The following is a 55,468-nucleotide window of genomic DNA, read 5'->3' as shown; positions in this document are numbered from 1 at the left end:
AGCCGTATGCGGGAAATCCGCACGTACGGTTTGATTATCCCGACTTCCGGATAATCAAACTTATCCCGACTTCTATATTATTCCGACTTTTATAGTTAACCATCAAAAAACACAGGACTTTTATATGTTTTTGATGGCTAACCAGCTTAAAAAAATCGGAATAATTAGGTCTATAATAAACCATAAAGACGTTTGATTAATTCTTCATCATTCTGCCATGATGTAACTTTCTGTTCCTGTGTCAAAGGATTTAGTCTGCTTGTTGCTTTTTCTATCGCTTCTCTTTTCATTTGTGTGTCCGCATTTGCATAAATCTTAGTTGTTTCCAATTGTGCATGTCCCAACCATTCCGACAGGAGTGCCAGTGGCATACCGCCGCGGTAAAGGTGCATTGATCTGGAATGACGAAACATATGCGGATGAATACCTTCAGGTACTTTATTACATTGATCTCTCGCTGTTTTCCCATATCGCTTCATGAATTTCTCAACATTATCAGCTGACATTGCCTGTCTTTTCCCTTTTTGTATAACATAGAACAAAAATTCGTCTGTAACCTTTCCGTCATGAAAGAGTCGAATGTAATTATTATAGTGATCAATGGTTTTCTTCATGAGTGGAACGATTCTTATTTTGTTTCCTTTTCCTGTTAATACTGCGTGAGAATCCTTCGCAGACACATGAATGTCACTGACTTTTAAGTTAAGTATTTCCTGATTTCTTCCAGCAGTGTCATACATCAATATCATGAAAAAGAGATCTCGTATACCTTTTCTGGTACCCGTATCAGGTTGTGCTAGGATTGCCTTTAATGCATCTTCTTCAAAGAATTTCACTTGTTGTGTTTTCTGCGTCTTTTTAATGGGTATCTTTTCAAGTTCAAGGGTATAGGCAGTGACCGACAGGTCCCTACTTCCGACATATTTATAGAAGGAACGTATACTAGAAAGCCTGTGGTTTCTGGTTGGAATGCTACATTTGCGGGTTTCTTCTAACCAATCAAGATAGCCTTCCACTGTTTTCCTAGATATTCTTTCAAAAGAAACATCAATCAACTGAAGGTTTTCCTCCTCTTTCAGGTATTCTAGTAGAAGGTTCAGCGACTCCCTATAAGACTTAATAGTATTCGCACTGCTTGCCTTTTGTTTTGGCAAATAAACTGTGAGGAAATCCCGTACCATCTGGTAAAACCTCAAGTTTTCCGATTTTACCATGGCGATACCTCCGGTATCAGTGCTAAAAATGAATCCCAATCAATCGCATTGGAGCGAGTCAGATTTGCAGGAAGGAGATGGATATAATAGGCGGTATCAGAAAATCTAACATGTCCCATATATGTACTTAAGTATGGAAGCTTTGCATATAAGTCTACTCCTTCATCTAGCCAATTCATCATGACTGCCGATGCAAATCTGTGACGTAGATCGTATACGCGTACTCTTGCAGAACATTGTACAGGTTGGAAACGTTCCCATATCGATCGAAATTGCCTGGTAAGCCATTTAGCGGAATACGGTATACCTTCTGGATTTGGAAAAAAGTATTCGCTTTCGGGTGAAAATATCTTAAGCTTTTCATTATAAGCTATGCAGAAATTTCTTATGTCATCTGACATTGGCACAATACGTTCTCTATGCGTTTTATTCTTACGAATAAAGAGGGTACCACTATCCAGATCCACATCTGATTTCTTAAGTTCACGTCCCTCATTCGGACGTAGACCGCAGAAATAAATCAGTCTTAATAATGCAGGGACAATTAGATGACGATTTGGTGTGTTTTGGTTTCTCTTTATGCGGTCAGCTTCGGTAAAAATAGCTCTAAGTTCTTCATCTGTAAATATATACGGTATAAATAAGGACTTGCCTCCTGAAAAGTTAGAAGGTATAACATAGCTCTCGATACCAATCGCATTTAGATACTTTCCGAATTCTCTTAAAGGAACAAGCCTTCTGCGAAATCCTGACTGACTTTCTGTAGGTCGCATTATTGCCCACGCATGGACAAGTTCCATGGTCAGTCTGTTTTCCTGCGGATAATTTTCCCTGCAGAATCTGCTAAAATCACGAAGAAACCCCTCATATGTACGTCTTTGATATCCTAGACTCACCTTAAATTCAAGCATTTCCTCAATATATGGGGTAAAAAGGCTTTCGATTTCATTTTTCATACTCGGACCTCCCCGATGGTGCCAAAACTTAATGCGCACTGTTTCAGACCATTAGTATCTAAGGAGATATACTGCTTAGCAGTTTCTGGCGAATGGTGCCCTAGTACCTGTGAAACTGTAGTTACGGGTATTCCCTGAACCACCATTTCCGTCCCAAGTGTCCGGCGAAGTCCATGAAAGGTTTTTCCGTCACCAACAGTATGGCTGATGCCGGCACTCTTGAGATATTTCCGAAATACGCAGGAGACAGACACTCCGTCTTGAAACTTATGATAGGGTGCGAGACTTCTCAGAAACATATAAGAGGATTCTGATTTTGGTCTACCGTTAAGAATGTAATCAATTATGGCATTGCCAGCCCGTTCTTCCAAGGGGAGTGATAGCGGCTGTTTTGTTTTTCCTTGTATCAGATGAATCTCATTATTTTTCCAGTCAACATCCGTCAGTTTTAGATTTGCGATGTCACCTGCACGTAGTCCAGTGGTGATACCAAGTTGGATGATGGCATAATCCCTTTTCCCTACCGGTGTTTCTGTATTTATCTGTTTTAGTATTAGGTTTAATTCTTCTGGTAAAAAACAGGGGAGCACTTTCTTGTCACGGGCTCTTGGTACAAAAAGAACTGGTTCGAAACGGATATCAAGCATTCCCTCAGCCCGGAAGTAAGTATGAAGTTTTCTTAGTACCGTTATTACATCATCCATGCTTTTTGGACGATAGGTAAACATATCAACAATGAAATAGCGAATATCTGATGGTGAGATACCCTCAATAGTGTGGTGACCTTGTGTAGTCAGAAAAAGGAAGTACCTCTCGGTAATGGATCTATATATACCGATTCGGCAGATATTACCGAGACTCGAAAGAAATCTTGTCAGGAATTCCTCATAATAGCGGGAAAGTAGGGAATCATTTTTGGTTATAAAAACTTTCCACTCAAAACTGCCAGTTTTGTATAGCTCATTAAGAATTCTAAGACCTCGTATTCGCCAACGGAAGGTCTTTCGTGAAATATTACCCTCAAAAAATAGTTCCTGGTAACGACTGCTGAGTTCATCCATCAGCTCAGTACGATAGAATGTTTCAGATCTCTTTTGGTAGAAATCTAAGACTGGCTGGAAAGCGCGATGATGATAGGAATCAATACTGCCATTACACAATTGGAGTTCGATCAACTTGGCGGTAGCAATTTCAATTAATTCTTTGATTGCGACTTCATTCATAACATATTACCTCCAATAAAAATAGATTTGGTTGTTAGCCAAATCTATTATTAGATGGTCTATATGTAAGTCACAACAGGAAAATTTATTATTCCGACTTTTTTTACTGTTTTTAGAAAAAAGAAGTTATTTTCCATGTGTTTGATTTGATTCAACTAGGGAGTCGGGATAATCCAAAAGTCGGGATAAGTTTGACGAGGGGTCCGAGGGCGAAAGCCCTCGTCCTACTCTACTTTTTGAAAGGAGTTTTACTAATGATCGTTTGCAGTGTACAACAAGTTGTGAAAATGTTTGGTGGAAATCTAATTTTTGAAAATCTTTCTTTTGAAATACATGAAAATGACAGAATCGGCTTGGTGGGCCGAAATGGCAGCGGCAAGACGACAATTATGAAAATTATCGCGGGGACAGAATCTGCCGATAGTGGCCAGATTCATCTGAAAAAAGGACTGCAAGTAGGATACCTTGCCCAAATACCAACTTTCTCACAGAAAATGACAGGACGGGATGTACTAATGTCCGCTTTCTCTGAGGCTTTGTCCATTTCAAAAAGGCTTAATGAGTATGAGGGGAATATGGCAAGCATACAGGATGAAAAAGAAATGGCAAGGGTCCTTGATGAGTATGGAAGCCTTCAGGAGAAATTCACACTTCTTGATGGTTATGAAATCGAAGCGAAGGTCATGAAGGTGGTAAATGGGCTGAAAATCGAAGCTTTGCTGGAGTCTCCGTTTTCAAGTATGAGTGGAGGGGAGCGGACAAAGGTTTGTTTAGGGCTTATTCTGCTTCAACAGCCTGGCCTTCTGTTACTTGATGAACCGACGAACCATCTCGATATATCAGCTGTCGAATGGCTTGAGCAGTTTATAAAAGAATACGAGGGAACCGTGGTCACCATTTCGCATGATCGCTACTTTTTGGATGAAATCGCGACAAAAGTCATTGATTTAGAGGATGGGGAAGTGACCATCTATCATGCAAATTACTCGGGCTTTGTGAAAGAAAAAGAGAAGCGTCTCCTGGAAGAGTTTCAGACTTATCAGGAACAGCAAAAGAAAATCAAAAAGATGAAAGAAGCCATAAAACGTCTGCGGGAATGGGCTAATCAGGCAAACCCGCCAAATGAAGGCCTTCATAAGCGCGCGAGGAATATGGAGCGTGCGCTCGAGAAAATAGAGAAAGTAAAACGGCCAATTTTAGAGAGAAAGAAAATAGGGCTGCAATTTGATGCTGCTGATAGAAGCGGAAAAGACGTGGTATCGGTAAAAGGAGCTGCAAAGTCCTTTGGAGAAAAACTGCTTTTTCAAGATGTCAATCTAGATCTTCAGTTCAGGGAAAGAGCGGCTATTGTTGGGGATAATGGTACCGGGAAGTCAACTCTTTTAAAGATGATTCGTGGTGAGATGACAGCGGATGTTGGGAGAGTTCGTGTAGGGAGCAACGTAAAGGCGGGCTATTTGTCGCAGCATCTGTATACTACTGACGGCAACATAACTGTCCTTGAAGCCTTTCGGGAAGAAGCACTTGTTCCGGAAGGGGAAGCAAGACATATCCTCGCCGGGTTCTTATTTTACGGTCCGGCTGTTTTTCGCAAAGTCGGACAGTTGAGCGGCGGGGAAAGGATGAGGCTTCGTTTAGCCCAGCTTATGCACCAGGATATTAACCTTTTGATTCTCGATGAACCAACAAACCATCTTGATATTGATTCACGCGAAGTCCTTGAAGACGCTCTTGAGACTTTTCAGGGCACGATTTTAGCAGTTTCGCATGACCGGTATTTGCTCAATAAGCTTTTTGAAAAAACGTATTGGCTGGAAGACGGAAAGCTGCACCATTTTACGGGGAATTACAGCTGGGCAAGAAAGAAGCTGGACGAACGAAAGACACAGGAAGAAAAAAGGCAGGAAAAGGTACCACCTATAAAAATGGTGGAGATGAAAAATACTTCGATTGAAAAAGAGATTGAAAAACTGGAAAAACAGCTGGAAGAAGCTGAGAGCATCCTTGCGGAATTGACTATCATAATGGAACAGGAAAATTCCCTTGAGAAATTGCAAAGCTACTTTGAACAACAGAAATTGATGGAAGAAAAGCGGGATGAAATATATCAGCAATTAGAAAGGTTCCTATAAGAAGGCAAGCTGTCGTCGACTTCTTTCAGAGCATTGTGAAAAAATCATCATAAAAGCATGGTGTATTGTGAAATGTTTTTATAAAATGAAACAAAGGTCATTTATAAATTTTAAGTGATATGTAGCAATGGAGGAGAAATGGGAAATGAATATAGCTCCGTCAGAAAAGATGAAAAATTTCACAACCGGTATTTTCACTGAGTTAGCCAATCGAAAACGCGATGCTATGAAACAAGGGATGGACGTAATCGATTTGAGTGTAGGAAGTCCAGATTTGCCGCCACCTTCTTTTGTTGTTGATACACTTGTTCAGTACGCTAAAGACACAACCAAGTATGGCTATACGTTGAAAGGAATCCCGGCATTTCATGAAGCGGTTGGATATTTTTATGCACATCGTTACGGGGTAGAACTCGACCCGGATAAGGAAGTGCTTCAGCTCATGGGTTCACAGGATGGACTAGCCCACCTAGCAACTGCTCTTGTTAACCCTGGGGAGTATGTGTTGGTACCAGACCCTGGCTATCCAATTTATGAAGCAAGTGTCTCGCTTGCTGGCGGAATCATTTATCCGATGCCGTTAACAGCTGAAAATAAATTTCTGCCAAACCTGGAGCAAATCCCACTGGAAGTTTTGGAAAAAACGAAAATGATGATCATCAGTTATCCCGGGAATCCGGTAGCTGCTTTAGCGGACAAAGTCTTTTTTGAACAGGTAGTCAAGTTTGCCAAAGATCATAATATCCTGGTTGTTCATGATTTTGCTTACTCCGAGTTAATATTCGACGATAATCCGCAGATTAGCTTTATGTCGGTACCAGGAGCAAAAGACGTAGGAATTGAATTTAATTCCCTCTCTAAAACATTCAATATGGCAGGCACACGTATCGGCTATGTTGTAGGTAATGAACAAGTACTTAACATACTTGGAACGTTAAAATCGCACATTGACTATGGGGTATTTTACCCGGTTCAAAAAGCAGCTGAAATTGCGCTTACCTCCGACTACTCGATTCTTCGTGAACAGGTAAAGGAGTATGAGGCACGCCGGGATTCCTTGCTGTTAGGACTTGAAAAAAGCGGTTGGCAAGTACCAAGGTCTTCGGCAACTATGTTTGTTTGGGCGAAAATTCCAAAGGGTTGGAAGTCCCGCGACTTTGCTTATCAATTGATTGAACAGGCGGGAGTTGCTATTGTGCCTGGGGATGCTTTTGGAAACCAAGGTGAAGGCTATGTTCGGATAGCGCTGGTTCAGCCTCCAGAGCGGCTTGCTGTGGCGGCGGAGCGGATTCAAGAGTTTCTGGAAAAAAGCATGGAATAAGAGATGTGCATACCAACAGAGCATTGAATATATGCGGGTGTTCCAAAAGTCTAGCTGGAACACCCTCTTTTTGGGCAAAAATAAAAGATTGGGTATATTAATTTCAACATAACAAAATTTACCAAATGGGCGAATCTATGTTTTTGACGATAACATGGACCAACTATTTTTCAACCCATTTGTCATTATCGTCTTTTTTATATTTCTTTTTAACAGCACTCCAAGCTACTTTAAATGCTCTTTCTTCTTCTTTATATTCATCACTGGCTGAATTAAAAGCTTCTTTAAAAATCTCTTGAGCATGATGTGGCAGATTATCTTTTACTGCATCAGGAAGTTCATTTAAGGAATGATAAGGCATTCTTATTCCTCCTTGTTTAAAGTTAATATCTTATTTTCTCTATTTCCTAAAATCAATGATTCTAAACGCACCAAAATTGCCCAAGTCGAGCGTGCATATATTGAATTAAAGTATATAAATGCATTTTCATAATTACCGTGACCATTGTGGAACCGATCCTGTTATTCGAAATTTGATTTTAACGCTATAAACGAAGAATAACAGGGAATATTACTAGTATTCGTGATTTTTTAGGGGGAATCCATATGTACCGTTTGCTGACCCATAATGATTTGGACGGAGTAAGCTGCGGCATCCTTGCGAAGTTGGCTTTAAAGGGTAAGGTAGATGTTAGTTACAACTCCATATCAGCGCTTAATCACCAGGTTGAAGCATTTCTTGAAAAGGGAGATCCGGAAACAGAACTGTTGATTACTGATTTATCGGTTAACGAAGAGAATGAAAAAAGGATTTCGGAGTTTGTTGCTGCTGGCGGTCATGTGAAATTGATCGATCATCATAAGTCAGCAGAACACCTTAATCAATATAATTGGGCTGCTGTTACGGTGACACAGACAGACGGTAAACAGGCGTCGGCGACTTCACTTTTTTTTGAATATCTACTCCAGAGAGGTTTGCTGGACCCAACTGCCACTCTCACTGAGTTTATTGAACTTGTCAGGCAATATGACACATGGGAATGGGATAAAAATAACAATATTACCTCAAAACAGCTCAATGACCTATTCTTTATGTTCTCCATTAATGAATTCGAAGAAAAATTAATCCATAAGCTTACAAACAATACAGCCTTCTTATTTGACGAAATAGAACAAAAGCTGTTGAATGTGGAAGAAAACCGCGTGGAAAGGTATATCGTCAGAAAGAAACGTGAGGTCTATCAAATAAACATTGGCAATCATTTAGCGGGAATCGTCCATGCCGAATCATATCATTCCGAGCTTGGCAACGAACTTTCCAAGGAGTTCCCTCATTTAGATTACATAGCGATAATCATGGTTGGCAGCAAGCGCATATCCTTGAGGACGATTCATGACGAAGTGGATGTATCAGAAGTAGCGGCAAAATATGATGGAGGCGGACATCAAAAAGCATCAGGCTGTAATTTGACCCCAAAAGCCTTTCAGCAATTCGTCGAAAAGACATACCATTCTGAACCGCTGAAACGGGATGCTTTTAAAAATAAATATAATACAAAAGAATCAGAGCGGGGCTGTTTATACAATGGAAAACATGATGAGAATATCTTCATCTATCTTGAAGAAAGCAGAGGCTGGTTTTTCGATTTTAATGAGAAGAAAGAAAACCAGATGTTCTCCTCCTTCGGCGATATTGAAAAACACATCAAACGGAAATATTCAGCCTATCTGGTCCGGGATGATAAATTTGTCGATTATTTATTAAAATATCATAGTAAAATGAAAAAAAATAAAGCTTGAAAAGAAAGCCGGCATCAAGTGATGCCGGCTTTCTCGATTAAACAACCCAATCGAGCAGCTTTTAATCCAAATTAGGTCGTAATTAATCCAAATCGATTAATAATCAATCCAATCCATATAACGTCTGTGTATTCTGTTTTCTATACCTGCAAATCGCTGTGCTATCCACTAACTATCAAGTCGTGATGGGTGGAGCTTTCCTGCTTGTTCTTGTTGTGGCAGTAATCGATCTTCTATAGATAATCCCATTAATTTCACCGCCAATGACCAGCACAAGCCCGGTTAAGTATAACCAGAGCATTAGGACAATGACGCCGCCTAAACTCCCATAAGTCGATGAATAGTTGCCAAAATGACTTACATAAAAGGAAAAACCCAATGAAATGAGCTGCCAAAGGACTGTCGCTGTAATAGCACCCGGAATGACTTGCTTAAACGGAAAACGTTCGTTTGGAGCGTAGCGGTACATAACGGCCAATACAATTGCGATTATCACGATGGCAACCAGCCAGCGCAATACTGTTATCAGGATTTGCATGCTTTCGGGTATAGGAACGACATTTTTTATTACATCTAAAATGACATTGCCGAAAACAGGAAGCAAAAGCGCCGCAACAAACGCCAGGATTAAACCCAGAGTCAGCACGATCGACAGAAGTCTTACCTTAATGAAACTTCTCGTTTCATCCACGTTAAAAGCAATATTCATTGAATGGATAAATGCATTCATCCCGTTTGATGCCGACCAGAGGGTGCCGAGAATACCAAATGTCAACAAGCCTCCATTTCGTTCAGTGACGATCTTTATTATATTGTCTCTAAATATATTTGTTGTTTCAGAAGGCATTACACTTTCCATAAAGTCCAGTGCTTTTTGTGGCTCTATTGACAAGTAGGGCAGGATAGAAAGCAAAAGGATCAGCATCGGAAAAAGCGCGAGCATATAATAATAAGCCTGCTCAGCCGCCAATCCGGTGGCTCTGTCTTCTTTGAATTCCTCTCCAAGCTGTTTAGCAAATGGTTTCAGTTTTATCATTTTCAGCATCAACTCCCGGGTAAATTGCGTGTAGACTCCCTTTTCCCGTATGCCTGCCTGTTTAATCCTGTTACGGATAATTCCTTTAATTCCTGAAAGCACAATAAGACTTAGTAACTCCTGGAATAAAGGTTTAACATGGCTTTGATTTGCTACAGATTCACGTCAATAATTGTTTGGATGCCTTCATCTTTTGTAATTCCCAGGTATTTGAGCGTTTCTGAAGGGGTTGAATGATGGAAATACTTTTGAATCAGAGAAAGAGAGACACCCTGTTTGTAAGCATGGAACCCAAAGGTTTTCCGCATTGAACTGGCGCCATATTTGCCTTCGATTCCCAGTGCGTCAACAGCCTGGTGGATGATTCGGTGAGCCTGTTGGCGCGTTATCGGTTTATTTGTTTTAGGAGAAAAAAATAAATAATCTTTACTTTGAAGATGCGAAACCTGAATGTATTGGGCAAGGGCGTTCTTTATCTTTGCATTCAGGTAAATCTGTTTTTCGGGATGTTGGTCATAAGCGGGTAAGAGGAAGAAATCCTTAATAGTCCCGTTCTTATCAAGAACCTCGTGGACTTTTATTTCCAGAATCTCATTTAATTTTAAGCCGGAATTGATGCCCATGACAAAAAAAAGAAAATCTCTTTCGGAATGATCTTTTAAATACTTTTTGATTGCATGTATTTGCTTTATGTCTCTAAAGGCTTCGACATAGTCCAAAGAAAATCACTCCTATAATCAACGATGCTAAATTACAGGTTATCATAGGCTTATGTTACCATCAAATATAAACGCGACAAAGCAAAAAAAGAGGTGGATCTTTGCGATATCACCTCAAATTTCATTTTAAATAAATGGCTTTACGATTTAGCTTTCAGTTCAATTTATAGCGTTGATTAGATCTTCTTTGATCTGAGCCCACAACGTCTCATCCGTTGTAAAGCGGCTTGCTAAAGTTTCAGCGAATAGTTTGAAAGCTGCCTCGTAGCTGGGATCTTCTTTTGCAGGCATTGTGTTACGCAGTTCATCGACAAATGATTGGACAACTGGCGCCCGAGGTCCCCATTTGGCTACTTCTTCTCCAGCTTGATTGATAAAAATGAAAATAGGAATGGAACGGGCTTTTCCATTGGTTAAGTATTGATCCATTAATTCAAGATTTTCATCCCGTATCAAATAACGGATATCTATATTGGCTTCTTCGCCCATCTTCATTAGAATTGGCAGGTTGACCATTGCATCGCCACACCAATCGGCGGTTAGAACGATGGCACGCAGGTTTTTCTCTTTTACAGAAGCCAGCTCAAGCTTATCCTGCTCAGTTAACTGGAACTTTTCGTAGACTGATTGCAGATTTTCTTTGTGGGTTTGCATGCTGCTGATGTAGCTGTCTTTTGTCATCCCTTTTTCAAACCAGCTATTAAGTGAACTCATTTTAGCATCCCTCCGTAAATTGATTCTTTCACTATCATACCTTGATTCGGTATCGCCTTGAAAGTATTTTGGCCGGCTTTTGCATGGATACCGCTTGAACAGGGAAAAAAAAGACCCCCGTCTTTCGACGAAAGTCTGTACATTCTATCTCGATAATTATTTAGCCGCTTTTTGCAATTTATGAATGACATCAAGAGAACGCCCGGTGCCTATTGCGACAGATTCAAGCGGGGAGGGGGCAATATGTACCGGTACAACGATTTCATTGCTCAACCATTCCTGGATTCCATTCAGAAGTGCACCGCCACCTGTCAGTACAACTCCCTGATCAACGATGTCACCGCTCAGCTCCGGGGGAGAATCTTCAAGTGTTGCGCGGATTGCTTCAAGAATATGAAGCAACGATTCCCGGATGGCCTCCTGAATTTCATCTGAATGAAGCGTGATGGTTTTTGGAAGGCCAGTTACTAGGTCACGGCCGCGGACGTCCATGGACTTGCGTGGATGTTCGACTAATGCATATGCTATTTCCACTTTAATCGTCTCCGCCGTTCGCTCACCGATAAGAAGATTGTATTTTTTTCTAACAAACTGAACGATATCTTCGTCCATTTGATCTCCGCCAATGCGGACAGAGTTGCACGATACGACACCGCCAAATGAGATGATTGCTACTTCTGTAGTGCCTCCGCCAATATCGACGATTACATTTGCAATTGGCTCACCAACCGGCAGGTCAGCACCAATTGCAGCTGCAACAGGCTCTTCAATTAAGTGAACTTGTTTTGCCCCGCAGCTTTTCACTGAATCATGAATAGCACGGCGTTCAACGGAAGTCGATCCGGAAGGTGTACATACAACTACATTTGGTTTTCGGATTGAAAAACCAAGTTTCTTGCCTGCCTTTTTCATAATTTGTTTCAGCATTTGTGTTGTAATATCAAAGTCAGCAATTACGCCGTCCTTTAATGGACGTACTGCTATGATATTTCCTGGCGTTTTGCCGATCATGCTTTTTGCTTCTGTTCCGACTGCCAGGACGGTTTTCGTTTCTGTGTCAATGGCCACAACCGACGGCTCATTTAGGACAATTCCTTTGTTTTTACTATAAACAAGCGTATTAGCCGTACCCAGGTCAATTCCTATTTCTATATTTGATAACATCTAAGTCACTCCTTCGTCAGATGACCCCCATATAAGCATTCTACATAAACTTGTCGATTTATGGGGGTAGGAATTTGTGGGAATTCCTTACTTAATGTCAAATTATTTGAAAATCAGAGATATCATCCAGATTTTCTAGCCTGTGCTTCACGAAATTACAATTATATTATTCCAGGCCATGTTAAATAGTTATTTAAAACGGCTGATACAGGAGTTTAAAACAAGCAAATTTTTCAAAAAAGGATATATTGTTTTTGTCTTGTCTTATCGAGGAGAAAACGATGTCGGATTTAAAAGATATTTCCCAGACAATATTGATCATCTTTTATAATCAATGCTATTTTCAAGCCAGTCTTCATGTTGATGAAAGTAATGCCAAAAACATAGGACCTTCCTATTTTGATAAATGATAGAACGGCCAAATATGATACCATTAAAAGGTACACAATAATAGGTAAAGAAGGTTGAAATTGTTGGGGAATTTTCTGGCATCATTTCTTCAGAATAAACAAAGCCACATTTTATTCGTAGTACCCTTCGCTTTATTAGGCGGCTTTCTGTTTCAGAATTTGGGATTGTTTTTACCATGGCTGCTCGGTCCGCTATTTATTGTGATGGCAGCAAGAATAAAGTTTGAAAAATATATGCATTGGCCCGGGGTGCTGAGGAGTTTAGGGCTAATTATACTGGGGCTTCAATTGGGGAGTTCTTTCACAAGAGAGGCACTGGGTCAGATGGGAAAATATTTGCCGCTCATGCTTGTGACGACTGTGCTTATCATTTTGTTCACGATATTTACTGCCTATCTGCTGGCCAAACGAATGAATATATCGCTGAATACAGCCTTACTTGGAAGCTTCCCGGGTGGTTTATCCCAGATGGTCGTCCTTAGCGGGGAAATAGAAGATGCAGATGAAACGGTCGTAGCCTTCATGCAGACCCTGAGGATAATTCTTGTCATTTCGATTGTGCCTTGGCTAGTGATCCATATTCTTTCCGAACGCGCATCATTGGGGATCACAAATGCGGGGAAGCAGACGTTCTTTCTGCTGGAATATGATTGGAAGCTGGCTCTTCTCATCATTCTGGTTACAGCTATCTTTATTACTGTCGGAAAAAAGGCCAGCGTTCCCATCCCATTTATGCTTGGTCCACTGCTTGCAGCGGCATTGTTTAATGTAGCGGGGAGCGAGGCGCCGCAAATCCCGACATTTTGGCTTAATTTCGCCCAACTCTTGCTTGGCGCACATTTAGGTTACACATTGAAAGTGAATAATCCAAGACTGTTTCGAAGAATGTTCGGTATGATATTTGTCACTAATGTTTTGCTTATCGGCTTCTGTTATGCGCTAACTATCATTCTGGTAAGATATTTTCAGTTCCCGATTAATGAGCTTTTTCTAAGTATTGCTCCCGGTGGAGTAACAGAGATGGCTGTTACCGCAATGGCCGTCCATGCGGATGTTTCGCTTGTCACAAGCTTTCACTTGTTTAGAATACTATTTATTTTATTTCTCTTATCACCTGTTATGAAATGGATGGCTGGGAAGTGGACTGCTGTGCAGAAAGAGTAAAAGGACTAGACTAGTGTCGCCGTACGAGTAACGCGTTTATAGATACATGGTTTATCTCTTTGCTTTCATCATTTTGTTCCATTATAAAATTTGGAATTAAATAATACTTACTTCAAAAGTGATAGAATTTTCTGGAAATTCCATAATAAAATAGTAAAAAAACGATTCGCGGGGGTTGAGAACGATGGAAAATGCCGCCCACTGGAATAATCGCGAAGCTATCGTCACTTTGATAAAACGGCTAGTAAAGGTACCAAGCATTTCTGGTACGGAACAAGAAAATGTAATGGCCAATGAGCTTATATCTGTCTTGAAAGAAATCCCGTTCTTTCAGAAAAATCCATATTTAGTCTTTGAAAAGAACCTAGCAGGCGACCCGCTGAATCGAAAGGCGGTTGCAGCGCTATTGAGAGGAAAGAAAGGTAATTCTGATAAAACGGTTATTTTATTAAGCCACTTTGATGTGGTTGGGGTAGAGGACTATGGATATCTCAAAAACGATGCATTTGATGTTGATCGATATACGGAAAAATTAAAGGCCGCGATACTGCCGCAACATATAGAAGAGGAGCTACAATCAGGAAATTGGTTGTTTGCCAGAGGAATCATGGATATGAAAGCGGGGCTGGCAGTGCATATCGCGCTTTTATCGGAATACGGCAAAGACAGGGATTTTGAAGGCAATATCCTTCTCTTATCGACGCCAGATGAGGAAAGGTATTCTGAAGGGATGTTTGCCGCTGTTGAATGCTTGAGCGAACTGAAACAGCAGCATGGACTTGATTATGTCCTTGGTATTTGCTCTGAGCCATCGTTTGCCAGTTATCCGGGTGATCAATCGAAATATATTTACCTAGGGTCAGTAGGGAAACTGCTGCCGCTTATATTCTGCAATGGAAAGGAAACCCATGTGGGCGAGCCGCTGGAAGGTATCAATGCTTCCTGGATGGCGGCAGTATTTACAGCCAACATGGAGTTGTCGGAACGGTTTATCGAGCATATAGGTGAAGAAAGAAATCCACCGCCGACCTGTCTGAAGCTTACCGACCTGAAAGAGCAGTACAGTGTGCAGACACCTACGCATGCTTATGCGCTTTATAATGTCCTGACTATTCGGCAAACTCCTGCGGAAGTGATTGAAAAGCTGACAGTGATAGCTGAAGAAAGTTCGGCAGCCATTTTCAGCAAAATGAATAAAATGTACAGCCATTCAAAGGAAGAACTAATAGACGTTATAAAGCCTAAGGTATACACGTATTCGACGCTTTATAAACTTGGGAAGGAGCGGTTTGGAAAGGGATTCGAAACGAGCCTGCGCGAAATGGAGGCTAAAGTGGTTACTGATTACCCCCTGGCGACAGTGGAGTTGGCGAAGAAGATCAGCAGTTATTTCCAAGACCTGGCACCTTTTTATCTAATCATGATTGCGCCGCCGTATTATCCTCATGTTTCCTTACAAAAGGATGGGGGAAGAGATGAAAGGATAGTAGCGATCGCAAAGCGGATTATCAAAGAGGCACGAGTTAAGCATAAGGAAGTGCTGAAGCTGAAGCAGTTTTTTACGGGATTGTCCGATGTCAGCTACTGCAGGCTTCTTGATGCCCATCAGGTTATACCTTCTCTTGTCGACGAGATGCCTTTATACGGTAAGAATTATAAACTGCCGCTTAAAGAAATACAGGCTTTGGATATTCCAACGATAAACCTTGGACCGTATGGTAAGGACGCACATAAAAGGACCGAACGGTTAGAACTTGATTTCTCAACCGAAAAACTCCCAGAACTATTGAAGTTTGCCTTGCATTCTGCATTAAACCAGTCATAAGGAAAAGAGGCCAATCATGTATGGGTTGGCCTCTTTGTTTTTTAAGAGAAAACTATAGATTATTTAAGTGAATAACTTAATTCAGGTTACCTTCATCCAGCTCCGACGTCGCAACAGGACGGGGCGGTTTTAGTCGACGTTCCTCTAAAGTGCTTGCACTTTTGCTTTTAGACGGTTATTTCAATTCTCTTCCGCTGTTTTTAAACGCTTCGAGTGCAACCATATCTGGTTCTTCATGTTCGCCAATATGGTCTTTTTTCTCTGCCATACTGTTTTGCGGGAACTCACCCGGATGTCTTTTTTTCTTAGAATTCAAATGTTGACCTCTGCTCATGAAATTGCCTCCTTTTTTTTTATTCCTTTAAAGTGTGGCTAATTTGAAGGTGAATTATGTTCTGTCAGGATCAGGAACTAATTTATCGTCGTTTAGGAACCTGTAATAATCTAGACCTGTGGAAGGCACACCTGTTGTATTTGAGGATAAGCGGCTTTTATCGCCCTTAAAAGTGGTTCAAGCAAAATTAGATTGGAATGTTACCGCTTACCCTAACTAATTCGGAGATATCCTTACAATCTTTCGCTAAGACCTTGATTATACAAATGAGCGTGTTAGTATGAAGTCATTGTAAAAAAGCGAACGAAAATGCAAACAACATGGGAGGCCGAGATGTTAAACAAACAGAGAATTGCTTTTATAGGTGCAGGATCAATGGCAGAGGCAATGATTTCTGGTTTTGTGAACTCAGAAAAAGTTCCAGCCGATCAAATCATTGTTACGAACCGAAACAATCAAGAACGATTACAAGAATTAGAAAACAAATATGGGATTAAGACTTCAAAAAGAGAAGACATACAGTTTGATCATGTTGACATATTAATTTTAGCGATGAAGCCGAAAGACGCTGATATTGCTTTACAATCCATTAAGGAATATATAAAACCGCACCAGCTTGTTCTTTCCGTTTTAGCTGGAATTTCAACCTTCTTTATGGAACAAAATCTCCAAGCAGGCCAAGCAGTTATTCGGGTGATGCCGAATACTTCGAGTATGATCGGGGAATCTGCTACAGCCCTCTCCCCTGGTCAATTCACAACAAAACAACAAGTTGCTATTGCGGCTGAATTACTAAAGACTATTGGCGAAGCATATATCATCGAGGAAGAGAAGATGGATATATTTACGGGCATTGCCGGCAGTGGTCCAGCTTATTTTTATTTCTTAATGGAACATATGGAACAGGAAGGCTTAACCGGAGGATTGGATGCCGAAACAACAAGGCAAATTATTGCCCAAACAATCGCTGGAGCTGCGAAAATGATTCAGTCCCAAAATGAAACACCAACCGTTCTTAGAGAAAATGTAACTTCTCCGAACGGCACAACGGAGGCAGGATTAAAAGCGTTAGAGAGTAAGGGCGGGGGCAAAGCGATTGCCGAAGCTATTAAGCACGCTGCAACGCGCTCTAAAGAGATAAGTTCTCAACTTGAGGAAAATCTTGTGAATCAAAAGGTTGAAAAAGCCAAAGTGATGGTCTAAATAATAAAAAGTGATGGATTTTATTAAGCTAAGAAAAACTCGTTTCTTAAACATGTGAAAGTAGTAACAAATAGAGATGCAGGAGTGATAGAATGACAACTTTTGACCATGAGAAAAAGCGTATCGTAATTAAAGTAGGCAGCAGTTCATTAACAAGTCGGCATGGCGAAATCAGCCGAAGAAAATTAGAAAAGCTTGCTGATGAAATTGTGTTATTAAAGGATGCAGGACATGAGGTGGTATTTGTTTCGTCCGGCGCTGTTGCTGCAGGATATCGTAAGCTTGGATGTCTTAATCGGCCTGATACCTTACCAGAAAAACAGGCTGCGGCTTCAATCGGACAGGGACTGTTAATAGAAGCTTATTCCGAATTGTTTTTATCACATGGCTATGTTGCCTCCCAAATACTCATTACAAGAAGTGACTTTTCTGATGAATACCGCTATAACAATGTTCGAAATACAATTAATGTCTTATTAGAACGCGGAATCATCCCGATTGTCAATGAGAATGACACTGTTACGATTGACCGGTTAAAATTTGGAGATAATGATACGCTATCAGCGAAGGTTGCCGGACTAGTTGAAGCAGATCAGCTCATCATTCTTTCAGATATTGAAGGTCTGTATGATTCTGATCCACGAACGAATCCGCAAGCTGAATTGCTAGAAAAAGTATATGAAATCACTCCAGAAATTGAAGCAGCAGCAGGAGACCCAGGGAGCTCGGTAGGAACTGGTGGAATGAAGTCCAAAATTGATGCTGTTAAAATCGCGATGGCCTCCGGAATATCGACATTTTTAGGGAAAGCAGGCATTCCTAATATATTAATTGATGCGGTTAGCCAACGAGCAAAGGGAACCTATTTTGAATTGGCAACAAATATGAACAATCTAAATCACAAGAAGCAATGGATTGCTTTTAATTCTGGACCTGAAGGCGAAATTATGCTGAATCCAAGTATGACAAATTCAATAGTTGAAAAAAAACAAAATGTTCTCTCTGCTGATATTCAAGAGATAAGCGGACACTTTCAAAAAGGCGCTGTGGTCCGGATTATCGACGTAGACGGTGAAAGAATCGGACTTGGTGTTGTTAATTATTCTTCAGAAGAATTGCAGGAATTAAAAAGAACAGCTGAAAATGGTGTTGATGGGAAACTAGCAGTTGTTGATTTTGATGATCTTGTGTGTGATTTAGAACTTTCTATACCAGTTGGTTTATAAAGTATCGTTTCATTCATTGGGGTTTTACTGTCCGTTAGAACGGGATTAAAAAAGGGAGGAATTGCATGACACTAGTAATAGAAAAATCAAATGTCGAGTTACAGGCTATTGAGGCAAAAAAAGCAGCAAAAACTGTAAGTATATTGACTACAGAAGAAAAAAATAAAGCATTATTATTGATAGCGGATCAATTGGAAGTAGAATATGAAACAATCTTGAAGCAAAATGAACGAGATCTGCAAATGGGACGGGAAAAAGAATTTGAAGATGCCTTTATGGATCGTCTTGCTTTGACTAAAGAACGGATCTTTGATTTTGCGAACGGTTTGCGGGAAGTGGTAAACCTGACCGATCCAATTGGAGAGCTTCTCTCAAGCCGAACCTTGGAAAATGGCCTGAAAGTCAACACCGTTCGCGTACCCCTCGGTGTTATTGGAATGATTTATGAAGCACGGCCAAATGTTACGGTGGATGCTACAGGACTTGCCTTAAAATCGGGAAATGCAATTGTTCTAAAAGGAGGCTCATCTGCTTTATTTTCGAATAAAGCCATTGTTGAAGTAATGCATCGGGCCCTTGTGCAAACGAAAATCCCGAAAGAGGCTGTTCAATTTATTACAAGCACAAATCGCGAAACAACGGAGCAATTGTTTACGATGAAAGAACATATCGATGTGTTAATCCCTCGCGGCGGTGCTTCTCTTATCAATGCTGTTGTTAATAATGCAACTGTTCCGGTGTTAGAAACCGGGGTTGGAAACTGTCATCTTTACATTGATGCAGAAGCAGATGTTGAAAAGGCGTTATCCATTCTTGTCAATGCAAAAACGGACCGACCTGCTGTCTGTAATTCGATCGAAACGGTGATAATCCATAAAGAATGGTTTGAGAAGCATCAACAGGCAATAATTGATACTTTTAACCAGTTCGATATTAAAGTCTTTGGAGACGATTTTGCAGTGAGCATCATTCCAGATGCCAAATTAGCGGGCAGCAAAGACTGGGCAGACGAATATTTGAGTTTGGCGATTGCCGTTAAAACGGTCATGAATCTGGACGAGGCTATTTCACATATTGAAACTTACGGGACCAAACACTCTGAAGCAATTGTGACAGAAAATCAGGAAACAGCAGCCTTGTTTATGAAATTAGTGGATGCAGCAGCTCTTTATCATAATGCATCTACTCGTTTTACTGATGGCAGGGCGCTCGGATTCGGTGCCGAAATTGGCATCTCCACACAAAAGCTTCACGCACGCGGACCGATGGGGCTGCCTGCTCTCACGACGGTAAAATATTTAATGTATGGACACGGTCAGATTCGTTAATGACTGGTGTTTTTCTAAAAAGCAAAGTGTTGAAAAACTGGTGCAGCCTTGTGGCTAAATGCACCAGTTCTTTTTATATAAACTTTCAACGAGTGGAAGTGGAATAATGTTGAATGAAGTCGCCGAGCTAATAATTTGTGGAGCAACTAAATTAGAAAATAAGCAACCAAATCCTAAATTCAGCAAACAAGTCAGAATTTAAGCAGCCAAATCATATATTTAGCAACCAACCCAGAAATTTAGCAACGAAACCAGCAGAAGCAACTATACGGAATTTTATCGAAAAACGCTCATTTTTTTGTCTTACCTTCCGATATAAAAGAGAGAGTAGAAAATTAATGAATGGGTGAGTTTTATGGATAAAACATCAATAATCGGAATTCTGCTCGGTGTTATTGCATTAGGAGCAGGGATGGTCTTAAAAGGGGTGAGCCTTACTGCACTTCTTAATCCCGCGGCTATTTTAATTATAATTGCCGGAACTATAGCTGCCGTAACAACAGCTTTTCCGCTGTCGGAGCTTAAAAAGCTTCCTAAATTATTCAAGATTCTGTTTACGGAACAGAAACTGACAAAGCCTGAAGAATTAATCCAAACCTTTTCTGAATGGGCAGTCGTTGCGCGAAAAGAAGGGTTGCTTGCATTGGAGGGAATTTCTGAGCAAGTCGAAAATCAGTTTTTGAAGAATGGATTGAATCTTGCAGTAGAAGGCCAAAGTGCAGATTATATACGTGACATATTATCGGAAGAGATTGATGCCATGGAAGAAAGACACCTTTCCGGTGCCGCCATTTTTACACAAGCCGGAACGTATGCCCCGACTCTTGGAGTACTCGGAGCCGTTATTGGATTGATTGCAGCACTCGGCAATATGGACAATACTGATGAACTTGGCCATGCCATCTCAGCGGCATTCGTGGCTACATTGTTGGGGATTTATACCGGGTATGTACTGTGGCATCCATTTGCGAACAAACTAAAGCGTAAATCGCAGCAGGAAGTCCGCCTGAAGCAAATGATGATAGAGGGAATCCTGTCAATCATTGAAGGGGAAGCTCCGAGAACCATCGAACAGAAATTGACTTCATACCTGCCGGCTGAGGATCGGAAAAAATGGCTTGAAGGCAGCGTGAAGCAGGATGGCTAAGCGGAAAAAACAGAAAAGGCATGAAGAGCATGTAGATGAATCATGGTTAGTTCCATATGCTGATATCTTAACACTGCTGCTCGCTTTGTTTATTGTCTTGTTTGCAACCAGTTCAGTTGATGCCAATAAGTTCAAACAGTTATCAACTGTATTCAATCAGATTTTCAACGGCGGGACAGGCGTGATGGATTATCAGAGCCCGGTTAATAATAATAACCCTTCTAATACGAACAAAAAAGAAATGGACCAAAGCGTTAACCAGGAGAGCGGAAAGGGGATTCCGGGAAAGGAAGAGGAACAGGAACTGGCCGAAATCCAGCGGAAAGTGAACCAATATATTCAGAAGAAACAGCTGACCAATAAATTAGCCACATCGTTGACAGAAGAAGGCTTGCTTGTCACGATTCGCGACAATGTCTTGTTCGGGTCAGGAAGCGCTGATGTCAGGGAAGAAGATCGAAAAATTTCTCGAGATATCTCTGAATTGCTTGTCATGAACCCTCCCAGGAGCATTATCATCAGCGGACATACCGACAATATCCCGATCCAAACGTCCCAGTATGACTCAAACTGGGATTTAAGTGTTATGCGTGCCGTCAACTTTATGAAGATGTTGCTTGAAAATGAGAAGCTGAACCCCGAATCGTTCAGCGCTAAAGGCTATGGGGAATTTAAACCGGTTGCCTCTAACAAGACAGACAAAGGACGTGCGAAGAATCGAAGGGTAGAGATCTTAATCATGCCAAGAGTGAATTGATCAGTAAGAGCATCGAAACGGTAAGTCCGCAATCACCCGAATATCTTTAACTGAAAATATCTCCTTTATTAATATATAGTAAAACGTTCATTTTGTGAAGAGATCGTTATGAAGAAAAGGTTAGGCTTTTCATTTTCGTTTATATTTTATAATAAAGGGAAGAAGAAGAGAGTAAGAGTTCATTCAATCAACGATAAGGAGATGGATAAATAATGAGTAAGAAAATAGCCTGCGTTGTAACTAACATGTTTGAGGATGTTGAATACACAGAACCTGCAAAAGCATTTGAGGAAGCTGGCCATACGGTGGTTACGATTGAGAAGGAAAAAGGCAAAACCGTTACCGGTAAAAATAACGAAGCCAAAGTGACAATTGATGAAAGCATAGACAATGTAAATCCTGCTGATTTCGATGCTTTATTCATCCCTGGAGGCTTCTCTCCTGACCAGCTTCGTGCGGATGATCGTTTTGTATCATTTGCCAAGTCATTTATGGATGAGAAGAAACCGGTACTTGCCATCTGCCATGGTCCGCAGCTGTTAATTACTGCAAAAACATTAGAGGGACGAAACGCAACAGGCTTCAAATCGATTAAAGTGGACATGGAATATGCAGGAGCTACCTATAAGGATGAGGAAGTTGTCGTTTGCGGCGGACAGCTGGTTACAAGCCGTGACCCGAGGGATATCCCGGCATTTAATCGTGAATCACTAAATTTACTTAAGTAAGCACGAAACCCCGGCCACATTGCCGGGGCTTTTTTAATTTTTTGTACCAGTCATCATTAATCCCCCATAGTAATACTACTTCATCACACGATTTGCCGCGCATTAACGGACAGTAAGACCCCACTTCAAGGCTAAGAAGAAACCACGAAGTCTAAATGTGGGACAACTGTCCGTAATTTCCCGATTTGTTCAACTAACCATCAGTGGGAGTAAAGAAAACCCCCACTGATGGAAGTTCCACTTTATCTTCCTCAGTCCTTAACTATTCATATCCCCGATTATTTGGAGTAAAATAGAAATATAGTTTATCTTGAATAAAGGAAGTGTCATGATTGATCGTATTGAAGTCAGAACGCGAAATCCAGGCTATGCATAAATCAGGTGAAATCTTAGCCGCATGCCACCGGGAAATCGCTAAATTGATTGCACCAGGCATTACTACATGGGAGATTGAAGAATTTGTTGAGAATTATTTGCGTAAAGCGGGTGCAAGGCCTGAGCAAAAGGGATATAAAGGGTATGAGTATGCAACTTGTGCCAGTATAAATGAGGAAATCTGCCATGGCTACCCGCGGAAATCGCCATTACAAAACGGGGATATCGTAACGATTGATATGGTTGTGAACTATAACGGGGCCCTGTCCGACTCTGCCTGGACGTATAGGGTAGGCGATGTAACAAAAGAAACGGAGCATTTACTGGATGTTACGAAGGAATCATTATACAAGGGGATCGAGCAGGCTGTCGACGGCAACCGGATTGGCGACATTGGCCATGCGATCCAGGCATACGTGGAGTCTGCAGGCTTTTCGGTTGTACGAGACTTCATCGGCCATGGAATAGGTGCTGTCATTCATGAAAAACCGGAAGTGCCCCACTACGGTCTGCCTCATAAAGGGGCCCGGCTTAAAGAGGGTATGGTGTTTACCATTGAACCGATGGTAAATGTCGGTACTTATAAATCAGTAAGGGACCCAAATGGCTGGACAGCATCCACTGCAGATGGGAAATATTCCGCCCAATACGAGCACACCATCGCGATTACCAAAGATGGCCCGCTGATCTTGACCGAACAATAAGGTGGAAAAATCCAATGCTGCATTGGATTTTTTTGTGTCTGTTCTTTCTGTTTCTTTTATAATAAGGATAGAGAAACAGTTGGGGGTAAAAACATGATCTTGCCTGAGCTTGCTGAAAAAATCATTGAAGAAGTAAAAAAGCTGATGGACGAGGACATCATTGTTGTGAACACAGAAGGCACAATCATTGCCAGTACAGATCAAAATCGAATTGGTACCTTCCACGAAGGAGCACTTATCGCCTCAAAACAGGCGGAAAAATTAACCATTACAGAGGAAGATCAAAAACATTTATCAGGTGTGAAGGCGGGGATCAACCTTCCAGTCTTTTTTCAAAAAGAGGTAATCGGTGTTATTGGAATCACTGGTGATCCTGAAAAGGTATCTCCTTTCGGGGAGATCCTTAGAAAAATGACGGAATTGTTTATCAGGGAAAACTATTTTTCAGAACAGCTCGACCTGCAATCCAGGGCACTTGAGGCCTTTGTATTTGACTGGGTCCAATCGGGAGAATGGAAGCCGGCCTTTTATGATAGAGCCCAATTGTTACATGTCGATCTTTCCGTACATAGGCAGGTGGTCATTGCTGAATTAAACCAACAACAGCCCGTTCATCGTGACATTTGGCAGTCGATTTTCAGGTGGAATAACGGGGGGGACAATGATATTATCATTCGCTGGGGCAATGACCGGCTTGTGATGCTTCTAGAAACGAAGGAAGCAGATAACCAGGGGAATATATTTCGAAGAATCTCTTTGTTTCATCAATTTCTGAAAAGCTACCTGCACATTCCTATACCCATAGGAGTCGGACAACAGGTTCCCCCCGAACAATTACAAAAGTCATATAAGCAAGCCGAACGTGCTTTAAAGGCAATAAAACACGAAGATAGAATCTTGTTTGACGAAGACCTTACCATCGAGATGGTTCTTGATGATTTACGTTCCGAGACGAAAAGCGTGTTCCTAGAAAGAACGATTGGCCCTATCCTTGCTGAGCGTGAGCTTATTTTAACAATAAGGGAATTATTTCAACAAAACCATTCTTTAACCAGGACATCGAAAGCTTTACACATTCATATCAATACCCTCCATTACAGGCTGAAAAAAATTGACGAGCTGACCGGCCTTAACCCGGGCAATATCTTAGATTTGCTTACCATTTACTTAGGATTAATCATTTTAGATGATCATACAAAAAACTAATGATTGAACGTTCATATTTCAGATGATTATCCATAGCGGGAACTCCCGCTTTTTTTTATACTTAAGTTAGATATGAAACGCTTACATCATTAATGGATCAATAACTAAGTATTAATGTAGATGCTTAAAATAGGGGGCTTTTATGATTACCAAAGAAATCGCTCAAAAGCTTACAGCTGTTGTCGGAAATGAAAATTATCAGGATTCAAAAGCAGGGCGCCTGGTATATTCCTATGATGCAACACCAAACTTTCAATCATTGCCGGATGCAATTATAAGTCCTCGCAATACAAAGGAAATCGCAGAAGTCGTAAAAATATGTAACGAATATGGAGTGCCTATCGTTCCGCGGGGCTCTGGTACAAATCTTTGTGGGGGAACATGCCCAACAGAAGGCGGCATTGTCCTTTTGTTTAAGCATTTGAATAAGATATTGGAAATCGATGAAGAAAACTTAACGGTTACTCTCCAACCCGGTGTGATTACGTTTGATTTGATCCAGGCTGTTGAAGCCAAAGGGCTGTTTTACCCGCCGGACCCGGGTTCAATGAAAATCTCCACAATGGGCGGAAATATCAATGAGAATTCAGGAGGATTGAGAGGACTCAAATATGGAGTGACTCGGGACTATGTGATGGCGCTCGAAATTGTCCTGGCGAACGGAGATATTATCCGCACTGGCGGAAAGCTTGCGAAAGATGTCGCGGGATACGATTTTACCCGTTTATTTGTGGGGTCTGAAGGTACGCTTGGAATCATTACTGAAGCTACTTTAAAACTGATCCCCATACCCGAGACCAAGAAAACAATGCTTGCCCTATATCAAAGTTTAGAAGCTGCGGCAAAAAGCGTTTCTAAAATCATTGCCAGTAAAATCATCCCTGCTACCCTGGAATTTATCGACCAACCTACCCTGGAAGTGATCGAAGCTTATGCCCAAATCGGCTTGCCAACTGATGTTAAAGCTGTTTTACTGATTGAACAAGACGGGCCACCAGAGATCGTCGAAAGAGATATGCTGAAAATGGAGGAAATCTGCAAACAGGAGCAGGCTGTTTCCGTCCAGGTAGCCAAATCGGAAGAAGAAGCAGAAGCGCTTCGCACAGCCCGCCGTACAGCTCTTTCCGCTTTGGCGCGGCTAAGTCCAACAACAATACTGGAAGATGCAACAGTGCCAAGATCGGAAATATCTAAAATGGTTAATGCCATTAACGACATTGCTGAAAAGTACAACCTAAAGATTTGCACATTTGGACATGCCGGGGATGGAAACTTGCATCCAACCTGTCCGACAGATGCCCGCAACCACGAGGAAATGGAACGGGTTGAACAGGCCTTTGCTGAAATTTTTGAAAAAGCAATTGAACTTGGCGGGACGATTACCGGTGAGCATGGGGTCGGGGTGATGAAAGCGCCGTATTTGGAATGGAAACTGGGCAGGGAAGGGATCGCTGCGATGAAGGCTGTGAAAACAGCGCTTGATCCAAATAATGTCATGAATCCCGGAAAAGTGTTCGCAAAAGACAGCAGAAAACGAGTGGTGGTGTCAAAATGACGACAGTAAAAGAACAGGAAGCAATTCAAAAGCAGTTTCAGGAACGGATGGATGAGAATGAACTGCTCAACTGTATGCGTTGCGGTTTTTGCCTGCCATCTTGTCCCACCTATATAGAATCAGGCTTTAATGAATCCCATTCTCCCCGCGGAAGAATTGCGCTTATGAAAGCTGTAGTTGACGGGGTAATCGAGCCCGATGAGGATGTTGAACACTCATTGAACCTTTGCCTTGGCTGCCGGGCGTGTGAACCTGTATGTCCATCAGGAGTTAAATACGGACATTTGCTTGAAGAAGCAAGAGATATCATTAACCAAAATAAAAAGCATTCCCTGCCTGTGCGGACTGTTCGCAAAGCCGTTTTTAACGGTCTTTTTCCCCATCAAAACCGGATGAGAACCATAACCGGCTTGCTCGGCTTTTATCAAAGATCCGGTCTTCAAAATGCAGCTAGAAAAACCGGGATTATGAAGTTGTTGCCGGACAACCTGGCAACGATGGAAAAAATTCTGCCCGCTGTTCCAACCATGAAAGAAATGAGGGATCGTCCAGAGCATCTGCCAGCTCAGGGACCAAAAACGAAAAAAGTTGCTTTTTTTACAGGCTGTCTAATGGATACAATGTTTTTAGAAACAAATAATGCAACAATGAAATTGCTGCAGCTTGCCGGATGCGAAATCGTCATCCCAAAAAGCCAATCTTGCTGCGGTGCCTTGCATGGGCACAGCGGCGAAAAAGCTACCGCAAAAGAGATGGCAAAAAGAAACATACAGGCTTTTGAAGATTTGGATGTGGACTACATCATTACAAACGCCGGCGGTTGCGGCGCCTTTCTGATTGATTATGACCACCTATTAAAGGACGACAAGCTTTGGAAGGAACGTGCAATTGAATTTAAAGATAAATTAAAGGATATCACCGAAATCCTGGTGGAAGTTGATTTTCATAAAAACATCAATCTTAGGCTGCCGCACCAAATTATCACCTACCAGGACTCATGCCATCTAAGGAATGTCATGAAAACAGCTTCTGCCCCACGAAAATTAATGCAAGCCATCGAAGGCATTGATTATCGGGAAATGAAGGATGCAGACCGTTGTTGTGGTTCAGCTGGTATCTATAATATCGTGGAGTCCGAAATGTCTATGCAGATTTTAGACTATAAAATGGAACAAGCGAAAGCGACACATGCGACGACGATTGTCACTGCAAACCCTGGATGTTTGTTACAAATGAAACTGGGTATGGAGCGAGAAGGGTTATCCAGTCATGCTAGAGCTGTTCATATTGTGGACCTTCTACTGGAAGCGACTGGGGAGGAAGCCGTAATAAAATAGCGGATCACCACTTTATAGTTTTTTTCAAAGTCCAAAAAACACCGTCTATCATTATTATGGACGGTGTTTTGGATCAGATTAATTATTAGCTAATTAAACCATTTTTTCTGTAATCAATAAATATTCGTTGATTGCGTCTACTGTCGGTTGAATAGATGCCTCCCAAAATCTTTTCTCTTCAACAGTTTGGTTCAGGTAACGCTCTGCTAGTTGTTCTACTGTCATTCTGCCCGAATTACGTAAGAGCTCATCGTATTGTGCTGGGAACAGAGTACCTTGTTCCTTGGCCAAATTATAAATCCCGTTACTAAATAAGAAACCAATTGTATAAGGAATGTTATAGAAAGCTTGTTCGGTGCTATATAAGTGTGGGATTGTTATCCATCTGTAATAATCAATCTCATTTACTATATCTCCATATAAGTTATTATCCATTTCATTCATCAAATTTGAAATCTCTTTTTCGGTTAGCATCCCTTTTTTTCTTTCTTCGTATAATTTCAATTCGAATTCAAACATAGCAGGTACCATTCCAAGATACTTCAAACCATTTGTTATTTTCATTTCTAGTAAAGATAATTTTTGTTCATCGTTTAAAGCTCGGGCGATGGCAGCATCAAGAACTAAATTTTCTGTAAAAGTTGATGCGGTTTCTGCTACACTAGTCCCTTTATGCTGTGAGAAGGCTGGTTCTTCATGCAAAATATAATTATGGTAAGCATGCCCGAGTTCATGGGCTAGTGTCACAACATCTTGATAATTACCTCCAAAGGTAAGAAATACGCGGCTTTCTTTCGAAAGTGGCATTGATGCACAAAAGGCACCATGTGTCTTATCTGTTCGATTTTCAGCCTCAATCCAACCTTCTTTAAATGCCTTTTCCGCAAACAAGCCTAATTTCTCATGAAAGCTATGAAATTGAGTAATCACAATTTCAGCAGCTTCTGTGTAGGTAACTTTTTTCTCCGTCGTGAAGCTTGGGACTAAAATGTCATACCACGCTAATTTATCAAGCTTTGCTACTTGAGCTTTGCGTTTTAAAAATGTTTTTATAATATCTTTATTTTGCTTTACGATAGATACCAAGGTAAGTAACGTTTGTTCTTTAATTCTATTTTGTTCTAATAATTCTGTTAGGACATTCTGCCAACCACGCTTTTTATAAACATCCAATCTATAGCCAGTAATATGATTAAGAACAGAAGCAAAAGAATCTGCATGTTTTTCACACACTTTAATAATTGAACGAGCTATTTTTTGACGTTGTGATCTGTCATTTGAAAACATAGCCTGATTTAAAGCCTGGCCAATGGATATCTCTTCTTCTTTCTCATCTTTTTCGAAGAATTTAAGCTTGGACATCAGAAGATCATAATGATTCCCCCACCCATTAAATCCATTTACGGATAAATCATTAATCATTTTTTCCATTTCTAACGGTAATTTATTGTTCGCATGTTGTTTACGTTCCTCTAAATAAAACTGGTAAGCCTTCACTTCTTCCTGCTGAAGCAAATCTGACCATATCTTTTCTGGAAGTCTAACTAGTAATTGATCGAGTTCTACTTTAAGGGATTCAAGTTCTGCTTTAATTTTTGAGCTTTCTGCCAATAAATTAGACACTTTGGTGTCTTCTACATTCTCAGAATAAACACAAATAAGAAACTCATCTACCTCAAGGGAATCACTCATTACTTCTTGAATACCCTGAAAAAGATTTAATAGATCTGGGATCTTGCTTCTTTCAATTGGTAAACCAAAACTTTTAATCTTTTCATATAGCTGCTTAATATCAAGATTAAGACGAGTAATTATATCTTTTAGCTTCTCTGATTCAACCCCACCGGCGTATAATGAATTAAGATTCCAATTCTCTCTAATCGTTTGCTTCAATATTTTAACCTCCTAAATGTTTCCTTACAGCAAAGTATATAAGAAAAAGAATGTCCTATCATCCCATATGTTCTAATCTATATAAGTTGAGATTAAGAATTGCACCTAACACAAATCAGTCAATACTTGGAATTATAGGAGGTAACTATGACTGGTGAAAAATTTATTTCTATAGATGGTCAACGACTAAATGTTAATATTATCGGTGATGGAGAACCTATCTTGTTTCTCCATGGTGTTCCTGGAAGTGAGCATCGTTTTTTTTTACCCCATGTTATTCCTTTATCACAACAATTTAAGTTAATTCTATATGATCAAAGAGGTTGTGGTAAATCAGAACCATCTAAACAAAATCATTATTCTATGGAGGATGAAGTAAACACTTTAGAATTACTGCGAATAGAACTAGGTCTCCAAAAGATTAACTTATTCGGTGAATCTTGGGGTTCAATGCTTGCTTTACTATATGCAACTAAGTATCCGGGCAGAGTAAACAAAATACTTTTAACTGCTTCAATTGGTGTTACAAAAGAGGGGTTTGAAAGGTTCGGACAAGAATTAGAGAAAAAAATCTCTGAACAGGAGAAAGTAAAACTTTCTGAATTAGAAAAGAAACTAAAAATTGATGAATCATCTTTGGATGATATTTTGAATATCTTAGACCCTTATTATGTTTTTTCTAGAGAAGCCTTAAAGCATAAAGAAAAAATCTCTATTAATAATTTAGTTAATCAATCGATAGGAAGAGATATTTTAAATAACTATGACTTAACAGCAAAACTAGATTTACTTTCAAAAATATCAATTCTAGTTGCACAAGGAAGTCATGACATTTTAACACCAGAGCTAATCGAAGATCTTTTGATAAAATTTATACCTCATGCCAGACTTATAGAAATTGAAAATTGCGGTCATTGGACTGTTGTAGAGAGACCTGAAGAAATGATTAGAATCGCTCATGAATTTTTTAAGAATGCCGATAACAACATTTATAGATGCGATCGGGCGCAATTTTAGTACAAGGAAATAGTGTCTTTTTTAGTTATCATCTTGAACATAATATTACTTATTTGACAATAATTGTGCAGCAAAATAAATGAAAAAACGAACATCACAGGATGTTCGTTAGGAAAATTAAGTCTTAGTTGCTGTATTGCCCATTGCAATAGAGAGTCTATTCCAACTATTTATTTGATTAATAATAAGAACTATATTGGGACATTTAGTTGAACAAAAAGAAGGAGTATTACTTAAATATAAAGCAAATAACGTACTAAGGTTTGATAATACAGGAGGATCTTATGACAAGATTACCTTCCCTAGTCAAAAATTCCGAAAATATAACGATATAGATTTAAGCTCAATAGATAAGCTAAATGGAGTCAATTCAGAAAGAGGAGTGTTTTCTTACAGGGGTTATTCAACAAAAAAATCTTACATTTTGAAGAATTGTATACAAAAGAGGGAATTTGATGTCTATACCAAGCATTCCTCTTTTTTTAAAGAAAACAACATCAATATCCAAATCTTTATTTTTCTTGTGAACAAGATGGAGAATATTGGATTGTTATTGAGGACATACCCCACTTATTCCCAAAAAGCCGTTGGAAAGCAGATTCAATATACATGCTTTACCAATTACATTCGAATAGCTGGGATAGCTGTATAAATCTAAAAAATCCTTATCATTTTTTCTGGGAAGAAGAAACAATGGGAAGAGTCCAACAATTTCTCCCCCTTGAATTAACCGATATTCTAAGTTTCCTACAAGAACAAGCAAAAGTCTTATTTAGACCATTATGTTGTATTTCTGGTGACCCAAACCCAACGAACTGGGGAGTCAGAAACAATGGTGATTTAGTGTTATTTGATTTTGAACGTATTGGCTATGGAAATCCTGCTATTGATTTAGCTATAACTATGCCAGGCTTTGGAAGTCAAGATGGTTCATTAGAATATTTGTAGAAAAATACATTTTACAATGGAAAAAAATTCCTTTTGTATTCCCTTTTTCCGTTGAAAAATTAGCAAAACAAATTCATTTAGCAAAGTCTTGGAGTGCTTTAGATTATTTAGCACATAATTTCAATACAATGAACAAACAGAATTTAGTTCCTTTTGTTGAACAATTAACAGAAAAGCTGAAGATTACTTACCTAAGCTAAGGGTGCGTTAGTTAAAGAGTACCTGTTCCTTAGCTCTTATTCATGTGTTTAGGTATTCCACGAAATCGAGCGCTATAATAGTGAAAAGCCATTCTTTAAGTGTGCAAGGGCTTTATAGCTTTTTTGTATTCTCTTTAATAGTTGAGACAATTTCTTCAAATGTGTATTTATGGTTGACAACATCTACTGTAAAGTCTTGTTCCTCCTCTATTCCCATTGTCCATCTATAATGATTTATTTTCAAGAACACAATGAATGAAGCAAGAGCTGTTCGTTTGTTTGCATTGTGGAAAGCATGATTTTTAGCTATTGATTCAAATAGTGCAGCTGCTTTTTCATAAATAGATGGATAAGCATCATTACCAAATACTGATTGCATAGGTCGGTTAATTGCAGAGTCAAGTAGGTTTGGATCTTTTACTCCTACTGGTTCTTGTGGAGAGAATAGACGAATTTGCACTGTATTTATAGCAATAACTTGATTTGTTGTTAAATACATTATTTCGTCAATCATCTGTCTACTAGTCCTTTAAATGCTTTGTCATGCTCTTTTATTATGTCGTTTAGAATATCCATAAATTCAGCATCTACTCCATCTGGAAGTTGTAGCTGCTCTTTCTTTCGTAAAATGATCTTTCCGTCTTTTACTTCTACTTGTACGTCATCTCCTTGAGCTAATCCCACTTGCTTTAATAACTCAGGAGGTAGTGTGATTCCAATACTGTTCCCTATTTTAGTAACTTTTCTTTCAATTTGTTCCACAACTTTCACATCCTTGTTATGACTGTTATAACGATTATAACATAATGTGCACTTCACTTAGAACACATTCGTTCAATTGCTCAGCTTGGGTTACGATATGCAAGTAATCCGTACGATATTTGTTCAAACATTCAAAAGTTACATTTACAGTTATAAAGCTTCCTTAATTACTTTCTTATAATAAAGGACAGATAACATCCCAAATATGGAGTAGAGGACTGTATAAACGACCATGACGATAATCATCGGTGTCCATACTTCAGCTCCGAATAAGAACCATCCGGATTGTACTGCGAAATAACTGTGAAGCAAGCCGATTGCTAAAGGAATCCCAAAATTAAAGAGCTGTTTAAACTGGATCCCTTTTAAAAGATCGCCCTGGGTAAACCCTAGCTTTCGTAAAATCGTGTAATTTGGCTTTTCGCTTTCTCCCTCATCCATCTGTTTGAAGTAAAGGATACAGCCTGATGTAATAAGGAAGGTAAGTCCTAAGAATCCTACAATGAACATCATTAACCCCATGTTTTTCTTCTGGTTATTGCTGATCTCAAGGCGTGATTCATTGTAAAGTTTTTCGTATGAACCTGTTGATTTGAAAAGAGCATTCGCCTCTTCCAGATCCCCTTTCTCCTTAATATCAACTCCGATATAGAGATTGGATTCCTTTTGAATTTTTGGATCCAAATCCTTTTTAAGACGTTTGAAAACCGCATCATCTACAACCGCTACAGGTACTCCGCCACCCGTAAAGTACCAGGAAACAGGATATTGTCTTTCTAATCCTAAATATGTGTGGGGAATAACCTGAGTCTTTCCTTTTACCTCGATAGTCCCTGAATCTTTTAATGGCATTACCTTCTGCAAGAGATCGTTATAACCAGTAAATAAAACTTCCTCTGGTGAAACATCCACCCAATCAACCGCTTTATCACTGATAAAAGGAAGCGGCATCGCTTTAGGGTCTATCATCAATCCTTCTATGTTCTTATCGATAAGCTGTTCAGCATTCACTTTTGCTTGTATGACTTCTATTGTTTTCTCGGTGTATCCGATTGTTTTTTCACGCAGAGCCGCCTGGAATTTATCTGCTACTTCTCTGTTAATGATGGAGAAGTCATGCGGAATATGATCTGCTGCTGTTTTTTCTGCTGAATAATAGGAGATATACGCAAGTGACAACAAGGCGATAGCTAGAGCCGAAACCGTTGTAATGATCGTTAACAGTAAAGCATTCGATTTCATCCGGAACATGACCGATGCTAATGAGATAACCTCATGAATCGATAAATACCCGTCTTTCCGCTTTCTGAGCAGGTTAAAGAGAAAGCTTACAGATCCTTTATAAAAGAGATATGTTCCAATAATGACAGATGCAAGAATCACAATCATCGCGGTAAATAACTCAGTCATCGTTATAAAATCCCCGCCAAATAATTTAGAGGAAATATAATAACCCGTTATGATTAAACCTATCCCGAAAATTCCTATAATAATCTCAAAGATTGATAATTTTTTAACTTTGCCTTCGGCAGAAGAAGTGACCCGAAACAAAGCCAGAATGCTTTGTCTTTTAATAAAGATATAGTTCATGATCATGATGAAAAGATAAATTACCGTAAAAACAATAAGCGTTTGTATAAGAGCTTGCGACGAAAAACGAAGGGATGCGATCGCATCAACCCCGGTTGTTTTAAACAGGACCATAATGATAAGTTTTGAAAAAGAGAAACCGGCGAAAATTCCAATCGATAACGAACCAAAATAAAGAATAAGATTTTCGAAGGATAGAATCCGGAATATTTTATTTTTCGTCATTCCAATGAGCTGAAACAAACCAATTTCCTTGCTGCGCCTTTTAATAAATAAGCTATTGGCGTATAAAAGAAAGATGGAAACAATTGCAACTAAGAGAATGGAAGCTGCCCGGATTGAGGCTGCTCCTTTCACAGAGCCTTTCGTTTCGTCCATTGATGGATCATATTGCAGCGTGACAAAAGCAAAATAGAGAGCGGCACTAAAGATTAAAGCAAACACATATAGATAATAGTTTTTCAGGTTTTTCTTTATGTTTCGAAAGATAAGCTGATTAATGTTCATGCTGGACACCGCCTAAAACACCTTGCGTTTTCATGATATCTTTAAAGAAGTTCTGTCTATCTTGTTCGCCTTTTGTTAATTGGCTGTAGATCTGGCCGTCTTTAATAAAGACAACCCGGCTGCAATAGCTCGCAGCAACTGGATCATGTGTAACCATTAAAATAGTAGCGTTTCGATTTTCGTTCAACTCACTTAGTTTATTTAATAAGTCGGAAGCGGACTTTGAATCAAGAGCACCTGTTGGTTCATCGGCAAAGATGATGCTGGGCTCGTGGATAAATGCCCGGGCTGCAGAAGTCCGTTGCTTTTGGCCGCCTGATATCTCGTTTGGATACTTATCTTTTACTTCGTATATGCCAAGCTCTTTAGCTACCCCGTCAAATTTTTGTTCGGCGTCTTTTTTGGGTGTTTTTGTAATCGATAACGGTAGAAGAATATTTTCTTTAACGGTTAACGTGTCTAATAGATTGTAATCTTGAAAAATAAAACCTAAATGGTTCTTTCTAAATTCTGCAAGCTGCTTTTCTTTCATTGCCGTCATTTCAACTTGATTGATATGAATGGTCCCTTCGCTAACTCGGTCAATAGAGGAAAGAACATTTAGCAAAGTCGTTTTGCCAGAGCCTGACGCCCCCATAATGCTGACAAATTCTCCTTTTTCAATGGAAAGGTCTATTCCTTTTAATACTTGCTGCTTATTGAATTTAGTTCCGTAACTTTTATAAAGCTTAGCCGCTTTTAATATACTCATCTTCTTAATCTCCTCTCTGAATAGTTCCATTATAGAAAGGGCTGAATCCATTTTCCTTCCATTAGCCGAACAAAACACAAAAGCATGTGACACTTTTGTCACATGCCGATAATATGAACAAATTCATTTTTACGCGGGAAAGCGAGTGTAAAGGTTGTTCGATAATTCACCTTTGAGTTTACAGACATCTTAATGTGTAAAGAATCAGCCGCTTTTTTGGCTAAATATAATCCCATTCCCGTTGATGCTTGATCATGGTGTACGGTAGTTGAAGTAAACCCTTTATCAAAAATACGTGATAGATCTCTTGAATCAATTCCTCGTCCATGATCCGTGATATCAAGAAAAGTCCTATCCGCTTTGAGATAACTTCTTATGATAATATCGGAAGACTCACTATATTTAACCGCATTCGTAAGGATCTGGCGGATAATAAATGCCAGCCATTTTGAATCACTAAGAACATGTGTCACCTGTAAATCAAAATCAAAGCCTATCCCTTTCTGAATACACCAGGATTGCAGTGTTTTTAGTTCAGTAAAAAGCAGCGTTTCAATATCGGTATCTTCCATATAAAGATCATTTTCAATAAATGGAATTCGTTTTTGATGCAGCTGCTGATCTAGAAGAAGGTGAATACGCAGCCATTCATACGTTAAGCGGGCTTTTAATTGATCGTCTTCCATCCGCTGAATCATTAAGTGCAAAGCTGTTAATGGTGTTTTCACCTCATGAATCCAGGAAAGCATCTCATCTTTCTCTTGCTCCATTTGAACCCGATTGCGGGAAGCGGTTTGCTTTAAATGTTCAGTTTGTTCGATGATGCTTTTTTCTACAATTGTTTCAAAGGGAGACCTGGATGTTGTTAAGCTAGAAAGATCCAAGTCATTGACTCTCTCTTCTAGTTGTTTAAAGAAGGCCGTCTCTCTTTGATAACGCAAAAATAGGAAAAAGATAAATAAAACAAGCGACAGGAAAACGATATAGCTCATAGCTGAAAGGGAAATGGATGGATCAAGATAAGCAATGAATAACAAAATCAACAATTGGAAGAGGAAGAAAAGAATCCAGCTTCTTCTTTCTGCTATAAATCGCCTAATCATACGTTTTCCTCTTCAATCGCCAGATACCCTTGGCCTACTTTCGTTTCAATAAACTGTCCCAAATCGATCTCGTCAAGGCGTTTCCGCAGCCGATTAACGTTAACGGTTAATGTGTTATCACTTATAAAACGCTTATCATCCCATAAACTGTTTATGAGATTGTCCCTACTAACGATCTTATTTTTTTGTTCAATCAAAAGCTTCAAGATAAATACTTCGTTTTTTGTAAGTTCAACAGAGCCTTTATCGTTAGCTACTAAACTCTTTTCATAATCAATCGTTGCCCCACACCATGTTTTTAAATTAATTGCTTCCGTATTATAGTTATAAACGCGGCGAAGAATCGCCTGGATTTTAGCGATTAAAACATCAAAATGAAACGGCTTTTGAATGAAGTCATCTGCACCAAGTTGCATGGACATCACCATGTCACTGGGATGGTCACGAGAAGACAAAAAGATAATCGGAACATTGGAATGAGACCGGATATTTCTGCACCAATGGAAACCATCAAACTTAGGCAGCTGTATATCAATGATCACTAAATCAGGTTTGATGTCGGTGAATTCTTGAATGACACGGCCAAAGTCTGAAATTCCATAAACTTGATAAGACCATTGAGATAAACGTTCTTTTACTTCGTTATATAAAGTTATATCATCTTCAATAAGTAGAACTTTAAACAAATAAATCACCACACAAATCACCTTTATATTTATATTGAGTGTATAGCAAAACTTGGATATTTTCTACTGAAGCTATTTGTAAGGGTAAACCATAACTGAAGAAAACAGGTTGAATCTATTTGTTTATGTTATTACGAAAATATGAAATCGATTAGAGCTGCTTAATAAACGAGAAAAGAAGAAATAAAGTAACTCCTGCTAAAATAAGTTATAATAGGCTCTATAATGATAGTAGTAGGAGTGACGAAATAAGTGTATTTAACAGTAGAGGAAACTGCTGATTATTTATCGGTGTCTGTACCATATGTGGAGAATTTAATTTTACAAGGAAAAATACGAGTTTTGCATGACGGTGAGGGTGTAATATTAGTGTACAAGGAACAGTTCAAGACACATTTTGAACAGCTTGAGAAATATAAGATGCTAGTGGAGGAATTGGGGAATGAACCAATTCCAGAAGATAAAGATATTAAAGATGAAGACTAAGGTCATCTATACTAAATTGTTGTAAGCCATGATAGAGTCATATGTACCACGATAAAGGATAGTTAAAGCTGATAAAGTTCTGCTTTTATCTATCCTTCTATTTTACCTTATATAATATGTGACATTATTTAATAATTCTTTGTTATCAAGTCATTTCATCATAACCTTGATTTTTAATAAATCTTTATTATTATTTAACAGGGCGCTCTAGCGAAGTTAAATCCTCTTCAATGATCATCATTCTATCCTCGACTACAGCCTTCGCATCTTTAACGCCTTCGTTATAAATGAACGGGGCAATTTCTTTAAGAATGAATTCTAAGTGATTTTCTGCTGACAGGTCGCCGATTTCCTCTCCCTGTTCGCGGTAAACATATTCCTGGATGCTTCGGATCATGGCAGTCTTTTGCTCCAGGGGAAATTTTATGTACATAGTGCACCTCTTTAATTTCGATTATATTAACCCATTATTTTATAGTGCTGGAGAAACCAGTTGTGAAATTCGCTGGAATTGATTTCAAAAACGGGCAGTGCCAAGTTTAGACTATGCACTTTGCCCGCAACCTCAGGCCAGCAAAGGACAGCGTGGATATTCCGAAGCGACTTCAACAAAACAAGGTCGTTCTCTTCTTTTATGATCACGGCCTTGGGAAAAGGTTTATTTTTATATCCTTCAATTAGAACGATGTCCGGATTAAACATATTAAGGATTTCCAAAAGCTTTTCGATTGAGTCAGTTTCCTCGTCGGAAAGGGATGCATGGAGCTGGATTGTTCCGTTTCCTTCAACCAGAGCTGCACCCGCACCAGCTTTAAAATGTCTCGCTGAATCTTTATCAGGTAGGTCAGGCGTGCCGTGGCCGTGGTGTTTTAAAACAGATACAGCAAACCCGGCACTTTTTAAATATTCAATAAGGTTTATAATAACAGTCGTTTTCCCCGTATTTTGATATCCTGTTATTTGGAACAGGACAGGTGTTACCATGGCCAGCTGCTGCCTTCCTGATCATCGAGGAGAAGGGCATCAACTGTATCTCCTTCCTCGAAGCCGCGTGTTCCGCCGGGAAGAATCGTAAGTGAGTCAGACCCGGCAAGACTAGTGGTAATATTCGATTTATCCATGCCGCTCGGTACGACAACCAATTGTCCGTCTTCGAAAGATAACTTTGTCCTGACAAACCGGGTAAACGGATTCGGCTTCTTGAAATCAGCTCCTAAAGCCGCCTGCACCTTTTGAAGATGCGGTTTTTCGGAAAAGAGCATTGTTCTAATAATCGGCCTTACAAATAGCTCAAATCCAACATAACAGGCAGACGGATTACCGGACAAGCCAAATAGTAACTTGTTTTGTAAGGCGGCGATCGTTGTTACGCTGCCTGGCCGCATCCCGACTTTATTAAAGAAAACCTCTGCGCCGAGCCTTTGATAAATATCGGGCAGCAGGTCAAAATCGCCGACGGAAACTCCTCCTGTGGTGATCAGGATATCGACTTTTTTCAAGGCATTCTCGATTGCCTCGTAGCTTACTTCAAGCTCGTCGACTAATTTTCCAAAATAGACGACTTCAGCACCCGCCCTGTTGATTTGTGAAGAAATCATGTAGGAGTTGCTGTTTCTGATCTTTCCCGGTTCAATTGGATCGGAAACATCCAAAAGTTCTGATCCGGTAGCAAACAGGCCGATAATCGGCTTTTTGGCAACGGGGACTTTATCATATCCGAATGTTGCAAGAACCGCTTTTATTCCTGGGTTGATGGCTGTCCCTTTTTTGACGAGAACCTCTCCTTCTGATGCATCCTCCCCCTGGAAAGAAACGTTTTCGCCTTTTTTCAGAGAACGTTTGAAACGAATGTATTTTCTCCCGTCCTTTTCTATATCTTGGGTAAGTTCAAGCATAATGACCGCATCACATTCCACTGGCATTTGCGTTCCAGTCATGATCCGGACAGCCTGAAATGGATTTACCGGGCGCGTGGGGACCATTCCAGCCCCAAGCTCTTCGATGACTTCGAATTCAAGCGGGTTTTCTCGGGATGCGCCTGCTGTATCAATCGATCTTAGTGCAAAGCCGTCATAAGGTGATCGATTGAAATGGGGAACATCATGTGTGGCAACGATATCTTTAGCAAGAAAACGCCGATCGCATTGATCGATGGGAACCCACTCCGCCTCGCCCGCCTGCTTTTTGCTCATCACTTTGATTACTGCGTCAGAAACACTAATCGGCGTTCTTCGCTCTACCATACTTTTCACTCCAATCAGTAAAATAAACAAAAGACCATTCTTGATAAAAAAAACAGACAGTGCAACTGCCTGAATTATGAGTTAAACTATGTAAACGGATCTATTGGTTTCTTAATTTGCCTAGTTCTTCAGCAATGGCCTGCATTTCACTTGGACTGAAATTATTTTTCTTCATAACCATTTCATAAATCTCAAACAATTCTTCATACATTTCAGCATTAAAGTGCGCTGATTTAATTGCTCCGATGTTCATCACTTTCAGTCTTTCTTTTATGGCTTCAACGATATATTCCACGTTCTCGGCCGAATTTTTCGATAAGTCCATCCGAAATTCATCCTTTCAGAAATCAGGTATAATTATTTTTTCATGATTGCCTGCATAAGTCAATGATAACCTGGCAACGACGTCTGGACAATATCGGCAAAAAGTTCAAACGATAAGATTTTAGGTTTTGACAGATACTACAATCGGGGAAGAGCACGTTTTATCGAAAAAAGGAACAACTTCACTATTTGCGTTAGTAATAAAAAGGAAAGTAAAGGAGGAACTTAGCATGGACAACAATCGTGCAGGATACCGTATGGCAAATAGAAGCAAATTCATGCAAGCGATCGTTTTAGGCGCATTTACCGGGGCAGCAATCAGCCTGTTTGACCGGCAAACACGAAATGCTGTCATGAGCAGCAGCAATAGATGCATGAGCGGAATGAAGTCTTTACTAATGAATCCAAACAATGCCTTAAATCAGGTGAAGCAAGCGACTGGCAGGCTTCGGTCAACAATTGAAAATATTTCTGCTGATGTTGCATTCATTTCTTCCCGTGTCGAGGAAATGAAAGATATTCCGCCACAAGTTGCGCAAGTAGTAAAGGAAACGAAGGATGCATTCGTTTCAGAAGAAGCCATTAAACATACGGGGCAAAGCGCTAATCTAAATCTTCAACATTAGAGCGCAGTCTTCTTCATTTGAGCAAACGGTAAAGTCTGACTTTTACAGAGGTGGGAGTATGGCAGGAAAAAAAGAATGGATGAAGCCGTCATTCTTAGTGAATTTATTTAAACGGATACACAGAGATGACGTACCAGGATTGGCAGCACAGCTCGCCTATTTTTTCCTGCTCTCCTTGTTTCCTCTCCTGCTTTTTCTGGTCACAATTCTGCCATATTTGCCATTTAGCCATCAGGATATTCTGAGTGTGGTGCGCAGCTATGCACCGCCGGAATCGATGAAGCTTATTGAGGAAAACCTGGAAGAAGTGATGCGGGGAAACGGAAAGCTTCTTTCGTTCGGAATCATCGCCACCATATGGTCAGCATCCAATGGCATCAATGCGATCGTGCGCGCCTTCAATAAAGCTTACAACGTTGTAGAAGACAGGCATTTCCTTGTTGCAAGGGGTATGTCGATCATATTAACCGTTGCGATGATTTTTGTATTTATTGTTGCGTTACTGCTTCCTGTATTCGGTAAGCAAATCGGTTTGTTGTTAACGGCCCACTTTGGCTTTTCAGATGAATTCATCCAGGTATGGAATGCATTGCGCTGGGTGATTAGTTCGCTTGTTCTATTTTTCGTGCTGGTCATGCTGTATTGGATGGCTCCCAATAAGAAAGTAACCTGTCTGAGCGTTTTTCCTGGTGCTTTTACAGCAACGATCGGCTGGAGCCTGGTTTCACTCGGGTTTTCTTTTTATGTCGACAAATATAGTAATTATGCATCAACATACGGAAGCCTTGGAGGGATCATTGTGTTGATGATCTGGTTTTACCTCTCAGGTTTTATCATCATTATTGGCGGTGAAATTAATGCCGTCGAAAGTGAACGAAAAGAACCTAATTGTTAAAATCCCTGCACTTTCCTTCTTAAAACAGGCTTTCCCAGGGAAAAATAAATATGGTTGATAATCAGCCGTTTAGATCAAAGGGGGAGTTCTATATGGGAAAAACAAAGCAAAAAGGAAAGAAAAAACCGAAGCATAAAACTTCTGGATCGGCTAACGGATCAAATGGATACCATTAACCGAAACGCGGGCTAATTTCGTTGCATCCATGCAACAACGCCGTCCTGTGTACCATGTAGAAGAAACTTAACGGTAAAAAGGCACCTCTTTGCTAAAGAGGTGCCTTTTTATTTCTATACCGGTAAATCACAATTTGGCTTTTATCTGGGTGATCTCTATTCAGCTCGAAAGTACATGCTGTACTCGCCACAGAACGTGGCGGATGTTAGTCGACGTCCCTTTTAGGCGCTTTTGTTCCTCCATTTCTCAATAACCGCAGGCTGTTCAATATGACGAGAATTGTACTTCCTTCATGGCCGATTACTCCGTAGGGGAGGTCGAGGAACTGCAGGAAGTTCGAAGCAATCAGCAGCATGATCACAGTAATGGAGAAAACGACATTTTGTTTAATGATCTTATTCATTTTCTTTGAAAGCCGGACTGCCTCGGCTATTCTAGGCAAATCGTTTTTCATGAGCACGACATCCGCCGTTTCAAGGGCGACATCGGTACCTTCACCCATCGCGATCCCAACAGATGCTGTCGCGAGTGCAGGAGCATCATTGATTCCATCTCCGACCATTGCCACCGTACCATAACGCTGTTTTAGCCTTTTTACTTCTTCTACTTTTGTTTCGGGGAGGCATTCGGCGATATATTCATCCATATGGCTTTCAGCGGCAATTGCGTTTGCTGTTTTTTCGCCGTCGCCCGTAAGCATGACCGTATAAATGTCCTCATGTCTCAGTGCCTCGATCGCAGCTATCGTTTCAACACGAACCTGGTCCTTCAAGGTAAGGATTCCAGCAATTCCTTTGTCGTCCTTTGCATATACGATTGTTTTACCTTCGCCTGCAAGCGTTAGAGCAATGCCGTCCTGGAAACTTTCCGCCTTTTTTCGGCCTACAAACTCCGCTTTACCGACCTTCCATAGGATAGGGCCGAATGTTGCCTGAACACCGTAACCGGAGATATCCTCCATACCTTCAGGCTTTACAAGTTCTTTCTTGATTTTTGTCCGGGCATAGCGAACAATGGCGGAAGCAAGCGGATGGTTGGAGTAATTTTCAATACAGGCAATAGGGTATAGAAAATCTTCTTCGGTCAAGTCCTTCCTAATGATCACATCGGTAACTTCCGGTTTCCCTTTTGTTAACGTACCTGTTTTATCAAAGGCGATGGCTTTCAAATTGCCAAGATTCTCAAGATGAATGCCGCCTTTAAATAAAATTCCATGGCGGGCCCCGTTGGAAATTGCCGATAAAGTTGCCGGCATGATAGATGCCACAAGGGCACACGGTGATGCTACAACCAGTAAAATCATCGCGCGGTAAAAGGTTTCCGTCCAGCTCCAGCCAAACAGGAAGTGCGGCAGGAACATCATTAGAAAAACAGCAAGAAGGACAATCTTTACGTAAGCACCTTCAAATTTTTCAATGAATAGCTGGGAAGGCGATTTTTCGCTTTGTGCTGATTGTACAAGTGTAATGATTTTCTGGAAAAGCGTTTCACTGCTTGGTTTTGTAATTGAAACGGTAATTGTCCCGCGCAGATTGACGGTTCCCGCGAATACTTCATCCTTCAATGACTTACTCACCGGAAGAGATTCGCCGGTAATCGCCGCTTCATCAAGGTTCGTCTGCCCTTCTGTAATCATTCCATCAGAAGGGACGCGTTCACCGGGCTTCACTAAAATGAAATCGCCTACCTGAAGCCTTGAGACGGGAACTCTTTCTTCCATGCCATTCGGGAAGATGCGCAGTGCTTCCTCTGGCTGAAGATCCATTAATGCGGAAATTTCTTTATGGCTTTTATTCATCGTATAAGTTTCCAATGCACCGCTTACTGCAAATATAAAGATCAAAATGGCACCCTCGGTCCAATACCCAATTGTAGCCGAGCCGATTGCCGCCAGAATCATCAGCATTTCGACATTCAATTCTTTATTTGCGATCGTTTCTTCTATACCTTCCTTCGCTTTTGCATAGCCGCCAATTACGAATGCAAGCAAATAAGCAATAATTGAAGCTACTTTTAAATCATTGATTGATAAAATCCAGCCTGCTAAAATTAAAACCCCGCTGAAAAGTGCCGCAATCAGCTCAAGATGAGGTTTGACTTTCCCAATCGATATAAGCCTCTCCTTTTTTTGACGGGCTAATGCCTTTGTTTCTGCAGTCATCTGTTTCCCTCCCGTAATTCGCAATTCTCTTTATCTACTAATTTGGTATTTTTAACTAAATAAGAAAGCATTCCTTTTTGAACTTAAACGGGTGCCTAACCTTACACCTTCTCCTTGGCTAATAAATGACCTAACTGAAGAACCAAGTTTTGTAAGCCAAGGACCGGTGACGGTTTTTCTTATTGAGAAAGATATTCAACATCATTACCCCTAAAATGACGAAAGCTGTCATCGGGATCGATGACAGCAAAATCTCAAGTTGCTCGAATTTAACTTTTTGTTTATTAATCTTATCATACATCCTATTCATAGATAAAGAAGTTTGCTTGTATTTCACAGTAATAAATCCCGACTTGGCAGACAAATATCACTTTGAAGCCGTCCCTGATTCAAGTTGTTGATAATGGTCTGCATGTTCCTTGAAAAGCAAGAGAGCTGAAAAAATAAGCAGGAGCATGAAGCTGATGACAAAGAAGAAGCTGCCGCCTTTCAAAAATTGAATGACCATCCCGCCGATAAACGGGCCGCTTATGCTGCCAAGGCTAAAGAAAATACCGCACAGTAAATTTCCGGTCGGCAGCAGGGTTTTTGGGAGCAGATCTGCCATATAACTGATACCGAGCGAGAACGTGGAACCGACCACCATTCCGGATAATAGGAAGCATAAGAATAACCCGATTGCTGAACCGTTTAGAAAACCGGCTGCCAGGAAAATCAGAAATCCGGAAAAAAGAATAAACAACAAAATTTTTCTGCGGCCATATTTATCACTCATCATTCCAAGCGGAATCTGGGTAATCAAGCTTCCGGCAGAAAATGCCGGAATAATGATGGAAACCATGCTTAGATCAATTCCTGATCGAAGCGCATATACTGGAAAATTTCCATTCAAGGAGGCTTCAAGGAACCCGTATCCAAAAGGCGGCAGAAAAGCGACCCATGCATATTTGCTTACTTTGGAAAAGCGTCTTAATGTACCAAAGAATGAAGATGTTTCAATTTCATGATCATGCTCAGGCCGTTCATTTTTTAACAGGTATACAGAGAACCAGGTGATCAGGCTGATGATGGAAGTAATCATAAACGGAAGCGCCTCATTCATTTCGACAAGCTTGGTCATCAACGGACCAACGGCAAAGCCAACGCTGAAAAACAACCCGTACACCGAAATGTTCCGTCCCCGCTTATGTTCTGGGGAGATAGCCGTAATCCAAGTTTGCGTTGCAAAGTGGAGCATATGGTCCCCAATCCCGATTAGTAATCTGAGCAGAAACCAGAACCAAAAGGACTTCCAGACAGGAAATAGCGCTAGTGAAATGATAACGGCAAGACCTCCAAAAAGAATCAGCGGTTTATAGCCAAACTTCCGAAGAGGTGCCTCCATAAACGGAGAGGCCAGTAAAATCCCTACATATAAACCGGTGGCGTGGAGGCCGTTTAAAGAAGAACTGACTCCATCATTTTCAAAGATGATCGCAATCAATGGCAGAAGCATCCCCTGTGAAAAACCGGAAATCCCAACAATACTGACAAGCACCCAGAATAATATTGTTTGATTCATCATTTCTTATCTCCTAATAGTAGTTCTACCTTGTTGATGTTACATGGGAACGGGGGGATTAGGCAAGGGATTTTGGGGTATAAGTTCTTCGTGGAATGTTTCCGGCGCGCAGGAGTGATGTTTAGCGCTTTTCGGCTGGAGGAAGATCATGTAATCTTTATTAGAAAAGTCGAGTAAAGAAGGGCTTTGTTCGCTGGTGCTTTTAACGTTCAGAAATATTTTTTAGATAGTTTTGGACATCATAAATACATACTGAATTTATTTAAATTTTAGGATTGTGAGGATGAACAGATGGTAAATAAATTGTTTCTGGTATTTGTATTAGTAGGGGTGCCTCTTTCCGTAATCGGGTCATTGCTGCATTGGCCAAGTGTGCTGATGTTTGTCGTTTACTGTTTAACGATTGTCGCCCTGGCTGGCTTTATGGGAAGAGCGACAGAGAGCCTGGCGATTGTAATGGGACCGCGGATTGGCGGCCTTTTGAACGCAACATTCGGTAACGCAGTAGAGTTGATCATTTCGATTTTTTCTTTAAAGGCTGGCCTGGTTGGGGTAGTGCTTGCATCGCTTACCGGGTCGGTTTTAGGGAACTTGCTGCTGGTAGCTGGGCTGTCCTTTCTAGTTGGCGGCACGAAATTCAAACGCCAGAAATTCAATGTGTACGATGCAAGACACAACGCAGGACTGTTAATTTTTGCAGTGATCGTCGCTTTCGTCATTCCTGAAGTTTTCTCCCAGAACATGTCTGATACGAAAACGATGACACTGAGCATCGGCATTTCGATCATTTTGATTTTGCTGTATCTATCAGCGTTATTCTTTAAACTTGTCTCTCATCGCGGTGTCTATCAGCATGGGGAAAAAGGGACAGTTGAACCGAATGAGGAAGAAGAACCGGAATGGGGAAAAGGCAAAGCGATGGCTGTTCTCGCAGCTGCGACCGTTGCTGTAGCTTATGTTTCGGAAAACCTTGTCCATACCTTCAATGAAGTAGGGGAAGCCTTCGGATGGTCTGAGTTATTTATCGGGGTTATCATCGTTGCGATTGTCGGAAACGCAGCCGAACACGCATCTGCAATCATCATGGCATATAAAAATAAAATGGATATTGCCGTTGAAATTGCTGTAGGTTCAACTCTCCAGATAGCGATGTTTGTTGCGCCGGTGCTTGTCCTGTTATCTTTACTATTCCCGACAGTGATGCCGCTGGTTTTCTCGCTGCCGGAATTGATAGCAATGGTCACATCTGTATTCTTGATGATTACCATATCCAATGATGGGGAAACAAACTGGTTTGAGGGACTGACCTTGCTCGCCGCCTACCTCATTATGGGGATTGGCTTTTACTTACTGTAAAAGACATAAAAAAATGACTCTGCCTGATTTCATGCAGAGTCATTTATCTTTCCTTAGAAAAAAGTAAGTACATGTATTCATCCAAAATTATTATCATTTTTTTAGGTCAAACGATTCAATAATTCTAGAAATTTCACCATCCTTTATCTTTAAGATGCAATAAGCAAAATCATCGTCCCTCTAATTGCACTATTTGGGGAATTAGTCGATAAACATGCCTCCTTAACAATATGATGAGAAAGATTTCGCCTCCTTTGTTGTAAGGTACATTAAGTATAATACATAATTCGAAAAGTGTAAATATTCGGAACCTTACAAATTTGTTACAAAAGAAATAAATTACTCGAATTTAATTCCAACTCGGATGGACGCATAAAAACGAGGGCGCCTGCAAAATCTAATAACAAATTAGATTATCTCTTAAAAGGAGTGCGACATCATGAAACGCCTTGTATTCTTTTTTGCCATCATGTTATTGGCCAGCAGTCAGCCGGGCACAGGTGAGGCTGCCCCTCAGAAAACACCGCATGAAAAGCCGGCCGTTTCTAAGGTGAATATACCTCCGTCGGTATTGAATATCACTAAGGAGAACACATATCCAAATTCTACACAGGATCTGCCATTTCTGCAGCCTAGCGAGTTCGCAAAGCAGTTAATTGATTCTTCCAATACGAAGATAGAAAATCCGGATCTCATTCATATGATGAATGAATCAAACATTGCTAAAGCACCACTTGCGTTTGGATATCGTGCAACCATTTATTTGGGACACTGGGCATTGAACTATCAATCCACAGAAACATCTCCAAATTGGGAATACCAAAAAATCAATACAAACTATTTCGATAACCGGGGGGCAAATATCCCTTACCAAATCCATTACGTTCAAGAAGCACAAAAAACAATCCGTGGCGGACTAACCGCAAAGATACCTGCATCTGATGACGTGCAGAAAATGATGCTGTTAAAAGCGACGGAAAAAACCAATTTGCCGCTTTCATTTGAAACAATAATTGGCGGAGGGACCAAAAAAGATCAGGTTTATAACATCCCTGCAAACCGACTTGGCTATTTGCACGCCTATGCTTCAGCAGTCAACGAAAAAGGAAAAGTCACTTACGGAGAAGTTTACTTAATCTTAAAGGGCAATAAGCGGACTCTAGCCGTGAAAAATGTGACTTCCCAGGGCATTGGGGCCTGGATTCCCGTTCAGGATTTGCTGTCTTTCAGCTTTACAGCCAGCAATACACCAAAATAAACAAACCCGGCTGCAAGAAGCCGGGTTTTCTCTCTGCCTTTTCTAATATCAAATATTCGTTTTTCTCACTTTAAAGTTCGTATCGGGATAGTACGCATTTTTGACGAGCACGTTGGGACCGAGACATTGAACAGATGGGCAATGACAGTTCAATTGGCCGGCAAGTCTTGAATTCATCCATGTTTCATACGAAGCTGAAAGCGGCTGCTCGACAATATTACCGAGTGACGGTGCATCGCCAAAATCGGTTACAATTACTTCGCCGCTGAAAATATTAACATTCAAGCGGGAACGGCCGTCAGGATCATTTCGTACTGTTACTTTATTGGTGGTAAACAGTCGCTTTAAAAGCGATAAATCCTCTTCATTATTGCTGCAAGGGTAGAAAGGCAGTGTCCCGAACAGCATCCACGTCTCCTTATCACGAATATCAAGCAGGTGATGGATCGCTGCGCGCATCTCGCTTAATGATAAGGTTTCGAGGCTCGAAGCAAAATCACTTGGATACATAGAATGTAATGAATCTTGCATATTTGTAGATGCTGTCATACCAACAAATCCACTATCATACATAGGGTGAATTTCATGCCTTTTGCATCCCATCTCCTCTACTACCTGCTTATGAATTTTCTCTAAGTGGGGTACTGTCCTAGTATTTAACATGGTCTCAGCAGATACTAAAACTCCCATATCAGATAAAGCCTTAGAGTTACTAATCATTTTATCAAAGAGTGCTTTTCTTTGCTGTCTAGTAGGCTTTCTTTCCATCATGGCAAAGCCTGTATCAATAAATTCATCCTCTGTTACCCAATTATGTGAGATATGTAATACATCTAAATAAGGAGCTATGAGCTTATATCTGTCTAAGTCTAATGTTAGGTTAGAGTTGATCTGAGTGTATATACCTCTCTCATGAGCATATTTCAATAAAGGTAATACATAATTTTCTACTGACTTTAAAGACATCATAGGCTCTCCACCTGTAATGCTTATTGTCCTCAAGGTAGGAATCTCATCTAATCTTTGCAGTAACAGCTCTATAGGGAGAGCTTTAGCATCTTTATGAGTTAGTGTATGTCCTACAGCACAATGTCTACATCTCATATTACATAGATGAGTAGTAGTAAATTCTATGCTAGATAAAGTTTGTTTACCATACTGCTCTACATCTAGATAAGCCTCCCAAGCATCAGTCTGTGGAGTTTGTTTAATTTTAACTTGTTTCATCTTATCTGCTCCTGTCTTTTTAATCCTTTACCATTATGTATATTAGGGTATTTTATGTCAATGAATTAAAATGTATTGATAAGTACATTGGACAATGGAGTGTAATAAATCTTGCAACATATCCAATGCCTGCTATAATAGGCTTTAGATAGTATGAGCAATATCATAACACTAAGGGAGAGTAGTAGGCTGTGGCAAAGACAAATAATAAGCTAGTAGCTATTTATGTGAGAAAAAGCAGACTGAAAACAGATGACAGCATGGAGATAAGCAGACAGCTAGAGCTACTTACTGATTATGCAGAAAAGAATAACATGGACTATGAGATATTTTCTGAGGAAGGTAGCTCTGAGGATTGGAATGGTAGACCTCAGCTACAGGCTATGCTCATGGAGCTTAAAAGGAATATCTATGATGGAGTCCTTTGTACAGATCAGGACAGATTGACTAGGGATAGGACAGACTTTGGACTATTTGTAAGGTTTATGAAAGCTGAGGGCTTGATGCTCTTTACTCTTAACAAGACCTACAATTTTATGAATGATGATGACATCTTTACCTCAGGGATACAGTCAGAGATGGATAACCATTTTATGAGGATGACAAAGAGAAAGCTCAAGAGGGGTAGAATACAGGCAATTAAAAAGGGAGTATATTTTGGCATAGCCCCTTATGGCTTTACAAAAGATGAGACAAAGCATCTTATACCTCATCCTGAGGAGTCTAAGGTAGTAGAGGAAATATACAATATGTATGTTAATGAGGGATTAAATCAGGCTGAGCTAGTAGAACAGTTAAACATGAGAGGTAAGCTGACTAGAGCAGGTAAGCCTTTTACAGTTAGAGCTACATCTCTTATCTTATCTAATGTAGCTTACAGAGGTACTGTACATTATGAGCTTACAGGAGAGGATGTTATTACTGTAGAGGAGGCTCATCCTGCTTTAGTAGATTCAGAGACATATAATAAGGCACAGCTAATCAGAGCAGGTAAGAGAGTTGTACCTCAGAGCAGTCAAAGAGGAGTATACAGCTTGTCTAGGTTGCTTGTATGTCCTAAATGTAATCAGACATTATCCTTTTGTCAGAAATATACAAAAAGGTCAGCTAGGAATGTATTGGACAAGACACAGAGAGAGCTATATGTACTTAATTGTCATGCCTCTAAAGGTCAAAAAGCTAAGGCTGAGAGTAAAGGACAAGAAAGATGCTCCAATAATGGCATCAGGTCAGCTAGAGTAGAGCAGGACATCCTTAATAAGCTCAGAGAGCATCTGACAGACATTGATAAGGAGATAGAGGCTGTATTATCAGGCAGTAAGGATGTTATTAGTAAGGTAGCATTAAAACAGCAAGAGCTAACTCTCCAATACAATAACCTAGAGACACAGAAAAAGAATGTACAGGATGGCTTTAAGATGGGCATCTATGAGGCTGAGGAGGCTCAGGCTGAGATTAAGTCAATTAAGGAGCAACAGTTAGCAGTACAGCAGGAGCTAAAGAATCTAGAGGGAGCAGATGCTAAGTCTGAGGTAGACAAGCAAAAGAAAGCTAAGGAAAAGATTGAGAGGCTATTGTCAATGGACATAGAGGCTAATCCTACTAAGGCTAACAAGTTGTTACATGAGGTTATAGATAAGGTCTATTATTGGAAAGAGCAGTCTGATGTAGGTGGGGAAAAGGACTTTGTTACAGTAATTGAATACAAGGAGACATTATAAATGGGCAAAGTCATTGGCTACATGAGGGTAAGTACAGATAAGGAGTCTCAAAAGTTTGACAGGCAGGAGACACAGCTACAGGCATTGGGCTGTGAGGTTATTTATTCTGATAGGATGTCAGGAGCTAAGAGGGATAGACCTCAGCTTAATAAGATGCTGTCTGATCTACAGGAGGGAGATGTAGTACATATAGTAGAAATAGCAAGACTCTCAAGGAGCACCAAAGATTTATTAGAGATTGTAGAGCAGATTAAGACAGCAGGAGCATCTCTCAAGTCCATTAATGACTCATGGCTAGATACTACATCAGCTAATCCTATGTCAGACTTTCTCTTGACAGTCATGGGAGCTTTAGGACAGATGGAAAGACAGATGATAGCTCAGAGGGTGAGAGAGGGAGTCAAGGTAGCTCAGGCTAAGGGAGTTAAGTTTGGCAGACCTAAGGCTAATAAGAATAAGGTAGACTATGCAATCAAGTTATGGCAGGAGGGAAATCATACAGGACAGGCAATAGCAGATATAACAGGTATCTCAAGGAAAACTTTATACAATAAGGTTAAGGAGGCAGGGCTAAGATAAGCCCTCCTCTTTTTTGTTGTAAAAAACTGTTGAAAAAAAGAGGATTTTATCCAGTTTTGGAGAATGATATATAGGTTGTGCAGTAGTTTTAAAGGTGGTGTGATTTATATGCCTAAAAGAAGAGATCTAACCCCTCATGAGAATGCAATATTACTTTCAGAGGTGGAAAATATGTGTCCTTTTTGTACTAAACCACTCATGTATGAGAAAAAAGGTAGGAATTTTAAGCTATGGGAAGGTGCACATATATACCCTCTTAATCCTAACCAAGAAGAGATTGAATTATTAAAGGATGAAGAGAGATTGCATGAGGATATAAATAACATAAGAAATTTTATAGCAATATGTGGTGATTGCCACAAAAAATTTGATAACCCCAGAACTGTTGAGGAATATAGGTTGTTATTAAGCATCAAGAAAAACATATTGTCTAAGAGTGAGACAAGAGCAAAGTATGCTGATTATCAAATTGAATCAGAAATAAAAGAAGTTATTACAATGCTTGTAGAGGAGTTTAATGAGGGTGCTCTTAAACAGTTAGAACTGAAAGCATTAAAGTTGGATGAAAAAGCAAATGAAACATTGACAAGAATAACAAAGATGAGGATTAGAAATGAAATAACTGAATACTACTATTATATTAAGGAGCAATTTGTACAACTAGATAGTCAGTATCCAAAATCATTCAATCATATAGCCTCACAAGTTAGTGCATTTTATAACAGTTTAAGTAGAATTGAGCCATCCCAAGAAGTGGTTTATGGGCAACTTACTGAATGGCTCTCTAAAAAGACTGGCAATAGTTCTTTAGGTGCTTGTGGGATTATAATCTCTTTTTTTGTTCAAAATTGTGAGGTGTTTTCATGATAGTGCCTAACAAGGTAATTAGATTTAGTGAGTCAATTATTGGGAAAATGCCCATTATTCTTGAATATATATCAAAGCAAGATATGACAATAAAGGAATTATTCTTTACAACACAAGATTACTTTGAAGAAATTGATGAGTTTATTTATTCACTTGATGTTTTATTTCTACTTGATGCAATCAAAGTGGATTTTGATAAAGGAGTAGTTACCTATGTTAGAAAGGATTAAAAGTGCAATATTTGCAGAGGGGATAATAGATTTCCATGAGGGCTTGAATGTGGTATTAGGTGATAATAAAGGCTCTAACTCTATTGGTAAATCAACCTTACTTATGATTGTAGATTTTGTCTTTGGTGGTAATACATATATTTCTCATAATAAGGATGTTGTTGCAAACTTAGGACATCATGACTTTGGGTTCACTTTTAAATTTAACAAAACTAAATATCATTTTGTTAGAGGTACAGAAAATCCAGATACAGTATATAAGAGCAACAATAAATATGAAAAGCTATCTGAAATGAAAGTTAATGAATTTACAAAGAAACTAAAGAGCCTATATGAATTAGAATCAGATCATTTATCCTTTAGAGCTGCTGTTAATACCTATTCTAGAGTTTGGGGTAAAGAAAACAATAATGTTAAAAAACCCCTACATAGCTTTGCTCAAGACAATTTTAGTCAGACTGTATCAAACTTGATTAAGCTTTTTAACAAATATGGTGCTATAGAAGTGCAGGATAAGGAACTAAAAAAACTTGAAGATCAAAAACAAGTCTTAAATAAGGCAGGCAACCACAAATTAATCCCCAAAATAACTAAAACAAAGTTTGACAAAAATATAATAGACATAGTTTCACTTACTAAAGAAATTGCAAGGTTGGGAAAAAGTGCATACAGCCCCTCAGGTGATATTACTGAGATTGTTTCTGATGAAATGATTTCCCTTAGAGAAATGAAGAAAAGACTCATAGATGAGAGAGAATATTATATATCTAGATTTAATAGGACAACAAGAACTATAAAAAGCTCAGCAGGTGCTGGGTTTGAAAACCTTCTAGAATTTTTTCCAGATGTTAATGTAGAAAAATTGCAGAATATAGAATCATTCCACCAGGGAATCAGTTCTATCCTTAGTAATGAGTTAGAAAATGCAAAAAAAGAGTTAGCAAACAAAATAGAAGAATTAGAGAAGGAAATTAATCAAGTTATTAAAAAGCAGGAGCAACTATTAAAGCCTGATGAGGAACTTAATGTATTTATTGACAGCTTAATTGAATTGTCATCAAGGTTAAAGAGCCTCCAACTAGAAAATGATTATTACAATAAGTTGTCAGGATTAAAAGTTAATATTGACACCAAAAAAGGTGAACTTGAAGAGTTAAAGGAAATAATAGTTAAAGAAATTAACAAGGCTATCAATACAAAATTAAAAAAAATTAATGACTTAATTCATGAGGACAAAAGGACTGCACCTGAATTAACTTTAACTTACAGTAAATATGAATATAAGTTTTTTGATAATACAGGTACTGGGAAAGCATATACCAATTTAATAATTTTTGACTTAGCCATTTTTACACTAACAAAAATGCCTTTTATTATGCATGACTCTTTCTTATTCAAGAATATTGAAAAAGAAGCTGTTGAAAAAATCATCAAGTTTTACAACTCAATGTCAAAACAAGTGTTTATTGCTATTGATATTATTGATATGTACACCAAGGAAACACAGAAAATATTAGAGGAGAAAAAAGTAATCCAATTATCTAAAGATAATTTATTGACAATTAAGGATTGGAGAGATAGCAAGAAATAAATCAAATGTACTATTTTCCAAAATTGAGAATATATTTAAAAAATACTTTGGGGGTTACTTTACTTATGCAATTTTATGGTGTTAGAAATGGAAAAATAAATTTAGATGATTTGAAAATTAGTTTTAATAAGTTTAGAAATTTTTTTATTGATACATATATTTTTTTTGAAGAAAGAGGTGATTTTAAATTAGCTTTTAATGGTTTTCAACATAGACCTAGATTAATGAAGCCAAGCCCAGAAGCATACCTATTTAATCATGTAGGGAATAAAGATGTTTTCCCAATTGAACAATATGGTCATAAATTAGATAAAGTTACTGTTTTTACTCTAATTGAGATTTTACATCAGTTTATTTGGAAAACTGATGAAATAGATGATTTTGATATGATTGAAATTTTTCCTGATACTAAAAGTTCTGCCCAAAAAGAATTTAGAGATGAAATTAACAAATATTTGATGCACTTAGATGAAGGTTATGAATTAACTGAAAAGGGCTACATAATTGATTTGCCAGATAATGGTCTTAGTAATCTTATAAGGCAAGACCTCCCTGTACATACCAGTGATACAGTGACAATGCAGGTGGAAACTGCAATAAAGATGTTTTTTAAGTATGATTCAAACTTAGAGGAAAAAAGAAAAGCTATCAATATTTTAGCTGACATTTTAGAGCCATATAGGGCTGATTTGAAAAATTACACTACTAATAAACATGATACAATGATTTTTGGCATTGTGAATAATTATGGTATTAGACACAATGATATTGATCAAAAAGAAGATTATGAGAAACCAGTTTGGCATGAATGGATGTTCCATTATTATTTAGCAACTGTCCATGCTGTTTTAAGTTTAAAGGAAGAACATTTTAAATAAAATAAGTTTTTACAAAAACCTCCTTAAGAATTAATTAGATTAAGGATGGAAAGTGAGTCACAATTATTTGGCTGATTTGAAAACAAATATGCTGGATCAGGAGGGAGCTATTACAAGGCTCTCTTTTTTTGTATAAAAGCAGCAATGTATTTTCCTGCCCAATTCTTAAAAAAATATTGTAAAAAATTTATAGGACTTTTACTGTTTTTAAGGAGGGTACTGAATAGGTTACACTCAACTGGACAGTAAAATT

At 39.6% G+C, this 55,468-nt stretch carries 51 protein-coding genes and 1 pseudogene; 28 read left to right on the top strand and 24 right to left on the bottom strand.

The window, feature by feature from the left end; translation table 11 throughout:
* Nucleotides 1–170 precede the first annotated feature (170 nt).
* The 3 genes from ELQ35_RS20115 to ELQ35_RS20105 are packed head-to-tail and all read right to left on the bottom strand — an operon-like array spanning nt 171 to nt 3,393.
* Entirely contained in the window at nt 171–1,214 is a 1,044-nt protein-coding gene (locus tag ELQ35_RS20115) for a tyrosine-type recombinase/integrase (RefSeq protein ID WP_126866965.1), read from the bottom strand.
* Nucleotides 1,208–2,170, bottom strand: coding sequence for a tyrosine-type recombinase/integrase (locus ELQ35_RS20110; RefSeq protein WP_126866964.1), 963 nt, complete (start codon nt 2,168–2,170; stop codon nt 1,208–1,210). Before ELQ35_RS20110 ends, ELQ35_RS20115 begins: the two co-directional genes overlap by 7 nt.
* A complete protein-coding gene (locus ELQ35_RS20105) occupies nt 2,167–3,393 on the bottom strand; it encodes a site-specific integrase (RefSeq protein WP_126866963.1) in 1,227 nt (408 codons plus the stop codon). The genes ELQ35_RS20110 and ELQ35_RS20105 overlap by 4 nt, the downstream gene beginning before the upstream one ends.
* A 254-nt stretch (nt 3,394–3,647) precedes the next feature.
* On the opposite strand from ELQ35_RS20105, the gene abc-f reads away from it, so the two are divergent.
* Both abc-f and ELQ35_RS20095 read left to right on the top strand, forming a co-directional pair.
* Complete coding sequence (abc-f, locus tag ELQ35_RS20100) at nt 3,648–5,525, top strand: ribosomal protection-like ABC-F family protein (protein WP_126866962.1); 1,878 nt, start codon at nt 3,648–3,650, stop codon at nt 5,523–5,525.
* A gap of 145 nt (nt 5,526–5,670) precedes the next feature.
* Nucleotides 5,671–6,846, top strand: a complete 1,176-nt coding sequence (locus ELQ35_RS20095; RefSeq protein ID WP_126866961.1) for an LL-diaminopimelate aminotransferase — start codon at nt 5,671–5,673, stop codon at nt 6,844–6,846.
* Nucleotides 6,847–7,009: 163 nt separating this feature from the next.
* Here the strand turns inward: ELQ35_RS20095 and ELQ35_RS20090 are convergent, their stop codons facing one another.
* A complete protein-coding gene (locus tag ELQ35_RS20090; RefSeq protein ID WP_126866960.1) occupies nt 7,010–7,207 on the bottom strand; it encodes a ChaB family protein in 198 nt (65 codons plus the stop codon).
* A gap of 245 nt (nt 7,208–7,452) precedes the next feature.
* On the opposite strand from ELQ35_RS20090, the gene ELQ35_RS20085 reads away from it, so the two are divergent.
* Nucleotides 7,453–8,646 (top strand): DHH family phosphoesterase, encoded by a 1,194-nt coding sequence (locus tag ELQ35_RS20085; protein ID WP_126866959.1) that lies wholly within the window; start codon nt 7,453–7,455, stop codon nt 8,644–8,646.
* A gap of 175 nt (nt 8,647–8,821) precedes the next feature.
* Here ELQ35_RS20085 and ELQ35_RS20080 read toward each other — a convergent pair whose 3' ends face one another.
* The 4 genes from ELQ35_RS20080 to mreBH form a co-directional block, all read right to left on the bottom strand.
* Nucleotides 8,822–9,682 carry a YihY/virulence factor BrkB family protein gene (locus ELQ35_RS20080; protein WP_126866969.1) on the bottom strand — a complete coding sequence of 287 codons (861 nt, stop codon included), beginning with the start codon at nt 9,680–9,682 and terminating at the stop codon, nt 8,822–8,824.
* Nucleotides 9,683–9,834: 152 nt separating this feature from the next.
* Nucleotides 9,835–10,401, bottom strand: a complete 567-nt coding sequence (locus tag ELQ35_RS20075; protein WP_126866958.1) for a tyrosine-type recombinase/integrase — start codon at nt 10,399–10,401, stop codon at nt 9,835–9,837.
* A gap of 159 nt (nt 10,402–10,560) precedes the next feature.
* Nucleotides 10,561–11,115 (bottom strand): thioredoxin family protein, encoded by a 555-nt coding sequence (locus ELQ35_RS20070; RefSeq protein WP_126866957.1) that lies wholly within the window; start codon nt 11,113–11,115, stop codon nt 10,561–10,563.
* Nucleotides 11,116–11,271: 156 nt separating this feature from the next.
* Nucleotides 11,272–12,279, bottom strand: coding sequence for a rod-share determining protein MreBH (gene mreBH / locus ELQ35_RS20065; protein WP_126866956.1), 1,008 nt, complete (start codon nt 12,277–12,279; stop codon nt 11,272–11,274).
* Nucleotides 12,280–12,749: 470 nt separating this feature from the next.
* Here mreBH and ELQ35_RS20060 point away from each other — a divergent pair, with 470 nt between their 5' ends.
* Together ELQ35_RS20060 and ELQ35_RS20055 are read left to right on the top strand one after the other, a co-directional pair.
* The gene (locus ELQ35_RS20060; protein WP_185861842.1) at nt 12,750–13,853 is read left to right on the top strand and encodes an AbrB family transcriptional regulator; all 1,104 of its coding nucleotides are present in this window, start codon (nt 12,750–12,752) and stop codon (nt 13,851–13,853) included.
* Nucleotides 13,854–14,037: 184 nt separating this feature from the next.
* Nucleotides 14,038–15,678: a M20/M25/M40 family metallo-hydrolase gene (locus ELQ35_RS20055; RefSeq protein ID WP_126866954.1), complete on the top strand. Its 1,641-nt coding sequence runs from the start codon at nt 14,038–14,040 to the stop codon at nt 15,676–15,678.
* A gap of 175 nt (nt 15,679–15,853) precedes the next feature.
* On the opposite strand, the gene ELQ35_RS22740 is transcribed toward ELQ35_RS20055, so the two are convergent.
* On the bottom strand, nt 15,854–16,012 hold the full coding sequence (locus ELQ35_RS22740) for a hypothetical protein (protein WP_185861841.1): 159 nt from the start codon (nt 16,010–16,012) through the stop codon (nt 15,854–15,856).
* Nucleotides 16,013–16,345: 333 nt separating this feature from the next.
* Here ELQ35_RS22740 and proC point away from each other — a divergent pair, with 333 nt between their 5' ends.
* From proC to ELQ35_RS20005, 10 genes are all read left to right on the top strand, one after another.
* Nucleotides 16,346–17,215, top strand: coding sequence for a pyrroline-5-carboxylate reductase (gene proC, locus ELQ35_RS20050; protein WP_126866953.1), 870 nt, complete (start codon nt 16,346–16,348; stop codon nt 17,213–17,215).
* A gap of 92 nt (nt 17,216–17,307) precedes the next feature.
* Entirely contained in the window at nt 17,308–18,441 is a 1,134-nt protein-coding gene (proB, locus tag ELQ35_RS20045) for a glutamate 5-kinase (protein WP_126866952.1), read from the top strand.
* A gap of 65 nt (nt 18,442–18,506) precedes the next feature.
* The gene (locus ELQ35_RS20040; protein WP_126866951.1) at nt 18,507–19,769 is read left to right on the top strand and encodes a glutamate-5-semialdehyde dehydrogenase; all 1,263 of its coding nucleotides are present in this window, start codon (nt 18,507–18,509) and stop codon (nt 19,767–19,769) included.
* 355 nt (nt 19,770–20,124) lie between these two features.
* Nucleotides 20,125–20,916, top strand: a complete 792-nt coding sequence (gene motA, locus ELQ35_RS20035) for a flagellar motor stator protein MotA (protein WP_126866950.1) — start codon at nt 20,125–20,127, stop codon at nt 20,914–20,916.
* A complete protein-coding gene (gene motB, locus ELQ35_RS20030; RefSeq protein ID WP_126866949.1) occupies nt 20,909–21,673 on the top strand; it encodes a flagellar motor protein MotB in 765 nt (254 codons plus the stop codon). Before motA ends, motB begins: the two co-directional genes overlap by 8 nt.
* A gap of 212 nt (nt 21,674–21,885) precedes the next feature.
* On the top strand, nt 21,886–22,401 hold the full coding sequence (locus ELQ35_RS20025; RefSeq protein ID WP_126866948.1) for a type 1 glutamine amidotransferase domain-containing protein: 516 nt from the start codon (nt 21,886–21,888) through the stop codon (nt 22,399–22,401).
* Nucleotides 22,402–22,733: 332 nt separating this feature from the next.
* Nucleotides 22,734–23,480 carry a type I methionyl aminopeptidase gene (gene map / locus ELQ35_RS20020; protein ID WP_126866947.1) on the top strand — a complete coding sequence of 249 codons (747 nt, stop codon included), beginning with the start codon at nt 22,734–22,736 and terminating at the stop codon, nt 23,478–23,480.
* Between the two features lie 93 nt (nt 23,481–23,573).
* The gene (locus ELQ35_RS20015; protein ID WP_126866946.1) at nt 23,574–24,686 is read left to right on the top strand and encodes a CdaR family transcriptional regulator; all 1,113 of its coding nucleotides are present in this window, start codon (nt 23,574–23,576) and stop codon (nt 24,684–24,686) included.
* 142 nt (nt 24,687–24,828) lie between these two features.
* Nucleotides 24,829–26,241, top strand: coding sequence for a glycolate oxidase subunit GlcD (glcD, locus tag ELQ35_RS20010; protein WP_126866945.1), 1,413 nt, complete (start codon nt 24,829–24,831; stop codon nt 26,239–26,241).
* Nucleotides 26,238–27,578 (top strand): (Fe-S)-binding protein, encoded by a 1,341-nt coding sequence (locus ELQ35_RS20005; RefSeq protein WP_126866944.1) that lies wholly within the window; start codon nt 26,238–26,240, stop codon nt 27,576–27,578. Before glcD ends, ELQ35_RS20005 begins: the two co-directional genes overlap by 4 nt.
* 93 nt (nt 27,579–27,671) lie before the next feature.
* Here ELQ35_RS20005 and ELQ35_RS20000 read toward each other — a convergent pair whose 3' ends face one another.
* Nucleotides 27,672–29,471 (bottom strand): M3 family oligoendopeptidase, encoded by a 1,800-nt coding sequence (locus tag ELQ35_RS20000; RefSeq protein WP_126866943.1) that lies wholly within the window; start codon nt 29,469–29,471, stop codon nt 27,672–27,674.
* A 147-nt stretch (nt 29,472–29,618) separates the two neighbouring features.
* On the opposite strand from ELQ35_RS20000, the gene ELQ35_RS19995 reads away from it, so the two are divergent.
* Nucleotides 29,619–30,488 (top strand): alpha/beta fold hydrolase, encoded by an 870-nt coding sequence (locus ELQ35_RS19995; protein WP_126866942.1) that lies wholly within the window; start codon nt 29,619–29,621, stop codon nt 30,486–30,488.
* 117 nt (nt 30,489–30,605) lie between these two features.
* Here ELQ35_RS19995 and ELQ35_RS19990 read toward each other — a convergent pair.
* Nucleotides 30,606–30,686 (bottom strand): annotated as a pseudogene (locus ELQ35_RS19990) (carboxymuconolactone decarboxylase family protein); the annotation flags it as partial.
* A gap of 411 nt (nt 30,687–31,097) precedes the next feature.
* Here ELQ35_RS19990 and ELQ35_RS19985 point away from each other — a divergent pair.
* Nucleotides 31,098–31,436: a phosphotransferase family protein gene (locus ELQ35_RS19985; RefSeq protein WP_126866941.1), complete on the top strand. Its 339-nt coding sequence runs from the start codon at nt 31,098–31,100 to the stop codon at nt 31,434–31,436.
* Between the two features lie 312 nt (nt 31,437–31,748).
* Here the strand turns inward: ELQ35_RS19985 and ELQ35_RS19980 are convergent, their stop codons facing one another.
* The 6 genes from ELQ35_RS19980 to ELQ35_RS19950 form a co-directional block, all read right to left on the bottom strand.
* Nucleotides 31,749–32,150 (bottom strand): type II toxin-antitoxin system death-on-curing family toxin, encoded by a 402-nt coding sequence (locus tag ELQ35_RS19980; protein ID WP_126866940.1) that lies wholly within the window; start codon nt 32,148–32,150, stop codon nt 31,749–31,751.
* Complete coding sequence (locus ELQ35_RS19975; RefSeq protein WP_126866939.1) at nt 32,147–32,398, bottom strand: AbrB/MazE/SpoVT family DNA-binding domain-containing protein; 252 nt, start codon at nt 32,396–32,398, stop codon at nt 32,147–32,149. Before ELQ35_RS19975 ends, ELQ35_RS19980 begins: the two co-directional genes overlap by 4 nt.
* Nucleotides 32,399–32,548: 150 nt before the next feature.
* Entirely contained in the window at nt 32,549–34,495 is a 1,947-nt protein-coding gene (locus ELQ35_RS19965; RefSeq protein WP_126866938.1) for an ABC transporter permease, read from the bottom strand.
* Complete coding sequence (locus ELQ35_RS19960) at nt 34,485–35,246, bottom strand: ABC transporter ATP-binding protein (protein WP_126866937.1); 762 nt, start codon at nt 35,244–35,246, stop codon at nt 34,485–34,487. Before ELQ35_RS19960 ends, ELQ35_RS19965 begins: the two co-directional genes overlap by 11 nt.
* A gap of 98 nt (nt 35,247–35,344) precedes the next feature.
* Nucleotides 35,345–36,349 (bottom strand): sensor histidine kinase, encoded by a 1,005-nt coding sequence (locus ELQ35_RS19955; RefSeq protein WP_126866936.1) that lies wholly within the window; start codon nt 36,347–36,349, stop codon nt 35,345–35,347.
* Complete coding sequence (locus ELQ35_RS19950; protein WP_126866967.1) at nt 36,346–37,035, bottom strand: response regulator transcription factor; 690 nt, start codon at nt 37,033–37,035, stop codon at nt 36,346–36,348. Before ELQ35_RS19950 ends, ELQ35_RS19955 begins: the two co-directional genes overlap by 4 nt.
* A gap of 252 nt (nt 37,036–37,287) precedes the next feature.
* Between ELQ35_RS19950 and ELQ35_RS19945 the strand changes: the two genes are divergently transcribed.
* Nucleotides 37,288–37,521, top strand: coding sequence for an excisionase family DNA-binding protein (locus ELQ35_RS19945; RefSeq protein WP_126866935.1), 234 nt, complete (start codon nt 37,288–37,290; stop codon nt 37,519–37,521).
* A gap of 190 nt (nt 37,522–37,711) precedes the next feature.
* On the opposite strand, the gene ELQ35_RS19940 is transcribed toward ELQ35_RS19945, so the two are convergent.
* The 4 genes from ELQ35_RS19940 to ELQ35_RS19925 all read right to left on the bottom strand — a co-directional run bounded on the left by ELQ35_RS19940 (nt 37,712) and on the right by ELQ35_RS19925 (nt 40,089).
* Nucleotides 37,712–37,954: a DUF2164 domain-containing protein gene (locus ELQ35_RS19940; RefSeq protein ID WP_126866934.1), complete on the bottom strand. Its 243-nt coding sequence runs from the start codon at nt 37,952–37,954 to the stop codon at nt 37,712–37,714.
* Between the two features lie 26 nt (nt 37,955–37,980).
* Nucleotides 37,981–38,505 (bottom strand): molybdopterin-guanine dinucleotide biosynthesis protein B, encoded by a 525-nt coding sequence (gene mobB, locus ELQ35_RS19935; protein ID WP_126866933.1) that lies wholly within the window; start codon nt 38,503–38,505, stop codon nt 37,981–37,983.
* Complete coding sequence (locus ELQ35_RS19930; RefSeq protein WP_126866932.1) at nt 38,499–39,764, bottom strand: molybdopterin molybdotransferase MoeA; 1,266 nt, start codon at nt 39,762–39,764, stop codon at nt 38,499–38,501. Before ELQ35_RS19930 ends, mobB begins: the two co-directional genes overlap by 7 nt.
* A 100-nt stretch (nt 39,765–39,864) precedes the next feature.
* Nucleotides 39,865–40,089: a DUF1128 domain-containing protein gene (locus ELQ35_RS19925; protein WP_126866931.1), complete on the bottom strand. Its 225-nt coding sequence runs from the start codon at nt 40,087–40,089 to the stop codon at nt 39,865–39,867.
* A 229-nt stretch (nt 40,090–40,318) separates the two neighbouring features.
* Here ELQ35_RS19925 and ELQ35_RS19920 point away from each other — a divergent pair, with 229 nt between their 5' ends.
* Both ELQ35_RS19920 and ELQ35_RS19915 read left to right on the top strand, forming a co-directional pair.
* Nucleotides 40,319–40,714 carry a YtxH domain-containing protein gene (locus ELQ35_RS19920; protein WP_126866930.1) on the top strand — a complete coding sequence of 132 codons (396 nt, stop codon included), beginning with the start codon at nt 40,319–40,321 and terminating at the stop codon, nt 40,712–40,714.
* Nucleotides 40,715–40,772: 58 nt separating this feature from the next.
* A complete protein-coding gene (locus ELQ35_RS19915; RefSeq protein WP_246026154.1) occupies nt 40,773–41,609 on the top strand; it encodes a YihY/virulence factor BrkB family protein in 837 nt (278 codons plus the stop codon).
* 382 nt (nt 41,610–41,991) lie between these two features.
* Here ELQ35_RS19915 and ELQ35_RS19910 read toward each other — a convergent pair whose 3' ends face one another.
* Nucleotides 41,992–43,947, bottom strand: coding sequence for a heavy metal translocating P-type ATPase (locus ELQ35_RS19910; RefSeq protein ID WP_126866929.1), 1,956 nt, complete (start codon nt 43,945–43,947; stop codon nt 41,992–41,994).
* Nucleotides 43,948–44,314: 367 nt separating this feature from the next.
* Nucleotides 44,315–45,511, bottom strand: a complete 1,197-nt coding sequence (locus ELQ35_RS19905) for an MFS transporter (RefSeq protein ID WP_126866928.1) — start codon at nt 45,509–45,511, stop codon at nt 44,315–44,317.
* 288 nt (nt 45,512–45,799) lie between these two features.
* On the opposite strand from ELQ35_RS19905, the gene cax reads away from it, so the two are divergent.
* Both cax and ELQ35_RS19895 read left to right on the top strand, forming a co-directional pair.
* Nucleotides 45,800–46,864 carry a calcium/proton exchanger gene (gene cax, locus ELQ35_RS19900; protein WP_126866927.1) on the top strand — a complete coding sequence of 355 codons (1,065 nt, stop codon included), beginning with the start codon at nt 45,800–45,802 and terminating at the stop codon, nt 46,862–46,864.
* A 439-nt stretch (nt 46,865–47,303) separates the two neighbouring features.
* Nucleotides 47,304–48,122 carry a YfkD famly protein gene (locus ELQ35_RS19895; protein ID WP_126866926.1) on the top strand — a complete coding sequence of 273 codons (819 nt, stop codon included), beginning with the start codon at nt 47,304–47,306 and terminating at the stop codon, nt 48,120–48,122.
* 48 nt (nt 48,123–48,170) lie between these two features.
* On the opposite strand, the gene yfkAB is transcribed toward ELQ35_RS19895, so the two are convergent.
* Complete coding sequence (yfkAB, locus tag ELQ35_RS19890; protein ID WP_126866925.1) at nt 48,171–49,349, bottom strand: radical SAM/CxCxxxxC motif protein YfkAB; 1,179 nt, start codon at nt 49,347–49,349, stop codon at nt 48,171–48,173.
* Between the two features lie 191 nt (nt 49,350–49,540).
* On the opposite strand from yfkAB, the gene ELQ35_RS19885 reads away from it, so the two are divergent.
* The 6 genes from ELQ35_RS19885 to ELQ35_RS19860 all read left to right on the top strand — a co-directional run bounded on the left by ELQ35_RS19885 (nt 49,541) and on the right by ELQ35_RS19860 (nt 55,215).
* Entirely contained in the window at nt 49,541–51,070 is a 1,530-nt protein-coding gene (locus tag ELQ35_RS19885; RefSeq protein ID WP_126866924.1) for a recombinase family protein, read from the top strand.
* Nucleotides 51,071–51,649: a recombinase family protein gene (locus ELQ35_RS19880; protein ID WP_126866923.1), complete on the top strand. Its 579-nt coding sequence runs from the start codon at nt 51,071–51,073 to the stop codon at nt 51,647–51,649.
* A 108-nt stretch (nt 51,650–51,757) separates the two neighbouring features.
* Nucleotides 51,758–52,516, top strand: a complete 759-nt coding sequence (locus ELQ35_RS19875; RefSeq protein ID WP_126866922.1) for an ABC-three component system protein — start codon at nt 51,758–51,760, stop codon at nt 52,514–52,516.
* Nucleotides 52,513–52,746, top strand: a complete 234-nt coding sequence (locus ELQ35_RS19870; protein WP_126866921.1) for an ABC-three component system middle component 7 — start codon at nt 52,513–52,515, stop codon at nt 52,744–52,746. The genes ELQ35_RS19875 and ELQ35_RS19870 overlap by 4 nt, the downstream gene beginning before the upstream one ends.
* Entirely contained in the window at nt 52,730–54,337 is a 1,608-nt protein-coding gene (locus ELQ35_RS19865; RefSeq protein ID WP_126866920.1) for a DUF2326 domain-containing protein, read from the top strand. The genes ELQ35_RS19870 and ELQ35_RS19865 overlap by 17 nt, the downstream gene beginning before the upstream one ends.
* A 65-nt stretch (nt 54,338–54,402) precedes the next feature.
* Nucleotides 54,403–55,215, top strand: coding sequence for a hypothetical protein (locus tag ELQ35_RS19860; RefSeq protein ID WP_126866919.1), 813 nt, complete (start codon nt 54,403–54,405; stop codon nt 55,213–55,215).
* Nucleotides 55,216–55,468: the final 253 nt, after the last annotated feature.

Source organism: Peribacillus cavernae, assembly GCF_003989135.1.
Classification (GTDB): domain Bacteria; phylum Bacillota; class Bacilli; order Bacillales; family DSM-1321; genus Peribacillus; species Peribacillus cavernae.
Note: the sequence above shows the minus strand (reverse complement) of the source record. Positions and strands in the feature narration are given on the sequence as shown.

Bases quoted from the DNA above. Each gene is read 5' to 3' on its own strand.
- ELQ35_RS20115 (WP_126866965.1), bottom strand. From the start codon at position 1,214: ATGGTAAAATCGGAAAACTTGAGGTTTTACCAGATGGTACGGGATTTC.
- ELQ35_RS20110 (WP_126866964.1), bottom strand. From the start codon at position 2,170: ATGAAAAATGAAATCGAAAGCCTTTTTACCCCATATATTGAGGAAATG.
- ELQ35_RS20105 (WP_126866963.1), bottom strand. From the start codon at position 3,393: ATGAATGAAGTCGCAATCAAAGAATTAATTGAAATTGCTACCGCCAAG.
- abc-f (WP_126866962.1), top strand. From the start codon at position 3,648: ATGATCGTTTGCAGTGTACAACAAGTTGTGAAAATGTTTGGTGGAAAT.
- ELQ35_RS20095 (WP_126866961.1), top strand. From the start codon at position 5,671: ATGAATATAGCTCCGTCAGAAAAGATGAAAAATTTCACAACCGGTATT.
- ELQ35_RS20090 (WP_126866960.1), bottom strand. From the start codon at position 7,207: ATGCCTTATCATTCCTTAAATGAACTTCCTGATGCAGTAAAAGATAAT.
- ELQ35_RS20085 (WP_126866959.1), top strand. From the start codon at position 7,453: ATGTACCGTTTGCTGACCCATAATGATTTGGACGGAGTAAGCTGCGGC.
- ELQ35_RS20080 (WP_126866969.1), bottom strand. From the start codon at position 9,682: ATGATAAAACTGAAACCATTTGCTAAACAGCTTGGAGAGGAATTCAAA.
- ELQ35_RS20070 (WP_126866957.1), bottom strand. From the start codon at position 11,115: ATGAGTTCACTTAATAGCTGGTTTGAAAAAGGGATGACAAAAGACAGC.
- mreBH (WP_126866956.1), bottom strand. From the start codon at position 12,279: ATGTTATCAAATATAGAAATAGGAATTGACCTGGGTACGGCTAATACG.
- ELQ35_RS20055 (WP_126866954.1), top strand. From the start codon at position 14,038: ATGGAAAATGCCGCCCACTGGAATAATCGCGAAGCTATCGTCACTTTG.
- ELQ35_RS22740 (WP_185861841.1), bottom strand. From the start codon at position 16,012: ATGAGCAGAGGTCAACATTTGAATTCTAAGAAAAAAAGACATCCGGGT.
- proC (WP_126866953.1), top strand. From the start codon at position 16,346: ATGTTAAACAAACAGAGAATTGCTTTTATAGGTGCAGGATCAATGGCA.
- proB (WP_126866952.1), top strand. From the start codon at position 17,308: ATGACAACTTTTGACCATGAGAAAAAGCGTATCGTAATTAAAGTAGGC.
- ELQ35_RS20040 (WP_126866951.1), top strand. From the start codon at position 18,507: ATGACACTAGTAATAGAAAAATCAAATGTCGAGTTACAGGCTATTGAG.
- motA (WP_126866950.1), top strand. From the start codon at position 20,125: ATGGATAAAACATCAATAATCGGAATTCTGCTCGGTGTTATTGCATTA.
- motB (WP_126866949.1), top strand. From the start codon at position 20,909: ATGGCTAAGCGGAAAAAACAGAAAAGGCATGAAGAGCATGTAGATGAA.
- ELQ35_RS20025 (WP_126866948.1), top strand. From the start codon at position 21,886: ATGAGTAAGAAAATAGCCTGCGTTGTAACTAACATGTTTGAGGATGTT.
- ELQ35_RS20015 (WP_126866946.1), top strand. From the start codon at position 23,574: ATGATCTTGCCTGAGCTTGCTGAAAAAATCATTGAAGAAGTAAAAAAG.
- glcD (WP_126866945.1), top strand. From the start codon at position 24,829: ATGATTACCAAAGAAATCGCTCAAAAGCTTACAGCTGTTGTCGGAAAT.
- ELQ35_RS20005 (WP_126866944.1), top strand. From the start codon at position 26,238: ATGACGACAGTAAAAGAACAGGAAGCAATTCAAAAGCAGTTTCAGGAA.
- ELQ35_RS19995 (WP_126866942.1), top strand. From the start codon at position 29,619: ATGACTGGTGAAAAATTTATTTCTATAGATGGTCAACGACTAAATGTT.
- ELQ35_RS19985 (WP_126866941.1), top strand. From the start codon at position 31,098: ATGCTTTACCAATTACATTCGAATAGCTGGGATAGCTGTATAAATCTA.
- ELQ35_RS19980 (WP_126866940.1), bottom strand. From the start codon at position 32,150: ATGATTGACGAAATAATGTATTTAACAACAAATCAAGTTATTGCTATA.
- ELQ35_RS19965 (WP_126866938.1), bottom strand. From the start codon at position 34,495: ATGAACATTAATCAGCTTATCTTTCGAAACATAAAGAAAAACCTGAAA.
- ELQ35_RS19960 (WP_126866937.1), bottom strand. From the start codon at position 35,246: ATGAGTATATTAAAAGCGGCTAAGCTTTATAAAAGTTACGGAACTAAA.
- ELQ35_RS19955 (WP_126866936.1), bottom strand. From the start codon at position 36,349: ATGATTAGGCGATTTATAGCAGAAAGAAGAAGCTGGATTCTTTTCTTC.
- ELQ35_RS19940 (WP_126866934.1), bottom strand. From the start codon at position 37,954: ATGTACATAAAATTTCCCCTGGAGCAAAAGACTGCCATGATCCGAAGC.
- mobB (WP_126866933.1), bottom strand. From the start codon at position 38,505: ATGGTAACACCTGTCCTGTTCCAAATAACAGGATATCAAAATACGGGG.
- ELQ35_RS19930 (WP_126866932.1), bottom strand. From the start codon at position 39,764: ATGGTAGAGCGAAGAACGCCGATTAGTGTTTCTGACGCAGTAATCAAA.
- ELQ35_RS19925 (WP_126866931.1), bottom strand. From the start codon at position 40,089: ATGGACTTATCGAAAAATTCGGCCGAGAACGTGGAATATATCGTTGAA.
- ELQ35_RS19920 (WP_126866930.1), top strand. From the start codon at position 40,319: ATGGACAACAATCGTGCAGGATACCGTATGGCAAATAGAAGCAAATTC.
- ELQ35_RS19915 (WP_246026154.1), top strand. From the start codon at position 40,773: ATGGCAGGAAAAAAAGAATGGATGAAGCCGTCATTCTTAGTGAATTTA.
- ELQ35_RS19910 (WP_126866929.1), bottom strand. From the start codon at position 43,947: ATGACTGCAGAAACAAAGGCATTAGCCCGTCAAAAAAAGGAGAGGCTT.
- ELQ35_RS19905 (WP_126866928.1), bottom strand. From the start codon at position 45,511: ATGATGAATCAAACAATATTATTCTGGGTGCTTGTCAGTATTGTTGGG.
- cax (WP_126866927.1), top strand. From the start codon at position 45,800: ATGGTAAATAAATTGTTTCTGGTATTTGTATTAGTAGGGGTGCCTCTT.
- ELQ35_RS19895 (WP_126866926.1), top strand. From the start codon at position 47,304: ATGAAACGCCTTGTATTCTTTTTTGCCATCATGTTATTGGCCAGCAGT.
- yfkAB (WP_126866925.1), bottom strand. From the start codon at position 49,349: ATGAAACAAGTTAAAATTAAACAAACTCCACAGACTGATGCTTGGGAG.
- ELQ35_RS19880 (WP_126866923.1), top strand. From the start codon at position 51,071: ATGGGCAAAGTCATTGGCTACATGAGGGTAAGTACAGATAAGGAGTCT.
- ELQ35_RS19875 (WP_126866922.1), top strand. From the start codon at position 51,758: ATGCCTAAAAGAAGAGATCTAACCCCTCATGAGAATGCAATATTACTT.
- ELQ35_RS19870 (WP_126866921.1), top strand. From the start codon at position 52,513: ATGATAGTGCCTAACAAGGTAATTAGATTTAGTGAGTCAATTATTGGG.
- ELQ35_RS19865 (WP_126866920.1), top strand. From the start codon at position 52,730: ATGTTAGAAAGGATTAAAAGTGCAATATTTGCAGAGGGGATAATAGAT.
- ELQ35_RS19860 (WP_126866919.1), top strand. From the start codon at position 54,403: ATGCAATTTTATGGTGTTAGAAATGGAAAAATAAATTTAGATGATTTG.